This window comes from Rhodanobacter sp. IGA1.0, from assembly GCF_040208325.1.
GTDB lineage: Bacteria > Pseudomonadota > Gammaproteobacteria > Xanthomonadales > Rhodanobacteraceae > Rhodanobacter > Rhodanobacter spathiphylli.
On sequence record NZ_CP157948.1, the window covers coordinates 3,456,495 to 3,514,165 of the forward strand.

The 57,671-nt window shown below is 67.8% G+C and carries 47 protein-coding genes (2 of these 47 cut by a window edge); 24 read left to right on the plus strand and 23 right to left on the minus strand.

Annotated elements, in window-relative coordinates:
- Window positions 1-311, minus strand: the 5' end (the start) of a protein-coding gene (locus ABNK63_RS15595; protein ID WP_007806715.1) for an N-acetyltransferase. Its footprint begins 328 nt before the window's first position; only the first 311 of its 639 coding nucleotides appear in the window; the start codon lies at window positions 309-311; its stop codon lies off the left edge, out of view.
- Window positions 312-399: 88 nt separating this feature from the next.
- Between ABNK63_RS15595 and dnaG the strand changes: the two genes are divergently transcribed.
- The 3 genes from dnaG (at window position 400) to ABNK63_RS15610 (ending at window position 3,898) form a co-directional block, all read left to right on the plus strand.
- The gene (gene dnaG / locus ABNK63_RS15600) at window positions 400-2,136 is read left to right on the plus strand and encodes a DNA primase (protein ID WP_007806716.1); all 1,737 of its coding nucleotides are present in this window, start codon (window positions 400-402) and stop codon (window positions 2,134-2,136) included.
- 130 nt (window positions 2,137-2,266) lie between these two features.
- Window positions 2,267-2,887, plus strand: coding sequence for a DedA family protein (locus ABNK63_RS15605; RefSeq protein WP_007806717.1), 621 nt, complete (start codon window positions 2,267-2,269; stop codon window positions 2,885-2,887).
- Window positions 2,888-2,896: 9 nt separating this feature from the next.
- Window positions 2,897-3,898, plus strand: coding sequence for a bile acid:sodium symporter family protein (locus ABNK63_RS15610; RefSeq protein ID WP_007806718.1), 1,002 nt, complete (start codon window positions 2,897-2,899; stop codon window positions 3,896-3,898).
- An 827-nt stretch (window positions 3,899-4,725) separates the two neighbouring features.
- Here ABNK63_RS15610 and mgtA read toward each other — a convergent pair.
- Window positions 4,726-7,359: a magnesium-translocating P-type ATPase gene (gene mgtA, locus ABNK63_RS15615; RefSeq protein ID WP_350016140.1), complete on the minus strand. Its 2,634-nt coding sequence runs from the start codon at window positions 7,357-7,359 to the stop codon at window positions 4,726-4,728.
- Window positions 7,360-7,545: 186 nt separating this feature from the next.
- Window positions 7,546-7,770 carry a hypothetical protein gene (locus tag ABNK63_RS15620; protein ID WP_007806720.1) on the minus strand — a complete coding sequence of 75 codons (225 nt, stop codon included), beginning with the start codon at window positions 7,768-7,770 and terminating at the stop codon, window positions 7,546-7,548.
- A 393-nt stretch (window positions 7,771-8,163) separates the two neighbouring features.
- Here ABNK63_RS15620 and ABNK63_RS15625 point away from each other — a divergent pair, with 393 nt between their 5' ends.
- The gene (locus tag ABNK63_RS15625) at window positions 8,164-9,756 is read left to right on the plus strand and encodes a sulfotransferase (RefSeq protein WP_350016141.1); all 1,593 of its coding nucleotides are present in this window, start codon (window positions 8,164-8,166) and stop codon (window positions 9,754-9,756) included.
- A 65-nt stretch (window positions 9,757-9,821) separates the two neighbouring features.
- Here the strand turns inward: ABNK63_RS15625 and cyoE are convergent, their stop codons facing one another.
- From cyoE to ABNK63_RS15650, 5 genes are all read right to left on the minus strand, one after another.
- Window positions 9,822-10,727, minus strand: a complete 906-nt coding sequence (gene cyoE, locus ABNK63_RS15630; RefSeq protein WP_040673010.1) for a heme o synthase — start codon at window positions 10,725-10,727, stop codon at window positions 9,822-9,824.
- A gap of 77 nt (window positions 10,728-10,804) precedes the next feature.
- Window positions 10,805-11,215, minus strand: a complete 411-nt coding sequence (locus ABNK63_RS15635; RefSeq protein ID WP_007806726.1) for an EF-hand domain-containing protein — start codon at window positions 11,213-11,215, stop codon at window positions 10,805-10,807.
- Window positions 11,216-11,343: 128 nt separating this feature from the next.
- Window positions 11,344-12,504: a COX15/CtaA family protein gene (locus ABNK63_RS15640; protein ID WP_350016142.1), complete on the minus strand. Its 1,161-nt coding sequence runs from the start codon at window positions 12,502-12,504 to the stop codon at window positions 11,344-11,346.
- Entirely contained in the window at window positions 12,504-13,076 is a 573-nt protein-coding gene (locus ABNK63_RS15645; RefSeq protein WP_350016143.1) for a hypothetical protein, read from the minus strand. The genes ABNK63_RS15640 and ABNK63_RS15645 overlap by 1 nt, the downstream gene beginning before the upstream one ends.
- Window positions 13,073-13,837, minus strand: coding sequence for an SURF1 family protein (locus ABNK63_RS15650; protein ID WP_350016144.1), 765 nt, complete (start codon window positions 13,835-13,837; stop codon window positions 13,073-13,075). The genes ABNK63_RS15645 and ABNK63_RS15650 overlap by 4 nt, the downstream gene beginning before the upstream one ends.
- A 59-nt stretch (window positions 13,838-13,896) precedes the next feature.
- Here ABNK63_RS15650 and ABNK63_RS15655 point away from each other — a divergent pair, with 59 nt between their 5' ends.
- Window positions 13,897-14,112 (plus strand): twin transmembrane helix small protein, encoded by a 216-nt coding sequence (locus tag ABNK63_RS15655; RefSeq protein ID WP_007806734.1) that lies wholly within the window; start codon window positions 13,897-13,899, stop codon window positions 14,110-14,112.
- A 178-nt stretch (window positions 14,113-14,290) separates the two neighbouring features.
- On the opposite strand, the gene ABNK63_RS15660 is transcribed toward ABNK63_RS15655, so the two are convergent.
- The 5 genes from ABNK63_RS15660 to ABNK63_RS15680 form a co-directional block, all read right to left on the minus strand.
- Window positions 14,291-15,178: a cytochrome c oxidase subunit 3 gene (locus tag ABNK63_RS15660; protein ID WP_007806736.1), complete on the minus strand. Its 888-nt coding sequence runs from the start codon at window positions 15,176-15,178 to the stop codon at window positions 14,291-14,293.
- Window positions 15,179-15,292: 114 nt separating this feature from the next.
- Window positions 15,293-15,436, minus strand: a complete 144-nt coding sequence (locus tag ABNK63_RS15665) for a hypothetical protein (RefSeq protein ID WP_157581966.1) — start codon at window positions 15,434-15,436, stop codon at window positions 15,293-15,295.
- A gap of 55 nt (window positions 15,437-15,491) precedes the next feature.
- Window positions 15,492-17,108 carry a cytochrome c oxidase subunit I gene (ctaD, locus tag ABNK63_RS15670; protein ID WP_350016145.1) on the minus strand — a complete coding sequence of 539 codons (1,617 nt, stop codon included), beginning with the start codon at window positions 17,106-17,108 and terminating at the stop codon, window positions 15,492-15,494.
- A 68-nt stretch (window positions 17,109-17,176) separates the two neighbouring features.
- Complete coding sequence (gene coxB, locus ABNK63_RS15675) at window positions 17,177-18,088, minus strand: cytochrome c oxidase subunit II (RefSeq protein WP_040673014.1); 912 nt, start codon at window positions 18,086-18,088, stop codon at window positions 17,177-17,179.
- Window positions 18,085-18,549: a DUF2244 domain-containing protein gene (locus tag ABNK63_RS15680; RefSeq protein WP_350017230.1), complete on the minus strand. Its 465-nt coding sequence runs from the start codon at window positions 18,547-18,549 to the stop codon at window positions 18,085-18,087. Before ABNK63_RS15680 ends, coxB begins: the two co-directional genes overlap by 4 nt.
- A 260-nt stretch (window positions 18,550-18,809) precedes the next feature.
- Here ABNK63_RS15680 and putA point away from each other — a divergent pair, with 260 nt between their 5' ends.
- From putA to ABNK63_RS15725, 9 genes are all read left to right on the plus strand, one after another.
- A complete protein-coding gene (putA, locus tag ABNK63_RS15685) occupies window positions 18,810-21,998 on the plus strand; it encodes a bifunctional proline dehydrogenase/L-glutamate gamma-semialdehyde dehydrogenase PutA (RefSeq protein WP_350016146.1) in 3,189 nt (1,062 codons plus the stop codon).
- Between the two features lie 171 nt (window positions 21,999-22,169).
- The gene (locus ABNK63_RS15690; RefSeq protein ID WP_007806744.1) at window positions 22,170-22,361 is read left to right on the plus strand and encodes a hypothetical protein; all 192 of its coding nucleotides are present in this window, start codon (window positions 22,170-22,172) and stop codon (window positions 22,359-22,361) included.
- A gap of 199 nt (window positions 22,362-22,560) precedes the next feature.
- A complete protein-coding gene (locus ABNK63_RS15695; RefSeq protein WP_007806746.1) occupies window positions 22,561-23,646 on the plus strand; it encodes an AraC family transcriptional regulator in 1,086 nt (361 codons plus the stop codon).
- 213 nt (window positions 23,647-23,859) lie between these two features.
- Window positions 23,860-25,095: a parallel beta-helix domain-containing protein gene (locus tag ABNK63_RS15700; RefSeq protein ID WP_350016147.1), complete on the plus strand. Its 1,236-nt coding sequence runs from the start codon at window positions 23,860-23,862 to the stop codon at window positions 25,093-25,095.
- Window positions 25,092-26,258: an SO2930 family diheme c-type cytochrome gene (locus tag ABNK63_RS15705; protein ID WP_007806751.1), complete on the plus strand. Its 1,167-nt coding sequence runs from the start codon at window positions 25,092-25,094 to the stop codon at window positions 26,256-26,258. Before ABNK63_RS15700 ends, ABNK63_RS15705 begins: the two co-directional genes overlap by 4 nt.
- A gap of 71 nt (window positions 26,259-26,329) precedes the next feature.
- Complete coding sequence (locus tag ABNK63_RS15710) at window positions 26,330-28,816, plus strand: TonB-dependent receptor (protein ID WP_350016148.1); 2,487 nt, start codon at window positions 26,330-26,332, stop codon at window positions 28,814-28,816.
- Window positions 28,817-28,974: 158 nt separating this feature from the next.
- The gene (locus ABNK63_RS15715; RefSeq protein WP_350016149.1) at window positions 28,975-30,384 is read left to right on the plus strand and encodes a coniferyl aldehyde dehydrogenase; all 1,410 of its coding nucleotides are present in this window, start codon (window positions 28,975-28,977) and stop codon (window positions 30,382-30,384) included.
- Window positions 30,385-30,477: 93 nt separating this feature from the next.
- On the plus strand, window positions 30,478-30,771 hold the full coding sequence (locus ABNK63_RS15720; RefSeq protein WP_007806757.1) for a YcgL domain-containing protein: 294 nt from the start codon (window positions 30,478-30,480) through the stop codon (window positions 30,769-30,771).
- A 134-nt stretch (window positions 30,772-30,905) separates the two neighbouring features.
- On the plus strand, window positions 30,906-34,340 hold the full coding sequence (locus ABNK63_RS15725) for an ankyrin repeat domain-containing protein (protein ID WP_350016150.1): 3,435 nt from the start codon (window positions 30,906-30,908) through the stop codon (window positions 34,338-34,340).
- A gap of 197 nt (window positions 34,341-34,537) precedes the next feature.
- On the opposite strand, the gene ABNK63_RS15730 is transcribed toward ABNK63_RS15725, so the two are convergent.
- The 5 genes from ABNK63_RS15730 to ABNK63_RS15750 form a co-directional block, all read right to left on the minus strand.
- Window positions 34,538-36,373: a monovalent cation:proton antiporter-2 (CPA2) family protein gene (locus ABNK63_RS15730; protein WP_350016151.1), complete on the minus strand. Its 1,836-nt coding sequence runs from the start codon at window positions 36,371-36,373 to the stop codon at window positions 34,538-34,540.
- Between the two features lie 143 nt (window positions 36,374-36,516).
- On the minus strand, window positions 36,517-38,712 hold the full coding sequence (dcp, locus tag ABNK63_RS15735; RefSeq protein ID WP_350016152.1) for a peptidyl-dipeptidase Dcp: 2,196 nt from the start codon (window positions 38,710-38,712) through the stop codon (window positions 36,517-36,519).
- A gap of 282 nt (window positions 38,713-38,994) precedes the next feature.
- Window positions 38,995-39,342, minus strand: coding sequence for a hypothetical protein (locus ABNK63_RS15740; RefSeq protein ID WP_007806766.1), 348 nt, complete (start codon window positions 39,340-39,342; stop codon window positions 38,995-38,997).
- Window positions 39,343-39,394: 52 nt separating this feature from the next.
- The gene (gene bioD / locus ABNK63_RS15745; RefSeq protein WP_350016153.1) at window positions 39,395-40,075 is read right to left on the minus strand and encodes a dethiobiotin synthase; all 681 of its coding nucleotides are present in this window, start codon (window positions 40,073-40,075) and stop codon (window positions 39,395-39,397) included.
- Window positions 40,072-40,755: a TMEM175 family protein gene (locus ABNK63_RS15750; RefSeq protein WP_007806769.1), complete on the minus strand. Its 684-nt coding sequence runs from the start codon at window positions 40,753-40,755 to the stop codon at window positions 40,072-40,074. The genes bioD and ABNK63_RS15750 overlap by 4 nt, the downstream gene beginning before the upstream one ends.
- 61 nt (window positions 40,756-40,816) lie before the next feature.
- On the opposite strand from ABNK63_RS15750, the gene ABNK63_RS15755 reads away from it, so the two are divergent.
- Window positions 40,817-41,308 (plus strand): GAF domain-containing protein, encoded by a 492-nt coding sequence (locus tag ABNK63_RS15755; RefSeq protein WP_350016154.1) that lies wholly within the window; start codon window positions 40,817-40,819, stop codon window positions 41,306-41,308.
- 24 nt (window positions 41,309-41,332) lie between these two features.
- Here ABNK63_RS15755 and yihA read toward each other — a convergent pair whose 3' ends face one another.
- Window positions 41,333-41,965 (minus strand): ribosome biogenesis GTP-binding protein YihA/YsxC, encoded by a 633-nt coding sequence (yihA, locus tag ABNK63_RS15760; RefSeq protein WP_350016155.1) that lies wholly within the window; start codon window positions 41,963-41,965, stop codon window positions 41,333-41,335.
- Between the two features lie 164 nt (window positions 41,966-42,129).
- Here yihA and ABNK63_RS15765 point away from each other — a divergent pair, with 164 nt between their 5' ends.
- The 5 genes from ABNK63_RS15765 (at window position 42,130) to ABNK63_RS15785 (ending at window position 45,860) form a co-directional block, all read left to right on the plus strand.
- Complete coding sequence (locus ABNK63_RS15765; RefSeq protein WP_007806776.1) at window positions 42,130-42,849, plus strand: c-type cytochrome; 720 nt, start codon at window positions 42,130-42,132, stop codon at window positions 42,847-42,849.
- A gap of 66 nt (window positions 42,850-42,915) precedes the next feature.
- Window positions 42,916-43,818 carry a thiol:disulfide interchange protein DsbA/DsbL gene (locus tag ABNK63_RS15770; RefSeq protein ID WP_350016156.1) on the plus strand — a complete coding sequence of 301 codons (903 nt, stop codon included), beginning with the start codon at window positions 42,916-42,918 and terminating at the stop codon, window positions 43,816-43,818.
- A gap of 56 nt (window positions 43,819-43,874) precedes the next feature.
- Window positions 43,875-44,525, plus strand: a complete 651-nt coding sequence (locus ABNK63_RS15775; RefSeq protein WP_007806779.1) for a thiol:disulfide interchange protein DsbA/DsbL — start codon at window positions 43,875-43,877, stop codon at window positions 44,523-44,525.
- A 112-nt stretch (window positions 44,526-44,637) separates the two neighbouring features.
- Window positions 44,638-45,447: an endonuclease/exonuclease/phosphatase family protein gene (locus ABNK63_RS15780; RefSeq protein WP_007806781.1), complete on the plus strand. Its 810-nt coding sequence runs from the start codon at window positions 44,638-44,640 to the stop codon at window positions 45,445-45,447.
- On the plus strand, window positions 45,444-45,860 hold the full coding sequence (locus ABNK63_RS15785; protein WP_350016157.1) for a hypothetical protein: 417 nt from the start codon (window positions 45,444-45,446) through the stop codon (window positions 45,858-45,860). The genes ABNK63_RS15780 and ABNK63_RS15785 overlap by 4 nt, the downstream gene beginning before the upstream one ends.
- On the opposite strand, the gene ABNK63_RS15790 is transcribed toward ABNK63_RS15785, so the two are convergent.
- Window positions 45,774-47,369, minus strand: coding sequence for a glycoside hydrolase family 17 (locus tag ABNK63_RS15790; RefSeq protein WP_350016158.1), 1,596 nt, complete (start codon window positions 47,367-47,369; stop codon window positions 45,774-45,776). The two genes, ABNK63_RS15785 and ABNK63_RS15790, sit on opposite strands and share 87 nt — an antisense overlap.
- A 416-nt stretch (window positions 47,370-47,785) precedes the next feature.
- On the opposite strand from ABNK63_RS15790, the gene ABNK63_RS15795 reads away from it, so the two are divergent.
- Together ABNK63_RS15795 and ABNK63_RS15800 are read left to right on the plus strand one after the other, a co-directional pair.
- A complete protein-coding gene (locus tag ABNK63_RS15795) occupies window positions 47,786-49,831 on the plus strand; it encodes a transglycosylase SLT domain-containing protein (protein ID WP_350016159.1) in 2,046 nt (681 codons plus the stop codon).
- A 37-nt stretch (window positions 49,832-49,868) separates the two neighbouring features.
- Complete coding sequence (locus ABNK63_RS15800; protein WP_350016160.1) at window positions 49,869-50,807, plus strand: complex I NDUFA9 subunit family protein; 939 nt, start codon at window positions 49,869-49,871, stop codon at window positions 50,805-50,807.
- Between the two features lie 160 nt (window positions 50,808-50,967).
- Here the strand turns inward: ABNK63_RS15800 and ABNK63_RS15805 are convergent, their stop codons facing one another.
- Entirely contained in the window at window positions 50,968-52,563 is a 1,596-nt protein-coding gene (locus ABNK63_RS15805) for a sulfotransferase (protein WP_350016161.1), read from the minus strand.
- A gap of 170 nt (window positions 52,564-52,733) precedes the next feature.
- On the opposite strand from ABNK63_RS15805, the gene ABNK63_RS15810 reads away from it, so the two are divergent.
- Together ABNK63_RS15810 and ABNK63_RS15815 are read left to right on the plus strand one after the other, a co-directional pair.
- Window positions 52,734-53,981, plus strand: a complete 1,248-nt coding sequence (locus ABNK63_RS15810; protein WP_350016162.1) for a multifunctional CCA addition/repair protein — start codon at window positions 52,734-52,736, stop codon at window positions 53,979-53,981.
- A 64-nt stretch (window positions 53,982-54,045) separates the two neighbouring features.
- Entirely contained in the window at window positions 54,046-56,280 is a 2,235-nt protein-coding gene (locus tag ABNK63_RS15815; RefSeq protein ID WP_350016163.1) for an LTA synthase family protein, read from the plus strand.
- Here the strand turns inward: ABNK63_RS15815 and ABNK63_RS15820 are convergent.
- Together ABNK63_RS15820 and ABNK63_RS15825 are read right to left on the minus strand one after the other, a co-directional pair.
- The gene (locus tag ABNK63_RS15820) at window positions 56,257-56,679 is read right to left on the minus strand and encodes a VanZ family protein (RefSeq protein ID WP_007806800.1); all 423 of its coding nucleotides are present in this window, start codon (window positions 56,677-56,679) and stop codon (window positions 56,257-56,259) included. The genes ABNK63_RS15815 and ABNK63_RS15820 overlap by 24 nt on opposite strands.
- Window positions 56,676-57,671, minus strand: the 3' portion of a protein-coding gene (locus ABNK63_RS15825) for an SAM-dependent methyltransferase (protein ID WP_350016164.1). 198 nt of this gene lie beyond the right edge of the window; only the last 996 of its 1,194 coding nucleotides appear in the window; the start codon falls outside the window, past its right edge; it ends in the stop codon at window positions 56,676-56,678. Before ABNK63_RS15825 ends, ABNK63_RS15820 begins: the two co-directional genes overlap by 4 nt.

Here is a 57,671-nt window from a genome sequence, read left to right on the forward strand (position 1 = left end):
CCGGGCGCATGACGCCAGCCGAAATGGCGCACGATCTGCCGCGCCGCCGCCAGGGTGAACGGCCACTTGGTGTCGCCGCCGTAGCCCGCCCCGACCGCCACCACCACACCATCACGCTCGCCCACCACGTGGTTGCGCCAGCCAAACTCGCCCGCGCCGTCGACGAAGGCCCGCCGCAGGAAGGCCTGCGCATCACCCACGCCCGGCACCGCGAAAACATAGTCGAAGGCCGCCGGCCCCGAGCTGTGGATCAGCGGCACCGCCGCCTCCACGTCGGAGGCGGCCGCCGGGCGGAACAGCCATCCAGCCATCGTCGTCACATTCCCGTTGAGACCCCGGCCGAGATTAGCGCAGTCCGCGGACGCGGCGGGGGCGCCGACCGACTAAACTAGGCCGCTTATGCGTGGCCTGATCCCCGACAGCTTCATCGATGAACTGCTTGCCCGCGTCGATATCGTCGACGTGATCGAGCGGCGGGTGCCGTTGAAGAAGGCCGGACGCGAGTGGACGGCATGCTGTCCGTTCCACAACGAGCGCTCGCCGTCGTTCTACGTCAGCCCGGCCAAGCAGTTCTTCCACTGCTTCGGTTGCGGCGTGCACGGCAGCGCGATCAAGTTCCTGATGGACTACGACCGGCTGGAGTTTCCCGACGCCGTCGAGGAGCTGGCGCAGACGGTGGGCCTGACCGTGCCCCGCGAAGGCGGCCGCGAAGCGGCGCCCCGCGAGGACAAGACCGATCTCTACGCGCTGCTGGATGCCGCCGCCGGCTGGTACGAAGGCGAGCTGCCGCGCAGCGGCGATGCCCAGGCCTATTGCAAGAAGCGCGGACTGGACGCCGAGACGATCAGGCGTTTCCGCCTCGGCTGGGCACCGGCCGGCTACGACGGCGTGATCAAGGCGCTGGGCAACACGCCGCGCCGGATGGAGCTGCTGAACGAGGCCGGCATGGTCGCCTCCAGCGAGCGCGGCAGCAAGTACGACCGCTTCCGCGAGCGACTGATGTTCCCGATCCTCGACCGCCGCGGCAGGGTGATCGCGTTCGGCGGCCGCGTCCTGAGCTCCGAACAATCTCCGAAATACCTCAACTCGCCCGAGACCCCGCTGTTCCACAAGGGCCGCGAACTCTTCGCGCTGTGGCAGGTGAAGCAGGCCAACCAGAGCCTGGCCCGCATCGTGGTGGTCGAGGGCTACATGGACGTGATCGCGCTGCACCAGGCCGGGCTGCCGATTGCGGTGGCCACGCTGGGCACGGCGACCACGCCGGAACACACCGAGGTGCTGTTCCGTGCCGCGCCGGACGTGGTGTTCTGCTTCGACGGCGACCGCGCCGGCCGCGCCGCCGCGTGGAAGGCGCTGGAATCCGCGCTGCCGCGCCTGCGCGACGGTCGCCAGGCGTACTTCCTCTTCCTGCCCGACGGCGAGGACCCGGACTCGCTGGTGCGCAAGGAGGGCAAGGATGGCTTCGAGAAGCGCATCCGGGAAGCGATGCCGCTGTCGGACTATTTCTTCAACGAACTGTCGCACGACGTCGACATGGCCAGCCTCGACGGCCGTGCCAGGCTGGCCGAGCGCGCTCGTCCGCTGATCGGCAAGCTGCCCGACGGCGCATTCCGCGACCTGATGGCGCAGGAGCTGGAAAAGCGCAGCGGCGCGCGGGCGATGCTGCAGGCCGACCCGGCCGCGCACCGCGCGGTGCAACGCCCCACCGCGGTGCAGCGCAGCCTGGTGCGCAGCGCAATCTCGCTGTTGCTGGCCCAGCCCGGCCTGGCCGACCAGGTGGAAAAGCCCTATCGCTTCCTGCGCCTGGACAAGCCCGGCGTGGAACTGCTGGCCGAATTGCTCGACCTGGCGCGCGCACGGCCCGGCATCAATCCGGCGATGCTGGTGGAACATTTCGCCGAGCGCCCCGAATACCCGTCGCTGCAGAAACTGATGGCGGCTACGGTCGTCGGCGAAGCCGAGGCCCAAGCGGCGGAATTCTTCGATGCCCTGCAGCGCATGGAAGACCAGGCGGTCACCCAGCGCCGCGATGCGCTCACCGCGAAGAGCCGCGAAGGCGCGCTGGACAGCGCCGAGAAGGCCGAACTGCGCGAACTGCTGGCCGCCCGCGTGCGCCCGCCGGTGGCGTCGGCGTGACTGCGGTGAACTGCCGCAGGCACGGCCACGTCGCGCACTTTGGCGTAACGCCGCGGACGGGCAGTCATGCGGGTGTGGGATCATGCCTGCCTTCGTCCTGGCGGATCACGCAGGACGCACGGGATTACTGATGGATCTGTTGCAACACCTCGTCACGATTTTTGCCGAGAACGGCTACGTTGCCGTCTTCCTCGCGCTGATGATCTGTGGCGCCGGCCTGCCGCTGCCCGAAGACATCACCCTGGTCGCCGGCGGCGTGATCGCCGGGCTGGGCTATGCAAACGTCCACGTGATGGTCGCCCTGGCGATGTTCGGCGTGCTGCTGGGCGACTGCGCGATCTTCCTGCTGGGCCACCATTACGGCGCGCGCATCCTGAAGTGGCGTTTCGTGGCGCGCATCCTCACGCCCTCGCGCTACTGCAAGGTGCAGGACAAGTTCCAGCGCTACGGCAACCGCGTGCTGTTCTTCGCCCGCTTCCTGCCCGGCATGCGCACCACCATCTACCTCACCGCCGGCATGACCCATCGCGTGTCGTTCCTGCGCTTCCTGCTGATCGACACCGTGGCCGCGCTGATCAGCGTGCCGTTCTGGGTCTACCTAGGCTTCCTGGGCGCCGACAACCATGCATGGCTGGTGAAGTGGATCCATCGCGGCCAGAGCAGCCTGTGGGCCCTGGTCGGCATTCTCGCGCTGATCGGACTGGTGCTGTGGTGGCGCCGGAAGCACCGCGACCAGTGCGGGCTGGACTGACTACCCGACATGTCGTCGCGTCGCCTGCTGCCGGACCCTTTCACCCTCGCCCTGCTCGCCACCGTCATGCTGGCCTCGCTGCTGCCTTGCCGTGGCGAGCTGGCGCGGATCTTCGACGGGATCACCGACGCGGCCATCGCGCTGCTGTTCTTCCTGCACGGCGCCAAGCTGCCACGCTCGGCCATCATGCAGGGGCTGAGCCACTGGCGGCTGCACCTCACCGTGTTCACCGGCACCTTCGTGCTGTTCCCGCTGCTGGGCCTGGCGCTGCGACCATTGGGCCACGCGCTGCTCACGCCGGATCTCTACCTCGGTCTGCTGTTCGTCTGCGCGCTGCCCTCGACCGTGCAATCGTCGATCGCGTTCACCTCGATCGCCGGCGGCAATGTCCCGGCCGCCGTGGTCAGCGCCTCGATGTCGAACCTGATCGGCATCGCGCTGACCCCGCTGCTGGTCGGCCTGCTGCTGGCCACCCGCGGCGGCGGCGCCTCGTGGCAAGGCGTGCTGGACATCGTGCTGCAGTTGCTGCTGCCGTTCGCGCTCGGCCATGGCGCGCGGCGCTGGATCGGTGGCTGGATCGATCGGCACAAGCCCGTGCTCGGCTACACCGACCGCGGCACGATCCTGCTGGTGGTCTACACCGCCTTCAGCGCGGCAGTGGTCGAAGGCCTGTGGCGCGACACGCCGCTCTCGGCGCTGCTGTCCACCCTGGCGATGTGCGGCCTGTTGCTGGCGCTGATGATGCCCATCCTGGCCTGCGCCGCACGACGGCTGGGCTTCTCCCGCGAGGACGAGATCACGATCGTCTTCTGCGGTTCGAAGAAGAGCATGGCCAGCGGCATCCCGATGGCCAAGATCCTGTTCGCCGGCCAGCTCGGCGGCCTCGGCGCGCTGGTGCTGCCGCTGATGATCTTCCATCAGCTGCAACTGGTGGTGTGCGCAGTGGTGGCGCGTCGATATGCGACGCGCGGGGTGCGCCGCGTTGGCGAGGATGATCGCGACGCGGATTGATTCGGGGGTGTCGTCGAGCGGTTGTTTCGCACGCGATGCTTTTGCTGGATTCAGACGTCATCCTGCAGAGGGCACGTTACTTTTCTCCTTACCGATGCGACTCAAAAGCTCAAGTGCAGAGCGGTCGATCGCCTTCGGCGACCGAGTCACTTTTCTCTTGCGTGGCCAAGAGAAAAGTAACCAAAAGAGAAGGCCACCCCGCTTGACGCTTGTTGGGCATCCTGCCCAACAAGTCCGTGAGCCGGGGCCGGGCTTTTCGAACGGGCCTCCTGCCCGTGCGAAAAGGAGTCGACGTCCTGTCGACTCCCGCTGCGCGGCCTGTCGTCCCCGTCTCACCGCCGCACAAGGGACCCCGGGTAAAGCAGCGGGCCATCGTGGCCCGCACTCGGTGATGAAGCTGAAAGGCAAAGGCAAAAGCCAGAGCCGAAGCAAAAGCTCCGGGTCGCCGCCGCTTTGCTCTTGATCCGGCTCTTCTGAAAAGTGCGGGCCACGATGGCCCGCTGCTCTACCCGGGACCCCTCTGCAGCGGCGGGCGGGTGGAGGATCAGCCCGCAGGGTGCCTGACATGGATGTCAGGCAGTTTGGCGTCAGGGCAGGATGCACTGTCGACAAACCCCGTAACCCGCACGCGAACCTCGCAGGCAGGATGCCTGCGAGGCGCGGAAGCGGGGTGGCCTCTCTTTGGGCCACGTTTCTCTGGCCACTCAGAGAAAGGTGGCTCGGCTGCCATAGGCAGACGAAAGCTTTTCGCTTTGAATGCTACGGGCAAAGCAAGAGCATCGCGCACAGAATGAACTTCGACAAAAAAGGCCGGAGCGCCGAGCGGGTCATAGCCAGCGGCCGTACCGTCGGATGTAGATCAGTTTCATCAGCTGGGTGAGCACGCAGTAGCTGACCAGGGTCAGCGCCAGCCAGGCGAAATACATCGGTGGCAGGGGTGCCATGCCGATCTTCGCGCCCAGTGCGCTGAACGGGATAAGCATGCCGATCACGATGACCGCGAGGGTCAGGCCCAGCACCGGAGCGGCGGCAATGCTTTGCACAAACGGGATGCGCCGGGTGCGGATCATGTGCACGATCAGAGTCTGCGACAGCAGGCCCTCGATGAACCAGCCGGACTGGAACAGCGACTGGTGGGCGACCGTGCTGGCGCCGAAGACGTGCCACATCAGCCAGAACGTGGTGATGTCGAAGATCGAGCTGACCGGGCCGATCCACACCATGAAACGGCCGATGTCGCCGGCATCCCACTTGCGCGGCCGGCTCAGGTATTCCTCGTCCATGCGGTCGAACGGAATCGACAGCTGCGAGATGTCGTACAGCAGGTTCTGCACCAGGATCTGCAGCGGCAGCATCGGCAGGAACGGCAGGAAGGCGCTGGCCACCAGCACGCTGAACACGTTGCCGAAGTTCGAGCTGGCGGTCATCTTGATGTACTTCATGATGTTGCCGAAGGTGACGCGTCCTTCCAGCACGCCCTCCTCCAGCACCATCAGGTTCTTTTCCAGCAGGATGATGTCGGCCGATTCCTTGGCGATGTCGGTGGCGGTATCCACCGAGATGCCGACGTCGGCGTCGTGCAGTGCCGGCGCATCGTTGATGCCGTCGCCGAGGAAGCCGACGGTGTGGCCGAGCCGCTGCAGCGAACGCACCACGCGGGCCTTCTGCAACGGCGACATCTTGGCGAACACGGTGACACGTGCCACCAGGGTGTCCAGTGCGGCATCGTCCAGAACCTCGATCTCGCGGCCCTCGACCGAATGGGTGACGTCGAGCCCGACCTCGCGGCAGATCTTGCGTGTCACCGCCTCGTTGTCGCCGGTGATCACCTTGACCTCGACGCCGTGCTGGTTGAGCGCGCGAATCGCGGTGGCGGCCGAATCCTTCGGCGGATCGAGGAAGGCCAGGCAGCCAACCGCGACCAGACCGCTTTCGTCGGCCACGCCGTAGGGGCGCGCGTGCGCGGGTTCGCGCCGCACCGCGACCACCAGCACGCGCAGGCCATCCTCGTTGAGGCGGTGGGTCATCGCCTTGATCTCGCGGCGGCGCTCGTCGGTCAGCGGCTCGGTGATGTCGCCGGTTTTCGCGAATGCGCAGATCGACAGCATCTCCTCGACCGCGCCCTTGCAGATCAGCACATGCTCGCCGTCGCCGTCGGCGACCACCACCGACATGCGCCGGCGCTGGAAGTCGAACGGGATTTCGTCGATCACCCGATAGCGCCGGGCCGCCGACTCAAGGTCGCGATGCTCCAGCACTGCCTTGTCCATCAGGTTCTTCAGGCCGGTCTGGAAGCGGCTGTTGAGGTAGCCGTATTCCAGTGCCTCGTCCGACTCCTCGCCGTCGAGGTCGAGATGGCGCTCCAGCACGATCCTGTCCAGGGTCAGCGTGCCGGTCTTGTCGGTGCACAGCACGTCCATCGCGCCGAAGTTCTGGATCGCGTTGAGCCGCTTCACCACCACCTTGCGCCGCGACATCGCCAGCGCACCCTTGGACAGGTTCGCCGTGACGATCAGCGGCAGCATCTCCGGAGTCAGGCCCACCGCGACGGAAAGGCCGAACAGGAAGGCCTGCAGGAAGCTGCCCTTGTCGATCCAGTTGATCGCGATCACCACTGGCACCATCACCAGCATGAAGCGGATCAGCAGCCAGCTGACCGAGTTCACCCCGCGATCGAAGCTGGTCTGCACGCGCTGGCCCGACATGCTGTGCGCCAGCGAGCCCAGGTAGGTCTGCATGCCGGTGGCCACCACCACGGCGGTGGCGGTGCCGCTGACCACGTTGGTGCCCATGTAGCAGACACTGGCCAGGTCCAGCGGATTGCCGCCGGCGGCGGGATCGACGCGGGCAGGCGTGGGCGCGGACTTCTCGACCGGCAGCGATTCGCCGGTGAGGATCGCCTGGCTGATGAACAGGTCCTTGGCGCCGAGCAGGCGCAGGTCGGCAGGCACCATGTCGCCCGCACCCAGGTGCACGATGTCGCCGGCCACCAGTTCGACCACCGGCACCTCGAGCTGCTCGCTGTGGCCGTCGGAGGCGCGCCGCGTCACCGTGGCGGTGTTGCGCACCATCGCCTTCAGGCTTTCGGCGGCGCGCGTCGAACGGTATTCCTGGGTGAAGCTCAGCAGCACGCTGATGCCGACCATCACCGCAATGATCAGCGGCCCGGTGAGGTCGCCGCCGTCGGTGAACAGCTGCACGCCGGCCAGCACCAGCAGCACCACGATGAACGGGTTCCTGAAGGCGTGCAGCAGCTGCAGCGTCCAGTGGGGCGGCTTTTCGTGCGAGACCTCGTTCGCCCCGTCGCGATGCAGGCGCGCCTCGATCCGGGCGGCGCCGAGCCCGCCGGTCGAGGTTTCCAGCTCGGCCAGCAAGGCGCTGTTTTCGCGAAACGCGTGCGCGGCCACGACGGCGGCCTTGCCACCCGGGCGGTGGGCGGGCGTGGGAAGGATCTTGCTCATGTTTCGTTTCCGTGGGGCGGAATGCGATGCGGCGAAGCGCCAGCCACGTCGGGCCGGCGTCACGTCAACAGGAGTTGCAGGGACTCGGAAGCTGTTTCGGCGGGCGGCGCACGGCGCCCGCCGGCGCCGGCTACGCCGGCCCTGGCGATGGCGGAGGCCACCCGGGATGGCGGATTCCGGCCTTCATCAGCGCGTGGCACCGCGGCGGTGATGACGGGAGGATTTCAGGAAGGACGCCGGTTCGCGGCGAGCGGTGCCACGGCTGTCGCGCTCTGCGCAAGCCACGTCTTGCGTGCCCGGCAGGGGCGCGGGCACGGTCACGCTGAATTCGGGCATGGCGGCCCCGCCGCGAACGGCGGGCGCGCGCCGGCCTGCAAGGTGCAGGCGGAAAAAATCGTGAAGGAGCTTCATCAGCCCATCTCCTCATGACGACGCCGGTGGCGTCCTCAGGAGTGGGCCGGACTTTCCCTAGCGGAAAGCACCAGCCGACCGCAGGCGGTCGCCGCAGGCGTTCAACTTGTTATGCGGCGCCGGCACCCGAAGCGAGCGGATGTCGACGTTGCGACTAGGGTAAACGTCCATATGCCTTGGTTAGTCAGGACAGGAAGCCGGCCGGCGCAAGCGCGCCGGAGGGCGCGCGCATTTTGGTGCGGCGCCGCGCGGGTGTCAATCGGCAAACGCCGCGTCGTTTGCCGCCATGCGAAATCGCCGTCTTGCTATATTGCCCGACTACCGCGCGCCGGGAGTGCCTGAACCGGATCGACCGCACGGCGCCGACACCAACCGAATCAGCTGCGAAATCCCATGACCAACGCGACGTCGCACCACCCCCCAGAGGAGCTCCTGGCCCAAGCCGGCGCCGCGTTGAACCGGGGGGACTCGCAGCAGGCCGGTTCGCTTGCCATGCGCGTACTGCAGGTCGATCCGCGGCACCCCGAAGCCAACTACGTGGCCGGTCTGGCAGCCATGGCTCTGCGTCGGTTGCCCCAGGCACTCGAACATCTACACAAGGCAGCGAGTTTGCAGCCACGGCATGCCGGTTATGCGGTGCAGTTCGCCCGGGCACTTGTACGCGCCCATCGCACCGGCGAAGCGTTGCAGGTTGCCAATGTCGCATTGTCCCTGGATCCCGCCGATCCGATGCTGCTGGATCTGCTGGGGACGGTCTACATGCAGTGCCATGCGCATGAGCGGGCCGGTGTACTATATCGACGGGCCGCAGGCCTGCTCCCCGACAATCCGACCTGTCGCTTCAATTACGCCACCTCGCTGGTATTGAGCGGTGATGTCGTGCTGGCCGAACGCGAGCTTGACGCCTGTCTGGCGCTGGCACCGGACTACTGGCCTGCGTACAACGTGCGTTCGCGGCTGCGCCGACAGAGCCCGGCCCGCAACCATGTCGAACACCTTCGGGCACTCGCACGGCAGGCGGATGATCCGCGTGCAAAGTTCCAACTGCACACGGCACTGGCCAAGGAATACGAAGATCTTGGCGAGTATGCCAAGGCATTTGAACATCTGGTGACCGGCAAGGCTGCAAACCGCGGCGCAAGGCAATATTCGATTCAACGCGATGAAGCTGTGGTGGAGGCGCTGATCCACCGCTTTCCCGAAGTCCAGCCGCAGCCATCGGCCTGTCTGTCCGATGAGCCAATCTTCGTCATGGGCATGCCGCGCACAGGCACCACTCTGGTCGAGCGCATTCTGTCCAGTCACCCGGAAGTCTATGCAGCGGGTGAACTGCAAAACTTCGGCGTCATGCTGGAGCGTCTTTCCGGTGGCCGCTCTCCGGTGATGCTGGATGCGAACGTGATCGATCGCACTCGCCATATTCACTGGCAGCAGCTGGGCGATCTCTATCTCTCCAGCACGCGACCCGCGACCAGCCTGAAGCCGCGATTCATCGACAAACTGCCTCACAATTTTCTCTATGCCGGCTTCATCGCGAACGCCTTGCCCAACGCGAAGATGATTTGTTTGCGACGCAATCCACTGGACAGTTGCCTCAGCAATTTTCGTGAGCCGTTTACGGAGAGTTCGCCGCTCCACGGCTACTCTTTCGACCTGCTCGACACCGGTCGCTATTACATCCTTTTCGACCGATTGATGGCGCACTGGCAACGTGTCCTGCCTGGCCGCATCCTTGAGGTGGACTATGAAACCCTGGTGACGGAGCCCGAGACCAGCACCCGCCAGTTGCTGGAACATTGCCGCCTTCCTTGGAACGACGCATGCCTGCACTCCGAGCACAACAGGGCACCCGCGACCACGGCCAGCGCAGTGCAGGTGCGCGCACCGATCCATCAGGCCGCGGTGGGGCGCTGGAAGAAGTACGCGGCACAGTTGGGCGAATTGCAGGAGCTGCTTGGCTCGGCCGGAATCAGCTCTGACCGCTGACGCGGTGTCCCGCCTCGAAGGCCATCGGAACAGCAGAACCAGCGAGCCGGAACGCGGCAGCGCGATCAGATCGCCCGCTGTTGCGCCAATTCAAGATGCATGAGCGGGTCTGTCAGCCAGTGGTCAGCCAGCAGAAACGCGAACAAGGCCATCAAATAGATGATGGAGTAGTTGAATACCTTCATCGCGTACAGCTCGTCGGGCGGATTCAACAGACGCACTGCGTAATACAGGAACGCCCCGCCCAGCACCACGGCGCCGCCGAGGTAGACCAGCCCGCTCATCCCCGTCAGCGCAGGCAACAGGGTCACCAGCACCAGCAGTACGGTGTAGAACAGAATGTGCCAGCGGGTGAACGCCACCCCGTGGGTCACCGGCAACATCGGCACCTGAGCGCGCGAATAGTCTTCGCGCCGAAAAATTGCCAGCGCCCAGAAATGCGGTGGTGTCCACACGAAGATGATCAGGCACAGCTGCAATGCATATGGATGCAGGGAACCCGTGACAGCAGTCCAGCCGAGCACCGGCGGAATGGCGCCGGCGAGGCCACCGATCACGATGTTCTGGGGCGTCGCGCGCTTGAGAAACGCGGTGTAGATCACCGCATACCCGATCAATCCGGCAAAAGTCAGCACCGCGGTCAGCGTGTTGACCAGCAGCATCAAAACCACCATCGAGGCGATTCCGAGAACTGACGCGAAGACGAAGACCTGCCTCACGTTGAGCTCTCCGGTCGCCAGCGGACGGTGCGAGGTGCGCACCATCACCTTGTCGATGCGCTGGTCGATCAGCTGGTTGAACGCGGCTGCGGAAGAAGATGCCAGCCAGATACCCAGTGTTCCGAACACCAGCGCCTGCCATTGCGGCAAACCCGGAACGGCGAGAAACATGCCAATCACGGCGCAAAACACCAACAACGCGACAATGCGTGGCTTCGTCAATTGCAGGTATTGAGAGAGATGCGGATTCACGTGAACATTCGGCAACGGGTGGCTGGCCGCGTAGTGTAATACCTCACGAGCGGAGCCGGCCGGATCGCCACCCAGGCTCACGGTGCCCCGGCAAGTTCACTGGGCATCGTGTCGGTGTAATTGGCGAACTCCGAATAGTTGAGGCGATGATCGTGATCCAGATCGTATTTTTCGAACTGCGCACGCAGGATGGTCATCTTTTCCGGAACCTCCGACCGCGTCAGCAGCATGTCGTGGTTCTTGTCCAACTGCAGGAACATGTCCGTCGACTGCAACGGCGTCATTGACGGCTTCTTGCGCGAATGGCGAAGGGCTTCGGTCGCCTTCTCGTCAAATGAATCGGCGTTCGCGGCGCGTACCTGCTGACTCATTTCCAGCCGGCCGGGAGCCTGTCCCTTCTGTGCCCGCTCCTGCGCCATTGCGCTGCCGATCCCGACAAGGCAACCCAACGAGAAACCGAACAGCACCATGTACGCGTTAGTCTTCATGAGGGCACTCCTTCGCGATGGGGGTGGCATCACCACGGATACCATTGGTGGCTTGTATACCTCAACGGACATCCGCCCGACCAGATACCCCGGTTTCCGCGAGGCTTTTCAGCGTGCGGGCCCTCCCGTCAGGGCGGGGAGGCGCCTCCTGCTTGCCGCTGCGTACGCGCCAGCGTGGCCAGCAGGGTGAACAGCAGCAGGGCCGCACCGCCATTGTGTGCAGTCGCCACCGGCAGCGGCAGGCCCAGGTAGATGTTGCTGATGCCCAGCATGACCTGGATCGCCAGCGCCAGAACGATCGCCAGGCCGGCCAGGCGCAGGCCGCGCCGCGCCGCGCCAACCGCCAGCGCGCCGAGGTAGCAGAACACCACCAGCGCGCCGATCCGGTGGGCGATCTGGATCGCGCTGCGCGCGGCCATGTCCAGCACGCCACCCTCGTAGTTCACGCCGATGCCGCGCCACAGCACGAAGCCTTCGTGGAAATCGGTCGGCGGCGTCCACTGGCCGAGGCATTGCGGGAACGAGCCCGGACCATAGCCGCAGGCCAGCGCGGCGTAGTTCGCGGAGGTCCAGCCGCCCAGCGCGATCTGGCAGAACAGCAGCACCACGCCGAGCGCGACCCAGCGGCGCAAGCCGGCATGCCGGTCGTCCGCCGCGGCCACGCCCGCGAAGCGCAGCGCGGCCCAGGCCAGCAAGGCGAACGTGGCCATGCCACCGAGCAGGTGGCCCATCACCACCACCGGCTTCAACAGCAGGGTCACCGTCCACATGCCAAGCATGGCCTGGAAGATGATCACCGCCAGCGCCAGCACGCAGATCCTCCATGCGCCCGGACGCGGCAGCCGGGCCGCGGCGATCAGCGGCAGCGCGATCGCGCAGGCGGCCAGCAGCGACGACCACAGGTGTTCGCCGCGCATGTACAGGCCCACCCCGAGCGCCGCGAACAGCGCCCCGGCAACGATTGCCAGCAGCGCAGCGCGACGGCGCCAGCTCGCCAGCACGGCCAGCAGCAGCACCATCACGCCCAGGGTGCCGGCGAGGAAGCGGTGCACCTGCTCGCGCCAGGCCTTGTGCGCTTCGTACGGACGATCGGGGAAGCTCGCATCGGCGTGGGCCACCGCCTGCGCGTGCTGCGGCCAGGTCACCTGGCCGTAGCAGGTCGGCCAGTCCGGGCAGGACAGGCCGGCGTTGGACAGCCGCACGAACGCGCCGAACATCACCAGCCCGAACGCGAACACGGTGGCGAACAGGGCCAGCCAGCGCAATGCCTTCACCGCATGCCGGGACATCACTTGATCACCTTCAGCATGTCGCGCAACAGGCCGGGCACATCGAAACCTGCCGGATACCGCGACAGCGCGGTGCCATTGGACTCGACCAGCACCGCACTGATGCTGTCCGGCGTGGAGGGTACATACGTGGCCAGCTTGCCTTCGACATCGCGACCGAAGATCCAGTAAGCCTGCATCGCGGTGCGCTGGTTCGCATCCGCCGGCGGCGCGCCGATGTAGAGCAGACGCAGGCGCGACTGATTGCGATTGAGCATGACCCGCGCCTTGGCGATCCCGGTCAGCGTCTCGAAGCAATGCGCCGCGCAGTCCGGGCCGGCCAGCGCCACCAGGGTGAAGCGCGGCGAGCTGTCGCGCCACGCATAGGTCTTTCCGTCAGCAAGCTCCACGCGCAACTGCTCGGCCACGAAGTTGCGCTGCGGCACGATCGCCTCGCCGTTGCCCTTGGTGCCGGGCATCCAGCCCGCCCAGCCCAGCAGGGTGGCGGCGATCATCGGTGCGGCGAAAACCAGGGCGACCAGCACCAGGAAGATTCGGCTCTTGCGCACGGCGGCGGGATCGACAGCATTCATCGGACGTCTTCAACTCTGGTGGAATCGGGTTTGCGCGGTTTGCGCTTGCGATGCACGACCAGCAGGATCACCACCGCGGCGAGCGCAAAGGTGAACCACTGGAAGGCATAGGCCCGATGCCGCGCCGGCGGCATCGAGGAGAAATCGAGCGTGTGCACGCGCACGTAGATCGACGCAGGGTCGGCATCCAGCGCCAGCAGGTGCGGATACAGGGGCTGGCCGAGATCGCGCGCGACTTCGCTGGTGTCGAGGAAGATCGTGGTCTTTGGCCAGCCCGCCTGGCGGGCCAGCGCGTTGCCGCCCATCTCGAAGCCCGACGGCGGCGGCGGCACGTACAGGCCCTGCAAGGTCACCTCGCCGGCGGGTAGCGGCGGCAGCTGGGGCGTCTTGCCATTGCCGTTGCCGGGCAGGAAGCCGAGGTCGACCAGCAGCAGACGCGAGTCGCCATGCAGCGCCAGCGGCACGAAGACCTCGACCCCGCCAAGCCCGTCGTGCTTCGGGTTGTCCAGCAGGTAGATGCGGTCGGCCAGGTAACGGCCGTGAACCCGCACCCGCGCGAAGCGGTCCGCCGCCGGCATCGACGAGCCCGACGCCGGCGGGAAGTCCTGTACGGGTGCCGTGGCCGCCGCGGCATACCGTCGCAGAAGGGCTTCCTTGAAGTCGGCACGATGCAGCTGCCAGAAGCCCAGACGCACGAACAGCAAGGCTCCGGCCACGGTCAGCAGCAGCGCCCACCACGACGGACGGCGAAAACCGCTCACGCCGGGCGCCTGCCAGCGACCGCTATACTGGGCATGTCGAACTGGATCGGATCAATCACGTGGAAACCGTCTATAAATTTGCGCTGGTCGTGGTGCTGCTGGTGGTGATCTTCAGCCTCGGCCAGGCGCTGTTCTTCATGATGAAGGATCAGGACGACGACCGACGCACGGTATGGGCCCTGACCCGCCGCATCGGCCTGTCCCTGCTCCTGATCGCGATGGTGATCATCGGCTGGAAGATGGGCTGGATCCATCCGCACGACGTCGGCCAGTAATTGTAGCGGTTGTACCGCCGGCCCGCCCGCCGAGACGGACTCGCCAGCAACAAAAAACCCGCCAATGGCGGGTTTTTTGTTGTTTTCGGCCCTGCTCTCCGCGAGAGGGCCTCGCGTCGCTCTTCTGAAGAGTCCGGCCCGGACGGCCGGTCTTGCTCTTCGCGAGAAGGACCTTGCGTCAGAGGATATAGACGAACATGAACAGGCCGAGCCAGACCACGTCGACGAAGTGCCAGTACCAGGCCACGGCTTCGAAACCGAAGTGGTGCTCCTTGTTGAAGTGACCCGCCAGCACGCGGAACCAGATCACCGCCAGCATGATCGTGCCCAGCGTCACGTGCAGGCCATGGAAGCCGGTCAGCATGAAGAAGGTCGAGCCATAGACGCCGCTGTGCAGGGTCAGGTTGAGCTCGCGGTAGGCCTCCATGTACTCGTGGGCCTGGAAGTACAGGAAGGTCGCGCCGAGCAGGACGGTGAGGCCCAGGAACAGCAGGATCTTGCCGCGGTGACCCGCGCGCAGCGCGTGGTGCGCGATCGTCACGGTGACGCTGGAGGTCAGCAGGATCAGCGTGTTCAGCAGTGGCAGGCCCCAGGCCGGCACGGTGTGGAAGGAACCACCGATCTGTTCCGGGCCGTTGCCGCCGTTGGCGCCCCACGCGGCAGCGTAATCGCTCCACAGGAACTGGTGGGTCAGCACGCCATGGCCGTCACCGCCGAGCCACGGCACGGAAAACATGCGGATGTAGAACAGCGCACCGAAGAATGCGCCGAAGAACATCACCTCGGAGAAGATGAACCACATCATGCCCATGCGGAACGAGGTGTCGACCTGGTGGCTGTAGCTGCCGGCCAGCGATTCGCGGATCACCGAGCGGAACCAGCCGAAGAACATGGCAAACACGCCGATCACGCCGACGGTCAGCACGGTCTTGCCGAAGCCGGCTTCACCGGGCGCCGCATTCAGCCAGTGCGCGGCACCGAACACGGTGAGGAACATGACCACCGCGGCCACAATCGGCCACTGGCTCTTGGCCGGTACGAAATAAGCGTCGTGCTGCTGACCCATGGTGTAACCCCGTGGATTTCTCTTGATGGCTCTGCCCCGTCGTGCCGCCCGGGGAACTGCGTGCCGGCCGCCGCCACGGCGAACCGGTGAAAACTCTGTGGCAATCGCGACCGACTACTTCATCAACACGATCTGCACGAACGAAATCAGGAAGAAGAACGCCACGATCGCCACCAGCACCGTCACGGTGCGTCGGACGCCCCGGCGGCGACTGTCGTCGCCATCGGCGACCGGAGACCTCGTCGTTTCCTGCTTCATCTGCTGCCTGTTCCTGTGCGACATCCCGGCGCTGGCCAGGATGCCGCGAAAACCGTCAATCGTTCACGTGACCGTGCGCCAGTTCGTCGTCGTTGATCACCGGCGGCACTTCGAAGGTGTGATGCGGTGCCGGCGACGGCACGGTCCACTCCAGGCCCTTGGCACCTTCCCACACGCGGTCGGTGGCCTTCTTCTTGGAGAAGAACGCGCAGTGGATCAGCACGCCGACGAAGATCAGCTGGGTGGCGCCGAACAGGAAGCCGCCGATCGAGCTGATCATGTTGAAGTTGGCGAACGCGACGTTGTAGTCGGGGATGCGGCGCGGCATGCCGGCCAGGCCAAGGAAGTGCTGCGGGAAGAACAGCACGTTGACCCAGATCACGCTGTTCCAGAAGTGCACCTTGCCCCAGAACTCGCTGTACATGTTGCCGGTCCACTTCGGCATCCAGTAGTAGGCCGCCGAGATGATCGCGAACAGCGCGCCGGTCACCAGCACGTAATGGAAATGCGCCACCACGAAGTAGGTGTCGTGATACTGGAAGTCGGCCGGCACCAGCGCCAGCATCAGGCCGGAGAAGCCGCCGATGGTGAACAGGATGATGAACGCCAGCGAGAACAGCATCGGCGTCTCGAACGTCATCGAACCGCCCCACATGGTGGCGACCCAGTTGAACACCTTCACGCCGGTCGGCACCGAGATCAGCATGGTGGCGTACATGAAGAAGATTTCCGCGCCCAGCGGCAGGCCGACCGCGAACATGTGGTGCGCCCACACGATGAACGACAGGAAGGCGATGCAGGCGATCGCGAACACCATCGCCTTGTAGCCGAAGATCGGCTTGCGCGCGAAGGTCGGCACCACTTCCGAGATGATCCCGAACGCGGGCAGGATCATGATGTAGACCTCGGGATGGCCGAAGAACCAGAAGATGTGCTGGTACAGGACGGGGTCGCCGCCGCCGCCCGGGTTGAAGAAGTTGGTGCCGAAATACTTGTCGGTGAGCAGCATGGTCACCGCACCGGCCAGCACCGGCATCACGGCGATCAGCAGGAACGCGGTGATCAGCCAGCTCCACACGAACACCGGCATCTTCAGCAGGTCCATGCCCGGCGCGCGCATGTTGAGGATGGTGGCGATGATGTTGATCGCGCCCATGATCGAGCTGATGCCCATCAGGTGGACCGCGAACACCACGTAGGCGAGCGAGTCGCTCTGCAGCGCCAGCGGCGGATACATGGTCCAGCCACCGGCCGGGCCACCGCCGGGCATGAACAGGGTGGACAGCATCAGGATGAAGGCGAACGGCAGGATCCAGAACGACAGGTTGTTCATGCGCGGCAACGCCATGTCCGGCGCGCCCACCATCAGCGGGATCATCCAGTTACCGAGGCCGACGAAGGCCGGCATGATCGCGCCGAAGATCATCACCAGCGCGTGCATCGTGGTCAGCTGGTTGAAGAAGTACGGCTGCATCAGCTGCATGCCGGGCTTGAACAGCTCGGCACGGATACCCATCGCGAAGCTGCCGCCGATGAAGAACATCGTCAGCGCGAAGATCAGATACAGCGTGCCGATGTCCTTGTGGTTGGTGGACATGACCCAGCGCTGGAAGAAATTCTTCGGCGCGCCGTGGTGATCATCATGGTGATCATGGGTGGCTGCGTGGGACATGACGTACCTCTAACCTGAAAGTGGAATGCAACTGCGAAATGAAGTCGTGCCGACGAGACTGACGCGGGTCAGCCCTGCTTGCCACCGGCCGGGGTGGCGACCTGTGCTGTTTGCGGCGTGGCGGCGGGCGCGGTGGACTGCGTCTCCTGCTCGGCCAGCCACTTGGCGAAGTCCGCCTTGGACTTCACCACCACCACGATCGGCATGAAGCCGTGATCCTGGCCGCACAACTCGGCGCACTGGCCGCGATAGGTGCCCGGCGTGGTGAAGTTGGCCCACGCGGCATTGATGATTCCGGGGATCGCGTCGATCTTCCAGCCGGTCGCCGGCACCCACCAGGAGTGGATCACGTCGCCGCTGGTGATCACGAAGCGGATCTTGGTGTCGACCGGCACGACCAGCGGCTTGTCGACATTCAGCAGGTAGGTGCTTTCGTCGCCGACCTTGACCGCGAACGGGTCCATGCCCGAACCGAGCTGGCGGGTCTGGTCGCTCTGCGTATCCAGCTTGGACATGAAGCCGACCTTGTCGATCGACTTGCCCATGTAATCGACATAGTCGTAGCGCCACTTCCACTGGTAGCCGGTGACCTTGACGGTCATCTGCGAGCCGGTGGTGTCGGCCCAGCTGGTGAGGCCGCCGGTGGCCAGGTAAGCCAGGGTGATCAGGATCAGCACCGGGATGGTGGTCCAGATGACTTCCACCATGGTGTTGTGTGACCACTTCTCGGCGACCGCACCCCGCGATTTGCGGAAGCGGAACATCGCCACGAACATCGCCCCGAACACCAGCACGCCGATCACCGTGCACACGGCCAGCGAGATGTTGTTGAGGTGGTAGGCCACCGGCGACCAGGTGCTGGCGCCGCGCTCCATGTTCAGTTGCCACGGACCGGGGGCGGCCAGGGCCACGCTGCCGAACGATGCAAGGGCGAGAGCCGCCGCTGCCGTGAATGATCGCCTGATGCCGCCAGATGTCATGTCTTGCACCTTTGTTGAACCTGCTTGCGTGGCTGTCCATTGAATTCGGCCAGCAACACCATGAGTTTCTTCGACAGCTCGACGCGTTCCTGATCCGCCAGGAAAACGCCGATCTCCAGCTCGCGCCCGTGCGATGACAGCAGCAGCCGCTGGCGCCCGTTGGCGGGCTCCAGCAACACGCGCACCCAGTACGACTGGAAACGCATGCGGCGCCGGCCTGGCAGCGATTGCACCTCCAGCGACACGGCGTCGAGAGTGATGCGCTCACTACGGTCACCGGCCCGCCAGGCCACGCTCAGGGCGAAGGCCACGGCGGCGGATTCAACCAGGGCAAACAGCGGAGCGAACACATTCCCCTGCCACGATCCCAGTCCAGCCGTCATCAGCACCAGCGCTACCAGAACCATGATCAGTCGACGCAGACCGCGCCGGCTGAGCGTGCGATTGGGCTTGAGCCACATCGTCACGCAGGGCAAGCCGGCGGTAGCTGGTCGAAGCACGATCATGGGGACCCGGCGTGCCTGGAACGCGGGAATGATAGGCCGCGGCGGCGCAACGGGCAAGAATGTCGCACCCCGTTGACCTGGATCACGTCTCGGGGCAGGGCTTGCGGACATGCTCGCTTCCCCTGCGGAAAGCGGCCGCAGCCGCCCGAAACGGCAGGCCGCGGCGTACAATCCCGCGCTTCCCTCCGCCCCGAGCGGATTCTGGCAAGCTTCCCGTGACCCAAGCCATTCTCAGCCCCGAACTTCCCCTCGACTGCACGCCCGCGCGCGCGCGCATTACCGCGGCCTGGCTGCGCGACGAGACCGAAGCGATCAACGACCTGCTGGTCCAGGCCAGCCTGCCGCCGGCCGAACGCGAACAGGTGATCGACGTGGCCGCCGGCCTGGTCACCCGCGTGCGCTCACGCGCCAGCGACCAGAGCGCGGTCGAATCCTTCATGCGCCAGTACGACCTTTCCTCGGAGGAAGGCGTGCTGCTGATGTGCGTGGCCGAAGCCCTGCTGCGCATTCCGGACAAGGCCACCGCCGACAAGCTGATCCGCGACAAGCTGGGCGACGCGGACTGGAAGAAGCACCTGGGCCAGAGCGAATCGCTGTTCGTCAACGCCTCGACCTGGGGCCTGATGCTGACCGGACACCTGGTCAACCTCGCCGAGGACACCCGCCACGACTTCACCGGCGCGCTGAAGCGGCTGGTCGGCCGCGCGGGCGAACCGGCGATCCGCCTTGCCGTGCGCCAGGCCATGCGCATCATGGGTCACCAGTTCGTGATGGGCCGCAGCATCGACGAGGCGCTCGACCGCTGCGCGAAGAAGGAATACGCGGTCTACCGCTACTCCTACGACATGCTTGGCGAGTCCGCGCTGACCGCCGCCACCGCCGAGCGCTACCAGGAAGACTACCGCCGCGCGATCGCCGCGATCGGCGCACGTGGCCCGTTCGCCAACCACACCGACGCGCCGTCGATCTCGGTGAAGCTGTCCGCGCTGCACCCGCGCTACGAAGTGGCCAAGCGCGAACTGGCCCGCCGCCAACTCACCGAGAAACTGCTGGAACTGTCGCAGCTGGCGATGAAGCATGGCATCGCGCTGTCGGTCGACGCGGAGGAAGCGGAGCGACTGGAGCTGTCGCTGGACATCATCGGCGACGTCTTCAAGCACCCGTCGCTGGAAGGCTGGAACGGCCTGGGCATCGTGGTGCAGGCGTATGCCAAGCGCACGCCGTTCGTGATCGACTGGCTGATCGAGACCGCCCGCGCCGCCAATCGCCGCTGGTACGTGCGCCTGGTCAAGGGCGCCTACTGGGATGCGGAGATCAAGCGCGCCCAGGAAAACGGCCTGGCCGGCTATCCGGTGTACACGCGCAAGCCGAACACCGACGTGTCCTACCTGGCCTGCGCCCGCAAGCTGTTCGATGCCGGCAGCGAGCTGGTCTATCCGCAGTTCGCCACCCACAACGCGCACTCGATCGCCGCCGTGCACCACCTGGCGCACGGCCGGCCGTTCGAGTTCCAGCGCCTGCACGGCATGGGCACCGACCTGTACGCCGAGGTGATCGGCCCGCAGAACCTGAACGTGCCCTGCCGCGTGTATGCGCCGGTGGGCACGCACGAGGACCTGCTGCCGTACCTGGTCCGCCGACTGCTGGAGAACGGTGCCAACACCAGCTTCGTCAATCGCGTCGTCGATGAAAGCGTGCCGGTGCGCGAGCTGGTCGCCGATCCCTGCGAGACGGTGCGCAGCTTCAGCTCCATTCCGCATCCGCGCATCCCGCTGCCGGTGAATCTCTACGGCGACAGCACCGCGCCTGCGCAGCATTCCAATTCGATCACCCGGAAGAATTCCATGGGCGTCAACTTCTCCAACGACAACGAACTGAAGGCGATGGCCGACGCGGTCAACGCAAACACCGGCCCGTGGACCGCGGCACCCCTGGTGCCGGGCGCGGGCGCGAACGGCCCGACCGTGCAGGTGACCAACCCGGCCGATCGCCGCCAGGTGGTGGGCAGCTACACCGGCGCCGACAGCGCCACCGTCGACCGGGCGCTGGGCAACGCGGTCGCCGCCCAGTTCGGCTGGGATCGCCTGCCGGCGGCCAGCCGCGCCGCGATCCTCGAACACGCCGCCGACCAGCTCGAAGCACGCCGCGGCGAGTTCATCGCGCTGTGCGTGCGCGAGGCCGGCAAGAGCCTGCCCGACGCGATCGCCGAGATCCGCGAGGCCGCCGACTTCCTGCGTTACTACGCAGCCATGGCGCGCCGCCTGTTCGGCCAGCCCGAACAGCTGCCCGGCCCCACTGGCGAGAGCAATCAGTTGTTCCTCAACGGTCGCGGCGTGTTCGTCTGCATCAGCCCGTGGAACTTCCCGCTGGCGATCTTCCTTGGCCAGGTCAGTGCCGCGCTGGCCGCCGGCAACAGCGTGATCGCCAAGCCTGCCGAGCAGACCTCGCTGATCGGCCATGCCGCGGTGAAGCTGCTGCACGAAGCCGGCGTGCCGGTTGACGTGCTGCAGTACCTGCCGGGCGACGGCGCCACCGTGGGCGCTGCGCTCACCAGGGACCCGCGCGTGGCCGGCGTCGCGTTCACCGGCTCCACCGACACCGCGTGGGCGATCAACCGCGCGCTCGCCGCTCGCAACGCACCGATCGCCGCGCTTATTGCCGAGACCGGCGGGCAGAACGCGATGATCGCCGACTCCTCCGCACTGCCCGAGCAGATCGTCAAGGACGTGATCGCCTCGGCGTTCCAGTCCGCCGGCCAGCGCTGCTCGGCCGCGCGCGTGCTGTTCGTGCAGGAAGACATCGCCGACAAGGTCACCGCCATGCTCACCGGTGCAATGGCCGAGCTGAAGGTCGGCGATCCGGGCCTGCTGTCCACCGATGTCGGCCCGGTGATCGACGAGGACGCGAAGCAGATCCTGGTCGACCACGCCGCGCGCATGGACAAGGAAGCGAAGAAGATCGGCGAGGTCGCGCTGGACCCCGCGCTCACCGCCAACGGCACCTTCTTCGCGCCGCGCGCCTACGAAATCCCCTCGCTCGCCACGCTGACCCGCGAAGTGTTCGGCCCGGTGCTGCACGTGATCCGCTGGAAGGGCAGCGAGCTGAAGCAGATCGTGGACCAGATCAACGCCACCGGCTACGGCCTCACCCTGGGCATCCACAGCCGCATCAACGACACCGTCGACTACATCGCCAGCCACGCCCGCGTCGGCAACTGCTACGTCAACCGCAACCAGATCGGTGCGGTGGTCGGCGTGCAGCCGTTCGGCGGCGAGTGCCTGTCCGGCACCGGCCCCAAGGCCGGCGGCCCGCACTACCTGCTGCGTTTCGCCGGCGAGCGCACGCTCACCATCAACACCACGGCGGCCGGCGGCAATGCTTCACTGCTGACGATCGGCGAGTAAACCCGCGCCGGAATCCACCGGGAGATCCGGCGCATCGTCAGCGGGGCTTCATCGAGCTGAACGACAGGCGGCTTGCGGATGAACGGGAGCCGTCGAGGGCGGCTCCCGTGGGCAGCGATGCGACTACCCGCGTGCTACTTCTTGCGTCCACCGCCACGAGAGGAAGCCGCCATGCGCCGATTCATGACCACCACCCTCATCGCCGCCAGCGTGCTGGTGGGCAGCCTGTCGCTCCAGGGCTGTATCGTGGTGCCGCCGCGCGACCACGGCTACGTCGGATATCACCACGACCATGACCGCGGCCACGACAACGACCGCCGCCACGATCGCGACCGGGATCGCGACGATGACCGCTGGCACTGATCCGTGCCGGGCGCGGGTCCTGCATCGATGCGGGGCCGCATCGCCCTGATGCGCGGCGCGATGCCGTCGCGCCGATGACCCGCGCATCATCAGCCAGGTCGATGTTGTGCGGCGCGCAAACGGCGCGGCACCAGCCCATGTTATAGAGACCCTTTCGTTGCCGGCCCGTGCCGGCAGGCCTTCGTGGAGCGCTCGCAACATGGCACGTCCCGCCGGCATGATCGGCCCGTCACCCGTCACCAGCCCCGCCATCGCGAGCGATGATCCGCGCTATACCGCGGCGGAATTTCCGCCCAACAAGCTGCTCTACCTGGTGCAGCTGGCCGATGCCGCCGGCGTGGACAGCCGCCCCTGGTTTGCCGGCCTGGCGCTGAGCCGCGAGCAGATCGCCGACCCCGCCTTGCGCGTGTCGTACCGCCAGGCCAACACCTTCGTGCGTCGCGCGCTGCAGGCGCTGGATGTTCCCGATGCCGGCCTGCGCATCGGGCGCGAAGGCACCATCGGCGGCTTCGGCCTGCTCGGCCTGGCGATGATGACCTCGCGCACGCTGGGCGAGGCGATGTTCGCCGGCATCGCCCATCACAAGATCTGCGGCTGCCTGCTGGAGGTCGCCGTCGAGCCGGCCAGCGAGCGCGAAGTCGCGCTGCTGGCCTGGCCGCGCTTCGGCGACACCGAACTGATGCCGTTCTTCTGCGAGGAGCTGTTCGCCAGCTGCCTGATGATCGCCCGCGAACTGGTCGGCGCCGAGCTGTGCCCGGTGCGGGCGGACTTTGCCTATCCCCGGCCCGCCTATGCCGCCAGGTATGAAGCGCTGTTCGGTTGCGAAGTGCGTTTCGGCGCGCCGCGCAACCAGTTGCTGATCGACACCCAATGGCTGGCACGACCGCTGCCCGGCTACAACCCGCTGACCGCGCAGCAGGCGCTGGCCCTGTGCGCGCAGCAGCGCACGCCGGACGGCGGCGAACCGCACCAGGAAATCGTCGCCGCGGTGGAACGCCTGCTGCGCAGCCAGCTGGCGCAGCAGCCCAGGCTCAACGACGTGGCGCGCACGCTCAACCTCAGCGAGCGCTCGCTGCGCCGCAAGCTCGCCGAGAGTGGCCGCATCTTCCGCGAGATCCACGACCGCGTGCGGGCCGAGCGGGCGCTGCAGCTGCTGCAGGCCGGCACCCTGAGCGTGGCCCAGATCGGCAGCGAGGTCGGCTTCAACGACCCGCGCGAATTCCGCCGCGCCTTCAAGCGCTGGACCGGCATGCCGCCACAGGACGCCCGCCGCAACGCGAGCTGATGGAACAGGAGTGAGTGCAGGTGGGAAATGAGAGAAGAGCCTGGTGCACCGCGCTCCAGCTTTCCCGTCTACCCACTCCTCCCCCCCCATCGCCCCACCACGCTGACCGGTTTGCCCCCCGTACCCTGGCCGTTCTGCCCTCCCCCTTTGGCGTGGATTGAGGGAGAGTGGGGCCATTGTCGGCATTCGATGCCTAACGGGGAGCCCAGCAACATGCGCAAATTGTTCATCACGGTGGCGATCGCCGCGGCCCTGGCTGGCTGCGGCAAGTCCGAGCCGGCGTCACAGAGCGGCACCGACGCCAGCTTCGAAGCCAGGTTGCAGGAACAGTTGCTGGACGCCAAGCCCGGCAGCGTGATCGAGATTCCCGCCGGCCACTACTCGCTGCGGCGTGGTCTCAGCCTGCGCACCGATGGCGTCACCATCAAGGGCGCCGGCATGGACAAGACCGTGCTGTCGTTCAAGGGCCAGGTGGTCGGGCCGGAAGGCCTGCTGGTCAACGCCAGCGACTTCACCATCGAGAACCTGGCGCTGGAAGACACCAAGGGCGACGCGCTGAAGATCAACCAGGGCAGGAACATCACCATTCGCGGCGTGCGCATCGAGTGGACCGGCGGCCCGAAGACCACCAACGGCGCCTACGGCCTGTATCCGGTGAAGACGCAGAACGTGCTGATCGAGAACTCGGTGGTGATCGGCGCTTCCGACGCGGGCATCTACGTGGGCCAGTCGCACGACATCATCGTGCGCAACAACCGCGCCGAGTACAACGTGGCCGGCGTGGAGATCGAGAATTCGGTGAACGCCGACGTCTACGGCAACACCGCCACCAACAACACCGGCGGCATCCTGGTGTTCAACATGCCGAACCTGTCGCAGGAAGGGCACAGCACGCGGGTGTTCAAGAACAGGATCTACGCCAACAACACGGGCAATTTCGCCGCCAAGGGCGCCGCGGTGGCCAGCGTGCCGGCCGGCTCCGGCGTGGTGGTGAACTCCAACGACAAGGTGGAGATCTTCGACAACGACATCTCCGACAACCAGACCGCGAACCTGATCATCGCCAGCTACTTCTCGACCAACTACTACAACACCCGCGGCGTCTCGCCGAACTACAACCCGTATCCGAAGGGCATCTTCATCTACGGCAACCGGCTCAAGGGCGGCGGCGACTCGCCGGACGGACTCAAGCTGAAGACGCTGAAGACGGCCATGTACGGCCTCACCGGCCACTTCCCCGACGTGCTGTGGGATGGCTACGTCGATGCGAAGAGCCTGGTCGACGGCGTGCCGCCGGCCGCCGACCGCATCTGCATCCAGGACGTCAGTGGCGTGCTGAACGCCGACGGCCCGCACGACTACAAGAGCCCCAGCAACGACATCAGGCCCTACCAGTGCACGCTGCCGAAGCTGTCGCCGGTGGTGCTGAACCCGGAGCCGAAGGCATGACGGCAGGGCGACACTGGCGTTGCGCACTTCCACTGCTGGGATGGCTGCTGCTGGCGGGATGCCAGCAGGGCATGGCGCCGGTGGCGTTCCACGCCGAGGGCCGACCGCAGAAGCTCGGTGACTGGCACGTGGTCGAGGTCCACGACGGCAAGCTGCAGCTCAACGCCGGGGTGGTGCCGTACGACCTCAACACGCCGCTGTTCACCGACTACGCGCACAAGCTGCGCACGATCTGGATGCCCGCGGGCACGTCGGCAAAATACAACCCGACCGACACCCTGGACTTCCCGGTCGGCACGGTGATCAGCAAGACCTTCTATTACCCGCGCGCCGCCGACGGCAAGGTGGGCGAGGTCCTGCGCAATGACGACTACTCGCGCGACTTCGCCGGGCAGGGCCTGGACCTGGCGCACGTGCACCTGGTCGAAACGCGCATCCTGGTCCATCGCAAGGACGGCTGGGCGGCGATTCCCTATGTGTGGAACGAGGCGCAGACCGAAGCCACCCTGGCGCGCACCGGCGCGGTGCTGCCGATGACCCTGGTCGCCGACCAGCCGGCCGCCGGCATGCCTGCCCGCGAGGACTTCAACTACGTGGTGCCCGACGAAAGCCAGTGCGCCAGCTGCCATGCGCAGGACTGGGTCAGCCGCAAGATCCATCCGATCGGACCGAAGGCGCGCCACCTCAACAAGGACTATCACTACGCCGAAGGCAGCGCCAACCAGCTCGAACACCTGGTGAAGCTGGGCTACCTCGGCGGCCTGCCCGCGGCGGCCGACATTCCGCGCGACGCGGACTGGAAAGACCCGCGCGCCCCGCTGGACGCCCGCGCCCGCGCCTACCTCGACATCAACTGCGGCCACTGCCACAACGGCAACGGCGCGGCCAACACCACCGGCCTCACGCTCGACTACGCCACGCCGGAAGACCGTCACCTGGGCATCTGCAAGCCGCCGACCGCGGCCGGCCAGGGCACCGGCGACCACTTCTTCGACATCGTGCCGGGCCAGCCGGACGAGTCGATCCTGCCGTACCGGCTGTCGTCGACCGAACCGGGCGTGATGATGCCGGAGCTCGGCCGCAGCACCGTCCATCGCGAGGGCGTGGCGCTGATCAAGGCATGGATCGCGGCGCAGCCGGGGAGCTGCGTGGCGATCCACTGATTCCAGAAGAAAACCGTGCGCGGCTGTCCACGGCCGCGTGATCCGATGCAAGGGGAGAGCACCGAATGAACATGCGTCAACGCCCACTGTCGATCAGCCTGCGCAAACTGCTGTTCGGCGGCAGCACCCTGCTGTTGCTGTGCAGCCCGTCGCTGGCCTTCTGCGCCGATGCGCCGCCGCAGGATGCCGCCGCCAGCAACGCGCCGGCGAGCGACCCGGTCAAGGACGTCACCCAGCTCGGCAAGATCACGGTCACCGCGCAAAGCCGCTCGCAGGAAATGCAGGAAGTGCCGATCCCGCTGCAGATCGTCACCGCGCAGCAGATCGACACGCTGGCGGCTACCGACCTCAGCCGGATGGACATCTTCGTGCCCGGCCTGGTGGTCGGCGCCGACCAGCCGACCCAGCCGAGCTACCAGATGCGCGGCATCGAGACCAGCAACTTCGGCATCGGCACCGAGTCGGCCGTGGGCGTCTACGTCGATGGCGTCTATGCCGCCCGCTCCGGCGGCGCGCTGCTGGCGTTCAACGACATCGCCCGGATCGAGGTACTGAAGGGGCCGCAGGGCACGCTGTTCGGCCGCAATGCCGCCGCCGGCGCGATCTCGATCGTCACCAACGAGCCGACCGATCGCTTCGAGGGCAAGGCGCGCGTGCGCTTCGGCAACGACGGTCGCAAGTACGCCGACGCGCTGGTCAACGTACCGGTGAACCGCGACATGGCCGTGCGCATGAGCGTGCTGGACAATCGCAGCGACGGCTGGATCAAGGACGCCGCCACCGGCGAAAGCTACGGCAAGGACCACGACTGGGGCAGCCGCCTGGTGTGGCGCTGGAACGCCACGCCCGACACCCGCGTGCTGCTGGCGTGGGACCACGAACAACTCAAGCAGCCGCCGCAGCCGGCGATCGGGCTGATCGCGAAATCGGACTACGTGGCGCGCCCCGCCCCGTTCAACGACCAGGTCCCGCCGTTCCCGGCCGACCCGTCGAGCTACCTCGATCCGCGCCACGCACCGCTGTACAACGACACGGTGGACGCGGGCGAGAAGCGCCACTTCAACGGCGCCACGCTCACCGTCGACCATTCCTTCAACTGGGGCAGCCTCACCTCGACCACCGCCTGGCGTCACTTCAACACCTACAACCGCGGCGACTACGACGGGACCAACAATCGCGCCACCTATCTCGACACCGCCAACATCGAGAGCAACAACAGCTGGTACCAGGAGTTCAAGTTCGCCGGCACCGCCGGCATTGCCGACTGGGTGGCCGGCGTCAGCTACTACGACGAGCACGCGCGCCAGACCAGCCAGACCAACGTGTTCACCGACAGCGTCGATTCGCTGGCGATGAACGTGGGAGGTGCGGCGGCCACCGACACGTTCGCCTTCTACGAATCGTTGCTGCCGCTGGTCGGCTACGGGCAGTACCACCTGCTGGGAGATCCGTGGCGCGAACAGATCGACAACGTCGGACGCTTCAAGGCCTACGCCGCGTACGGCGACGTGATCTGGCACCTCACCGACCGGCTCAGCCTCACCACCGGCGCCCGCTTCACCCGCGACGAGAAGGAGTTCTCGTGGTTCAACCCGCCACGTCGGGCCGACGAGCTGGACGCGACGATCGACGCGCTGATGCCCCTGCTCAACCTGGTCGGCATCGACCCCGGCGTGTTCCAGCAGAACCTGATCTTCAACGCCGCCGGCGGCGCCCCGGTCAACGTGCTGGTGAAGGACAAGAACAGCTGGAACGACTTCAGCCCCCGCGTGGTGCTGGACTACAAGTTCACCCCCGACGTGATGGGTTACGCCTCGGTGACCAAGGGCTACAAGGCCGGCGGCTACAACAGCGTGCAGATCGGCTCGCGCTTCGACCCGGAGAAGGTGCTCAACTACGAGGCCGGCCTGAAGACCCTGTTCCCCGACCAGAACCTGCTGCTGAACGGCTCGGTCTACTACTACCGCTACGACAACAAGCAGTCGCTCACGCTCGATCCCAACAGCGCCGGCTCCGGCGTGCCGCGCTATCTGGTCAGCAGCACCGACCAGGAAGCCCACGGCCTGGAGTTCGAGGCGCAATGGCAACCGGTGGATGCGTTCAAGCTCAGCCTCACCGGCGCCTACATCGACGCGACCTACCGCCAGGCGGTGGCGCCGTCGGGCGCCGACCTGTCCGGCCAGCCCACCGGTGAACCGCTGTTCTCGTTCGCCAGCTCGCTGTCGTACACCTGGCAGGACGTGGCGGGCGGCGCGCTGGAGTTCGACCTGTCGCACGCCTACCGCGGCAAGTCGCGCTGCAACCGCGACTCGCAGTTGCAGGGCACCTGCCAGATCAGCCCGAACTTCGACACCGGCGTCGCCCAGCAACGCACCGACGCGCGGCTGGACTGGCATGCGGCCAACGACCAGTGGGGTGTCGCGCTGTACGCCAACAACGTGTTCAACAAGCGCTACGTGACCGGGGTGAACAATATCTCCACCAGCGTGTTCGGCACGCCGTTCGCCAGCATCACCCCGCCACGCGCCGTCGGCGTCGAACTGCGCGTGAAATTCTGAGAGTGTGATGTTTTCAACCTCGAAGTCCGGCCAGGGATGGCCGGACGCGGATCGGTCACGCAAGTGACTGATCCGCGTGAGCACGTCCGGGCACGTACCGGACCTGCGATAGAAGAAAGCGACAGGAAGTGGCTTTCTTCACAGACTCTGAGAAGCCCATGACCGAGAGCCAGCTGCTGACCGCCGACCTGCAACGCCTGCGCGATGCGCAGGCGCGCGAACCGATGCCGGGGTGGGCGCTGCGCGCGCAGCGCCTGCGCAAGCTGGAGACGATGCTGCGCGAGCAGCGCAAGGCTTTCGCCGCCGCGATCCACGCCGACTTCGGCCAGCGCCCGGTCGAGGAAACCGACCTGCTGGAGATCTTCCCCAGCCTGTCGGCGATCCGCCACGCGCTGGGCCACGGCCGGCGCTGGATGAAGCCGCGGCGGCGGCTGGCCGACTGGCTGTTCCTGCCCGCGCGCACCGAGCTGCGGCCGCAACCGCTGGGCGTGGTGGGCATCATCGTGCCGTGGAACTATCCGCTGTACCTGGCCGTCGGCCCGCTGGTCGACGCACTGGTGGCCGGCAATCGCGCGATGCTGAAGATGAGCGAGTTCACCCCGCGCTTCTCGGCGCTGTTCGCCGAGCAGATGTCCCGCTACTTCGCCGCCGACGAGGTGCTGGTGGTGAACGGCGACGCGGCAGTGGCGCAGGCGTTTTCCGCGCTGCCGTTCGACCACCTGCTGTTCACCGGATCCACCGCGGTCGGCCACCACGTGATGCGCGCGGCGTCCGCCAACCTCACCCCGGTGACGCTGGAACTGGGCGGCAAGTCGCCGGCGATCATCGGCCCCGGCGCGCGCTTCGAGCACGCGGTGGAGCGCATCGTGTTCGGCAAGCTGGTCAATGCGGGGCAGACCTGCATCGCGCCCGACTACGTGCTGCTGCCGCGCGCACGGGTACCGGCATTCATCGAGGCCGCCGGCAAGGTGCTGGCGCAGATGTATCCCGCGCTGGGCCGGAACGGGCAGTACGCCAGCATCGTTTCCGATCGCCAGTACCAGCGCCTCACCGGCCTGCGCGATGACGCGCTGGCCGCCGGCGCGCAGGTGCACCGGCTCGGCGAGGCCGGCGAGGACGCCGCCAGCCGGCTGCTGCCGCCGCAATTGCTCACCGGCGTCACCGACGACATGGCGGTGATGCGCGAGGAGATCTTCGGCCCGCTGCTGCCGCTGGTGCCGTACGACCACCTGGACGACGCGATCGCCCACGTCCGCGCGCGGCCGCATCCGCTGGCCCTGTACCTGTTCGAGCACGACCAGGAGCTGGTCGACCGCGTGCTGGCGCGCACCCACGCCGGCGGTGTCAGCGTCAACGACACGCTGTACCACATCGCCCAGCACAAGCTGCCGTTCGGCGGCGTCGGCGCCTCGGGCATGGGCGGCTATCACGGCGAAGCGGGCTTCCGCACGTTCTCGCACCTGAAGCCGGTGTTCCGGCAGGCCCGCCTGAACGGCGCCGGCCTGCTCAACCCGCCGTACGGCGCGCGCTTCCGGCGCATGCTCGAGTTGTTGTTGAAGCGCGGTTGAACCGCGGGCCGCAACCGGGCACGCCCGGCTTGCGCACCTGCTACCCTCGATGCGATGCCGGGGCCGGCCCGGCACTTTCCGATGGGTCCTGCGATGCCATGTTTCGTCTACGCCAGCCTGCGCAAGGCTGGCAGCTACCTGTGGCTGGCCGAACGCGACGCGTTCGCCAGGCTGCCCGAGCCGCTGTTGCTGCTGCTGGGCGAACTGCGTTTCGTGATGGAAGTGCAGCTGGACGAACAGCGCAAGCTGCCGGTGGAAGACACCGCGCAGGTCCTCGCCCACCTGCGCGAGCAGGGCTGGCACCTGCAGGTGCCGCCCAATGAAACGCTGGCCGCGGCGAACCACCTGCCGTATACCCACTCCCCGCAGGATGACCGGGACGAGTGACGCGCCGGCCTGCGCGAATTCCGTCGGCGTGCTCGCGCCGGCGGATTTCCCTCGGCAGACTTCCTTCGACGGATTTCCATCGGCATTAACACTTGGTTACCGTCTGCCCATCCAACGATTTCTATACTCCCTCCATGACCCAGCCCAAATCGCGTCGCCGCCCTCCCTTCCTGCAAGCCCTGGCCTGGTTCGTTCCCGGTTTGCTGGCGGTCTTCGTGGCCGGCCTGGTCAACCATCCGCTGACCCTGATTCCGCTGCTGGCCGCCAACGCGCTGACCCTGGCCGCGGTCTGCCATGCGATCGGCTTCGACCCGGAACCGCAGTTCATGCGCACCGTGCTGCGCCGTGGCGCCGCCCACCTGGTGATGTTCACCGGCTACACCGTGGCGGTGTTCGTGCTGGTGGCCTGGCCGATGATGCAGCTGACCCACGCGCCCAGCCTCAGCGGCGCCCTGCTGCTGGCGGCCGCCCTGGTGCTGGCGCTGGTCGCGCTGTGGCGGCTGTGGCCGGCGTTCGGGCTGGTGTTCCTGTGGGACGACGCCTATCCGAGCCAGCGTGATGGCTCGTGGATATTCACCGCCACCTTGCGCAGCGTCGCGTTCGGTCGCCACCTGTCGCGCGAGGAGCGCTTCTTCAGCCACTTCCTGCCGGTCGCGTTCTCGCTGCTGGTGCTGTCCTTCGGCGCGATCGCGCTGACCGGCCTGTACGGCGTGGTGCCCTCCGAGCCGCGCATCGCGGCGCTGGCCCTGTACGGCATCGTGCTGCTGCCGGCCGGCTGTCTGGTGATCGCCAACCGCACGCTGCGGGCGCTGCTGTGCGAGAGCCGGCATGCGCGCCGGCGGGCCGACCTGGCGCCGACCCCGGCGCCTCGCCCGGTCCTCACCGAGATCGAGCGCACTGCCGGCACCCCGGAACAGGCCGCTGCCCTGCTCGCCGCCACCCGCGACGGCGACATCGAGCGCGCGCTGGCACTGGTCGAGGTGGGTGCCGATCCGGACACCGCGCCCGCGGCCGACGATCGCGACCAGCGTCCGGTGCTGATGCTGGCCGCCTTGCTGCCCGATACCCGTTTGCTGCGCGCACTGATCGCCCGGGGCGCCGACGTCAATCGCGCCAGCGGCGGCATCACCCCGCTGCTGGCCGCCACCCGCGACAGCTGGCACGGCCGCGCCGAGGCGGTGCTGACCCTGCTGGCCAACGGCGCCAGCCCGCTGGTCACCGATGCCGAGGGCAACACCGCGCTGCACGGCGCGGTGCTCAGCGCCGACGCCGGCGTGGCCGCGATGCTGCTGGATGCCGCCGCACCGATCAACGCACTGAACCAGGCCGGCATCAGCCCGCTGGCCACCGCCTGTCGCGCGGCGAACTGGCCGCTGGCGAAGTTCCTGCTGGAGCACGGCGCCAAACCGGTCGTGCCCGATGGCGAGCCGGCCCTGGTCGCCGCCAGCGGCATCGCCGACGACGACGTCGAAGGGGTGAAGCTGCTGCTCAAGCACCGCGCCCCGGTGAATGCCTGCGATGCGCGCCACCGGCACGCCCTGCTCGGCGCCGCCGCCGAAGGCCACGAACAGATCGCCCGCGCGCTTTGCGCCGCCGGTGCCGACGTGAACCTGGTCGACCACCGCGGCAGCAGCGCGCTGATGGAAGCGGCCCGCGCCGGCGCCGGCGGCATCGTGCAATTGCTGGCCGAGGCGAAGGCCGACGCGGGCCTGCGCGACAACCACGGTCGCGACGCGCTGACCCTGGCCTGCCAGTCGCCGCACGCCGACGCCGGCACGATCAGCGCCCTGCTTGCCCTGGGCGCCGACCCGAAAGCACCGGCTGGCGACGGCCGCAGCGCGCTCGACCACGCCGCCGCCGCGGGACGCTGGGACCTGGTCGCCGTGCTCGATCCGGATACGCCGCTGCCGACCAGCCTCAGCCAGGACGTGCTGGCCGAAGGCGCCGACACCCCCGGGCACCTGCTCGATGCCTTGCGCTTCGGCCACTGGGCGATCGTCTCGGGCCTCGTTGCCCGCGTGCGCGAATGGCCGCAGGCCGAGCTGGCCCGCATGTATCTGGAGCTGGCCTCGCCCGGCCTGGGCGCGGCCCGCCGCTGGCTGCTCGAACACGGTCTGGCCGCCGAAGCGCGACTGGACGCACCGCAGATCGACGACGCCGACACCGGCGACACGCCACACCTGCCGCCGCTGGGCCAGCGCGTGTTCGATGCGCTGCTGCAGCGGTTGCCCGATGCCACCGAGGCACTCGACGACCTGCTGCAGGCCGGCGCCACGCCGGCCGGCGCCGGCCTGCTGGCGCAGGCGCTGCTGAACACGCACGGTGCGGCCCAGTCGGCCGCGCTGCCGCTGAAGATGCTCGAAGCGGGCGCCGATCCGTTCGGCCCCGACGCCCGGGCGCGCAGCCCGCTGCAGCTGGCCGCGGTGAACGATCAGCTGGAGTTGCTGCAGGCACTGCTGCAGCGGGGCTGCGATCCCAACGCCCGCGACCGCGACGGCCGCACGCCGCTGTTCGCCGCGCTGGAGCACGGCGCACAGGCGCTGCCGCTGGTGCGCGCGCTGATCGCCCACGGCGCCGACCCGGAAGCCACCGACGCCAACGGCGAGACCCCGCTGGGCCTGGCGCTGGAACATCCCGCGGTGGAACGCTGGCTGGACTGGCGCGACTGGGCGCGGCCGAATCGCGCGCTGCGCGCCAGTGACCTTCCCGCCGCCGCGCGCGCCGGCGCGCTGGCCAGCGTGCAGCGGCTGCTGGAACTGGGTTTTGCCGTGGACACCCTCGACGAACAGGGCGCCAGCGCCCTGCTGCATGCCTGTGGCGCCGGTCACCGCGAGATCGCCGCCTGCCTGCTGGACGCCAACGCCGATGCGACCCGCGCCGCCCGCAGCGGCGTGACCCCGCTGGCCGCCGCGGTCGCCGCGCGGCGCGAGTCGCTGGTGGCCCTGCTGCTGCAGCGCGAGGTCGCCGTCGACCAGCGCCTGCCGAACGACGCCACCGCACTGATGGCGGCGGCGGCGATGGGCTATCCGGAGATCGCCGAGCAGCTGCTCGATGCGGGCGCCGACATCAAGGCGGTCGACAACGCCGGGCGCAGCGCGCTGCACGCGGCGGCGCAGTTCGGCTTCGAGCACAACGACAGCCTGCGCGCGCGGCGCCTGTTCGACGTGCTGCTCAAGCGTGGCGCCGACATCAACCACGCGGACCATGAAGGCAAGACGCCGCTGCTGCTGTTGCTCGGCGCCCAGCTGCGACCGGGCAGCAGCTGCGACGCCACCCACATCGGGGCGCTGGTGCCGCTGCTGCTGGATGCCGGCGCCCAGGTCGGCCACGCCGACCAGCGCGGCGTCACCGCGCTGCACGCCTGTGCGATGCACGCCTTGCTGCCGCCCGCCCGGGTACTGCTGTCGCGCGGTGCCGACCGCAACGCGGCCGACGCATTCGGACGCAGCGCGGCGGACGTGGCCAGGCAACTCGGTTATGTGGACATCGCCCACGAGCTGGCCGCGCGCAGCAGCGCGATCCCCAGCGTGCGGCAGACCCTGCGCCAGCCCGCCCAGCCGGCCGACTGAGAGGTTGTGAGTTTTTCAACCTCTCAGGTCGGCCAGGCACGGCCGACCGCGGATCGGGCACGTCGGTGCCTGATCCGCGTGAGCGAGTCCGGGCGTGTACCGGACTCGCGATAGAAGAAAACCACAGGACGTGGTTTTCTTCACAGGCACTGAGGCGCGACCGCGCCCATCGGCGCGGCCATCGCCCGATCAGCGTTTCACTCTTCCCCGGTCAGCGGAATGCCGGCATCGCGCTCGCGCACACGTTCGGCCTCGGGCGAGGCATCGGCCTCGAACAGGCGTTCCAGGTCGGCCAGCGCCTCGCGCGTGGTCTGCACCAGCTTGGTCTCGTCGTCGTAGACCAGGTATTGCGCCTTGATCAGCTCCGCATCCTGGCGCCGGAAACGTTCCACCCGGTCGACCGCCTGCTCCGGCGTGAGGCCCAGCGCGACCAGGGCCTGCTTGGTCATCTTCAGGCTCGAATACAGCGTCTCGCGCACCGGCTCGTCGACGCCCAGGTCCATCAGCCGCCACACGTGCTGGCGGTTGCGCGCCCGCGCGATGATCTTCAGGTGCGGATACTGCCGGCGCACCACCCGCGCCACGCGCAGGCTCGACTCGGGGTCGTCGCTGGCCAGCACGAACACCTCGGCCTTGTCCGCCTGCGCGGCACGCAGCAGCTCCGGCCGGGCCGGATCGCCGTAGAAAATGTCGGTGACGTTGCCAAAGCGCTGGATCAGGTCCATCTGCTCCACCGAGTGGTCGAGCGCCACGAACGGAATGCTCTGCGCGCGCAGCACGCGGGCCACGATCTGACCCATGCGGCCATAGCCGGCGATGATCACCCGCGGCACGTGCGTGTCGATGGTGTCGTAGGCGCGCGTGGGCTTCTTCGCCTTGCCGCCGAGCAACCGCGACAGCACGGCAACCAGCAGTGGCGTCAACGCCATCGACAGCGAGATCGCCAGCACCAGCAGGTTGTGCTGCGGGCCGTTGAGCAGTTGCTGCTCCTGCGCCAGCTTCAGCACCACGAATGCAAACTCGCCGCCGCAGGCCAGCAGCACCGCCAGCCGCAACGCCTCGGCGCGATCCAGCCCGCCGACCAGGCGACCCAGCGGCCACAACAGCGTGCCCTTCAGCAGCATCAGGGCAAGCACCACCGCCAGCACGCGCAGCGGCTGGTGCAGCAGCAGCGACAGATCCATCGACATGCCGACGCTGATGAAGAACAGGCCCAGCAGCAGCCCCTTGAACGGTTCGAGGTGCGATTCCAGGTCGTGCCGGTATTCGGAATCGGCCAGCAGCACGCCGGCCAGGAAGGCGCCCAGCGTGGCGGACACGCCAGCCAGCTCCATCAGCCAGGCGGTACCCATCACCACCAGCAGCGCGGTGGCGGTGGAGACCTCCACCGCATCGGCCTTGGCCACGAAGCGGAACACCGGGCGCAACAGGTAACGGCCACCGACCACCACCGCCACGATCACGCCGATCGTGCGCATGGTGCCGGTCAGATCCACGCCATGGCGGGCGGAGGCCGTGGCCAGCAACGGCACCATCGCGATCAGCGGGATCGCCGCCAGGTCCTGGAACAGCAGGATCGCGAACGCCTGGCGTCCGTAGGCCGAGCCGACTTCCTTGCGCTCGGCGAGGATCTGCAGGCCGAACGCGGTGGACGACAGCGCCAGGCTGCCGCCCGCGATCACCGCCGTCTTGCCGGGCAGGCCTTCCAGGAAATACGCCACCGCCGCGATCACCACGCTGCTGGCCAGCACCTGCAACAGGCCGGTGCCGAACACCGAGCGGCGCATCACCCACAGCCGTTGCGGTGACAATTCCAGGCCGATCACGAACAGCATCAGCACGATGCCGAATTCGGAAATCGTGCTGACCCCGGCGGTATCGCCGACCAGCCCGAGCAATTGCGGCCCGATCACCACGCCGGCCAGCAGGTAGCCGAGCACCGACCCCAGCCGGAAGCGCTTGGTCAGCGGCACCGCGATCACCGTGGCCAGCAGGAACACCAGCGCGGTCTGCAGGTAGTGGTGGTTGTCCAAGCGCGTGCGGCTCCGGTCGGGGAGGTTCGATTATTCCACGCGAAGGCCAGCCGCACCCGCTGCCGGTGCGGTTCGCAGTTTCCGAAAACGATCAGGCCCGCTTGCGGCGGGCCTGATCTTCCAGCGCGGAATGCTGCAACGGCTTACTTCTTCGGCGCGTCCTTCAAGCCGCGGTTTTCCAGCATCGGCTCGATCTGCGGGTCCTGGCCGCGCCAGTCCTTGTACATCTTGGCCAGCTCCTCGGTGTTGCCCCGCGACAGCACCATGGCGCGGAAGCGGTCGCCGTTCTCGCGGGTCAGGCCGCCGTGTTCCTTGAAGCCCACGAAGGCATCGTCGGCCAGCATCTCGGTCCACAGGTAGGCGTAGTAGCCGGCGGCGTAGCCGTTGCCCCAGATGTGCTGGAAGTAGCTGGAGCGGTAGCGCGGCGGCACGTAGCCGAGGTCGATGCCGTCCTTCTTCAGCGCGGCGGCTTCGAACTTGTCGGCATCCTGCAGCGGCGCGTCGGCGCCCAGCATGTGCCAGTTCATGTCCAGCAGCGCGGCCGAGACCAGCTCGGTCATGTTGTAGCCGGAGTTGAACTTGCCGGCCTTCGTCATCTTGTCGACCAGCGCCTTGGGCATCGGCTCGCCGGTCTGGTAGTTCTTCGCGTAGTGGGCGAACACCTTCGGATCGGTGGCCCAGTGCTCGTTGAACTGCGAGGGGAACTCGACGAAGTCGCGCGCGGTGTTGGTGCCGGACAGGGTCGGGTACTGCTCGTCGGCGAAGATGCCGTGCAGGGCGTGGCCGAACTCGTGGAACATGGTGATCACGTCATCGAACGACAGCAGCGCCGGCTGGCCCGCGGCCGGCTTGCTGAAGTTGCCGACGTTGTAGATCACCGGCTTGGTGCCCAGCAGTTTCGACTGGGTGACCAGGTTGTCCATCCAGGCGCCGCCGTTCTTGTTGTCGCGCTTGAAGTAGTCGCAGTAGAACAGCGCCATCGAGCTGCCATCCTTGTCGAACACCTCGAACACGCGCACGTCCGGCTGGTACACCGGGATGTCCTTGCGCTCCTTGAAGGTCAGTCCGTACAGCTGGTTGGCCGCGTAGAACACGCCGTTCTGCAGCACGTTGTCCAGTTCGAAGTACGGCTTGATCTGGTTTTCGTCGAGGTCGTACTTCGCCTTGCGCACCTGCTCGGCGTAGAAGTTCCAGTCCCACGGCTGCAGCTTGAAGCCGCCGTGCTGCTGGTCGATCACCGCCTGGATATCGGCCGCCTCCACCTTGGCGCGGCCGGTGACGGCGGGCACCAGGTCCTGCATGAACTTCAGCGCGGTTTCCGGCGTCTTCGCCATCTGGTCGTCGAGCTTCCACGCGGCATAGCTGGGGAAGCCGAGCAGCTTCGCCTGTTCGGCGCGGATCTGCGCCAGCCGCTCGATGGTCTTGCGGGTGTCGTTCGCGTCGCCCTGCTCGGCACGGTTCCACGAGGCCTCGAACAGCGCCTGGCGGGTGGCGCGGTCGGTGAGGTCCTGCAGCTCCGGCTGTTGGGTGGTGTTCTGCAGCGACAGCACGTACTTGCCGTCCTGCTTGCGGTCCTTGCCGGCCTGGCTGGCGGCGGCCAGTTCGGCATCGGACAGGCCGGCCAGCTTCGCCTTGTCGGCGATCACCGGCGCGGCGTCCTTCGTTGCGGCCAGCAGCTTGTTGGTGAACGCGGTGCTCAGCGTGGACTCTTCCTTGTTGAGGTCCTTCAGCTTCGCCTTGTCGGCGTCGGACAGCCTGGCGCCGGCGTGCACGAAGTTCCGGTAGACCACCTCGACCAGGCGCGCCGATTCGGGGTCGAGCTTGAGCGTGTCGCGCTGGTCGTAGACCGTCTGCACGCGCTGGAACAGCTTGCTGTCAAGATAGATCGCGTCCTCGTGCGCGGCCAGCTTCGGCGCTTCGTCTTCCTGCACTTTCTGCAGCGCGTCGTCGGTGTTGGCACCGGTGACGGCGTTGAAGGCCGTCATCACCCGGCTCAGCATGGCGCCGGATTTCTCCATCGCCACGTAGGTGTTCTCGAAGGTGGGCGCTTCGGGGTTGTTCGCGATCTTCTCGATCTCGGCCATGTGCTGCTTCATGCCCTCTTCGATCGCGGGCTGGTAGTCGGCGTCATGGATCTTGTCGAACGGCGGCGCCTGGAACGGCAGCGTGCTGGCGCTGTAGAACGGGTTGCTGGTCATGTCGGTGGCCGCCGGCGCGGCGCTGCTGGTGCTGACGGCGGAAGCGGCCGGCGCGGGTGGGTTGGCGGCGCCTTCCGGCTGCTGCGAGCAGGCGGCCAGGGCCATCGTGGTGGCGATCACAATCGTGCGCAGTCGAAGCATCGGGTTCCCCAGGAGTGGTGCGCCCGGCATCGGGCACGGAAGTCTGACCGCCGACTGTAGGAGCGTGGGCGGTAGAAACACAAGCGGCTGCGGCTGCGTGGTTTTGGCCAGCTTTTCCGCTCCTTTTCGTCGAATGGCTACGGCTGTTCGCCTCGAACGATCGAAAAAGCTGACTCAAGACCACGTTGCCTCGCTCACCTGGTTTGCACCGCCCACGCTCCTGGCGAGACGGCGGCCCGTTTCCAGACGGTGACGCCGTGAGGCGGCGCAGAATCCTGCGACTCAGGCGGCGCGCAGGTCGCGCAACTGCCAGGCGCCGCCGATCAGCAGGTACAGCCGATGGCGCACCACGCTCATCGGCAGGTCGGTGATCAGGTCCACCTCGGTGTGCAGGTCGACCACCCGCGCGTCCACCTGCGCGGCCGGGTCGGTGGCGCCCAGACTGTCGTCGACCGCGTCCGGATCAGGCTGCGCCGCGCGCCAGCGCCGGAACAGCTCGTCGCTGCGCAAGGCTTGCTGCAGGGTGCTGGCGAAACCGTCCGGGCCGGCGCCATCCCACGAGAAACGCGGATCGTCGCCCCGTGCGTGGACGATGTCGGCGATCGAAAGGTAGTAGTGGTTGCGGGCCATGGTCACTCCGGCGTGGGAAACGTGCGCCATCCGAACACATCGGATGTGAAGCTCAGTCCAAGGCGGCCACGGCGGCGGCCAGGCAGCCCGCGGCCTGCGCCGGCGCCACGCCGTGCGGCAGCACGCCCAGGCACGGCGCGGGCAGCAACGCGCGCAGCGTGTCCAGGTTTTCTTCCGGCGCGTCCATCGACGGGTCCACCCGGTTGCCGATCCAGCCCAGCAGGTGGCAGCCGTCGGCCACGACTGCCCGGGCGCTGAGCAGGGCGTGGTTGAGGCAGCCCAGGCGCAGGCCCACCACCAGGATCACCGGCAGCTGCCATTGCCTGGCGATGTCCGAGGCCGACAGGCCGGGCGCCAGCGGCACCAGCCAGCCGCCCACGCCCTCCACCACCACCGTCGAGTGCCGCGCGGCCAGTTGCTCGAACGCGGCGCGCAGCGGCGCCAGGGTGATCGTCACGCCGTCGTGGGCGGCAGCAAGATGCGGCGACAGCGGGTCGCGCAGCGCCACCGGATTGACCAGCGCGTACGGCAACCCCGCATCAACACTCGCCGCCAGCAGCGCCAGCGCATCGTCGTTGCGCAGGCCGTGCGGGGTTTCCACGCAACCGCTGGCGACCGGCTTCATGCCGCAGGCGTCACGGCCGGCCGCGCGCAAGGCATGCAGCAGGGTGCAGGCGGCGTGGGTCTTGCCGATGCCGGTGTCGGTGCCGGCGATGAATACCGTCGTCGTCATGCCTGCGCGTAGCGCCGGTTGAACTGGTTCACCACCGGGCCGATCAGGAACAGCAGCGAGTACATCAGGCCGGGGACCGACCACATCCAGCCGGGCACCGACAACGGCATCAGCAGGGCGACCAGCGCCGAGGCCAGGCCGATCGCCGCCGGCACGATCCAGATCCGCATCTCGCGGCGTGCGTCCAGGTTGTCCAGGCCGTGCCGGGCGGCGACCCTGGCCGCATCGGAGAACAGCAGGGCCAGGGTGCCGGCCATGCAGGCGTAGGCCAGCCCGTAGCAGACGAACAGCGTGCGCATGTCGGCCGGCCCGCTCACCGTGAAATCACCGGGCAGGTAGCCGCCGCTGATCGAGGAGAACACCCCTGAGAACACCATGTGCAGCGGATAGACGAAGATCATCGCGAAGAACACCAGCAGCAGCGACAGCCAGCGCCCGCTGGCGCCCGCGCCGAGGCAACGCTTGCGCCAGCGCACGTGGCCATGCCAGAAGAACGCGATCTGGAAGAAGCACACGGCAAACGCGGGGATGCCGCCCAGCGCGTGCAGCAACTTGCCGGTGCTGTCGGGAATCGATTCGCCGCCGATCAGCAGCAAGGTGAGGATGAACGCGAACGCGCCATCCACGAACATGTCCAGGCGCCCCGCCTCGATCCCTTCGCGCTGCTCGGTCAGACTCATCTGGCATCCCCCGTGATGGTGGCTCGGCGCATAATACGGGCTTTGCCGCGGGACGCATCGCATGTTCGACCTGAAAGCCCAGACCTACGCCAGCAAGCGCGAGCACTACGCCGACCTGGTGCAGCAGGCGCGCGGCATCCTGGCCGGCGAGCGCGACCTGATCGCCAACGCGGCCAATTTCGGCGCACTGGTCTATCACAGCCTGGCGCAGGTGAACTGGGCAGGCTTCTACCTGTACGACGGCCATGAACTCGTGGTGGGTCCGTTCCAGGGCAAACCCGCGTGCATCCGCATCGCGCTGGGCCGGGGCGTCTGCGGCACCGCTGCGCAGGCCCGCGAAACCCAGCTGGTGCGCGACGTCAACGCGTTCGCCGGGCACATCGCCTGCGACGCCGCCTCGCAATCGGAAATCGTGGTGCCGCTGGTCAAGGCCGACGGCAGCCTGCTCGGCGTGTGGGATGTCGACAGCCCGGTCACCGACCGCTTCGACGAAGACGACCGCGCCGGCATGGAAGCGCTCTGCGCCGTGTTCATGGCATCCGTGCAGGGCTGAAACCCTGGTCGCGGCCGTGGCGGCTCAGCGCTCGCGGCCCTGATGTGCGCCTTCGCGCGGCTGCGCCAGCAAGTCCATCACCGCCTGCCGCGCCTCCTCCACGCCGGTGCCGGCGGAGGAGGAAAACACCTGGGCGGTGGCGGACAGGTTTTCGGCGGCGAACTGCCTGCGCAACGCGGCCAGTGCCTGCGCCGCCTGGCCGCGCGAGATCTTGTCCGCCTTGGTCAGCAGCACGTGGCACGGCAGCTGGGTGTCAAAACAGAACTGCAGCATCAGCCGGTCGAATTCCTTCAGCGGATGGCGGATGTCGACGATCAGCACCAGCCCGCGCAGGCTGCGGCGCTGGTGCAGGTAGGCGTCGATCTCCTGCTTCCAGTGCTCGCGCATGTCCAGCGGCACCTTGGCGTAGCCGTAGCCGGGCAGGTCGATCAGGCGCAGGTCGGGGGTCGGTAGATTGAACGCCACCATCTGCTGGGTGCGCCCCGGCGTCTTCGAGGTGCGTGCCAGTCCCTTGTGGTTGGTCAGTGCGTTCAGCGCACTGGACTTGCCCGCGTTGGAGCGGCCGGCGAAGGCGACTTCCGCGCCCTGGTCGGCGGGAAGCTGGCTGATGCGATGGGCGGCGAGCACGAATTGCGCGCCCTGGAGGGGATTGGACATGAGGATGGTTTGACCAAGCTGGGGTGGCGCAGGGATAATTCTTCGGTTTCTGCCTGTTGCGGGCCGCGTGGCCGCGATCGCTGGCAGTGTTTGCAAGTCTCTCGGGAGTCAAGTGTATGAGTTTTCGGTCCGCTGGTTTTCGGCCCGCTGTTCTCGGGTCCGCCATGGCCCTCGTGTTCGCGCTGTCCGCCAGCGCCGCGATGGCCCAAGATGCCAAGCCGGAGACCGCGGCCCCCGCTGCCGCAAGCACTGCCGCCGCGGCGCCTGCGGCACCGGCCGTCGCCGCTGCTGAAGCCCCGGCCAAGCCGGGTGACGCCACCGCGGGCCAGGCCAAGGCCGCCGTCTGCGGCGCCTGCCACGGCATGGACGGCAACTCCGCCGATGCGCAGTACCCGAAACTGGCCGGCCAGAGCGAGCAGTACATCGTTCGCCAGCTGACCAGCTTCAAGGCCGGCAAGCGCCAGAACCCGATCATGATGGGCATGGCCGCGCCGCTGTCGACCCAGGACATGCACGACGTGGGTGCCTACTTCTCCAGCAAGACGGCGCTGCCGGGCGTGGCCGACCAGGCCCTGGTCGAGCATGGCCAGACGCTGTTCCGCCAGGGCGATTCGACCCGTGGCATTCCGGCCTGCATGGCCTGCCACAGCATCGACGGCCGCGGCAACCCGGGCGCGATGTATCCGCAGCTGACCAGCCAGCACGCGCAGTACATCGAGGCGACGCTGAAGTCCTGGCACGACGGCACCACCTGGGGTGACGACGCGCATGCGCAGATCATGCCGGCGATCGCCAAGCAGCTGACCCCCGACGACATCGCCGCCCTGGCCAGCTACATCGAAGGCCTGCACAGCGCCGACAGCCAGCCTGCCGCCACTCCCTGATCGAACCCGCGCCGACCATCAAGTGTCGGCGCGCTGGTTTTTCGCGCCCCACTTTCGAGGTCTGCCATGTTGAAGCGTCTGCCGTTCCTGTGTGCCGCCCTGCTCGCGCTCGCCGCCTGCAGCCATGACAGCAACAGCGATAACAGCGCCGCCGAGGCAACCGCTCCGGCCGTCACCAGCACGGCCCCTGCCGCCACGGCGCCGGCCGGCACCGTGAGCAGCCCCGCCACCGCCTCCACCGCCGCTGCCGCCAGCACCGCCGCCGCACCGGCCGGCAGCGCAAGCGTCGCGCCGACCGAGGCTCCCGCCGACACGGCGAAGCCGGCGGTGGCCGCCGCGCTGTTCGTGGACACCGGCAAGTGGGTCGAAGGCAAGAACTACTTCCGCATCGATCCGGCGCAGCCGACCAGCCATCCGGGCAAGATCGAGGTGACCGAGGTGTTCTCCTACGGCTGCCCGGCCTGCAACGCTTTCCATTCCACCGTCGACCGCATCGCCAAGAGCCTGCCGTCGGACGCGGTGATGAACTACCTGGCCGCCTCCTTCCGTCCTGACGAAAACTGGCCGATGTACCAGCGCGCGTTCTACACCGCGCAGGCGCTGGGCGTGGTCGACAAGAGCCACGACGCGATGTACGACGCGGTGTGGAAGAGCAAGGAGCTGTCGACCTACAACGCCACCTCCAGCGGACTGAAGCCGCAGGAGGCGTGGCCCACGATCGAGGATGCGGCGAAGTTCTACGCCAAGTACGGTGTCGACCCGAAGGAGTTCGTCGCCGTCGCCAACTCGTTCAGCGTCAACACCCAGATGAAGCGCGCCGACGACCTGATGAAGGCCTACGGCGTGGAAAGCACGCCGACCATGATCGTCAACGGCAAGTACCGCTTCACCGCGGGTGACGCGGGCGGCTACGCGCAGTCGATCGAGCTGACCCTGTGGCTGGTGTCGAAGGAAGCGGCTGGCAAGTAAGCGCTTCGGTTAAGCTGGTCAGCCGGCATCCCCACCGCATTCGAGCGAAGAAACCCATGTTCCAGCGATTCGCCTGTTCCCGCGTCCTGATCCTGCTTGCCGGCCTGCTGCTGGCCACCGCCTGTACCGCGAAATCCGGCGCGGTGGACCCGTACACCGACGGCACCGAGTACGTCACCCTGCCCGCCCCGCACCAGCGCTACAGCAGCGAGGGCAAGGTGGAGGTGGTCGAGGTGTTCTCGTATGGCTGCATCCATTGCGCCCACTTCGCGCCGGTGGCCGACGCGCTGGCCAGACAGTTCCCCAAGGGCGTGGAGTTCAAGCTGGTGCCGGCGCCGTTCAGCGCGGAATGGGTGCCATTTGCCCGGGCGTTCTACGCAGCCAAGCAGCTGGGCGTGCTGGATCGCACGCACCTGGCCCTGTTCCAGGCCAAGTTCGAGCAGCACTACCCGATCAACTCGATGGACGAGCTGGCCGATTTCTACGCACGCGCTGGCGTCGATCGCGCCGCGTTCATGCGGGCGGCCACGTCGACCCAGACCACCGACCAGATGAAGAGCGATCTCGCCCTGATCCAGAAGTGGCAGGTCGACGGCACGCCGACCATCGTGATCAACGGCAAGTACCGCGTCGCCGCGGTGCACTCCTACGACGAGATGGTCGCCGTCACGCAGTGGCTGGTGAAGCGCGAGCTGGCCGGCAAGTAGTTGCCGCCCTTCCGGCGGCTGGCGTGGCGTTCACACCGGATGGATCATGCTCGCCGCCAGTTCGACGCATGAGCTCATGCGCCGGCTTTCCCTTTTCGCGTAGCGGCCCGCCATGACTCGCGCCTCCGTTTCAACCGCCCCTGCCGAGCGTCACCTGCGCCTGCTGAGCTGCAACATCCTGGCCGGCGCCAGCGTGCAGCGCTATCGCCAGTACGTGACCCGCAGCCTCAGTGCGGTGCTGCCCGGACGCAGCAAGATGGACAACCTCGACCGGCTCGCCGAAGTGCTGGCGCAGTTCGACGTGGTCGGCCTGCAGGAAGCCGATGCAGGCAGCCTGCGTTCGGGCTTCCTCAACCAGACCCGCTACCTCGCCGAAACCTCCGGCCTGCCGTTCTGGAGCCACCAGCCCAACCGGGCGATGGCCAGGCTGGCGCATTCGGCGAACGGTCTGATCAGCCGGCTCGAACCGCATTCGGTGACCGACTACCCGCTGCCCAGCCGTATCCCGGGCCGCGGCGCCCTGCTGGCCCAGTTCGGCGAAGGCGACAACGCGCTGGCGGTGATGGTCGCCCACCTGTCGCTGAGCGCGCAGGCGCGTGCCCGCCAGCTCGGCTTCATCGCCGAGTTGCTGCAGGATTTCCCTCATGCGGTGCTGATGGGCGATCTCAACGCCGAGCCCGGCAGCGCCGAGATGAAACAACTTTTCACCAAGTCCACGCTGCAGCCGCCAGCCCAGCCCACGCCAACCTTCCCCAGTTGGAAGCCGCGGCGGGCGCTGGATCACATCCTCACCTCGCCGGCGATCACGCTGGAGAAAACCTGGGCCTTGCCGCAGGCGTTCTCCGATCACCTGCCGCTGGCGGCGGAGATCCGCCTGCCGGCGCACGTCGGCGGCAAGGCCTCGGCGAAACGCAGTCGATGACCTCGAACCGATGGCGACTGGCCTGGCCATGGCTGGCCCTGCTGCTGGTGGCGCTGCTCGGCGCATGGTTGCGCTACGGCGTGGTCGAGCCCGGCTCGATGGCGCAGCAGTGCGGCGCCGCCCACGCGCCGTGGTGGTGCCCGTGGCGGCAGCGGCTGGTGCTGGGTTTCCTGCACAACGTGTATGGCATCGCGGCACTGATCGCGACCGCGCCGGCGTTGTTGTGGAAGCGCCCGTGGCTGGCCTGGCTGGCCGCCGCCCTGGGCATCGTGGCGCTGCAGCTGTACTGCTTCGAGAGCGGCGCGCTGGCTGCGCTGGTCGGTTGCCTACGCCTGCTCAGGTTGCAGGCGGACGGCCTGCCGCCACGCCGACCAGACCGGCGCGGCCAGCAGCAGGTTCATACCCAGCCATAACCACGCCACCGGAGTCAGCCCCGCCTCCTGCCACAGCACCGCCGCCGCCAGCAGTGGCAGCAGGCAGGCCAGGAAGCGCTCCTCCAGCAACGGCATCAGCGGCGCGCGACGATCGGACAGCCAGCCGAGCAGCGCGTAGCCGGCACAGGGCAACAGGAACAGGCCCAGCGGAAAATCCCGATAGCGCCCGTCGACCACCAGCAACAGGCCGTAGAAGGCCAGCGCGAACAACCAGCCCAGTCGCCACCACGGCCGCGGCAGCGGCGCATCCGCCCCGCACAGGCGCGCGGCGATCCAGTGCGCCAGGCGCAGCGCGGCAAGCAGCGCCAGTGCGCACGCGCCCAGCGACACCGTCCACTCCCATGCGTCGCGACAGGCGTACCACATCTGGCGGAACTGCCAGGCCAGCGCGCCGCCGCTGGCCGCGCCGGCCAGCATCAAGGCCAGCCAGCCACTCGCGCCGCGCCAGCGACGCCGCCACGCACCGACCAGCAGGAACACGCCGGCGCCGACCGCGCCGGCCAGCCAGCCCGCCCACCAGTGCGGCTCTTCCACCACCGGCCCCTGCATCGCGAACTTCGGCCGCGCCTGCGCATCGAAGATGCCCCAGTAGCCGCCCACGGTGCCTTCCTGGGCGCGTTTCCACGGCTGGTCAAACGCTTCGATCACGTTGTACGGCATGTGCACGGTGGCCGCGTAGCGCAGGAACTCGCGCAGGTAGCGGGCCTCGTTGACCACGCTGGCGCTGGCCGCCTGGCGCGGGCGTCCGGCGCTGGGCCAGCCGGTCTCGCCGATCATCACGGCGCGGCCGGGAAACGCCTGCTGCACCTTCGCGTAGACGTCGGCCACGTGCCGCACCGCCCGCTCGGGTGACACCGGCTGGTCTTCCCAGTACGGCAGGATGTGGATGGTCAGGTAGTCGACCGAGCCGGCCAGCTCGGGATGGCGCAGCCAGAACTCCCACACGTCGGCATAGGTCACCGGCACCGTGACCGCCTGGCGCACCTGTTTCAGATAGACGGCCAACTGGCTGGCCGGCAGATCGCCACGCAACAGCACCTCGTTGCCCACGATCACCCCGCGCAGCACCTGCGGATACCTGTTTGCGGTGGCGATGCCCAGTCGCACCTGTTCGGCGTTCGCCTTCGCGTCGCCGCCCAGCCAGATGCCCATCAGCACCTTCATGCCATGGCGTTCGGCGATCGCCGGCACTTCGCTCAGGCCCTGTCCTTGCGAATACGTGCGCACGCAATCGAAGCGTTGCGACAACGCGGCAAGATCGGCATCGATGCGCTCGGCGCTGATGTGCGCCGTCGGGTCCAGTGGCGTCTCGCCGGCACGACGAAACGGCGCATACGACACGCAGGCGATGCGCGCCGACGGCGCATCCGGCAAGGCCACGGGTCGACCGATCGCCCACCACCACCATGCGGCGGCCAGTGCCATCACCACCAGCGCGAGCCATGCCGGCCAGACGCGACGGAAAACAGGCGAAGCAGCTGGCGACATGCCGATCCCGGTAAAGGCGTGGAGGAAGCGCGACAGCTTAAGGGAACGCTGATCAAGTATCACCACCGTCACCCACCCTCTCTGTTCGCAGACCACAGGGCCGTCGGCGAAGGCAGACTGGCCGTCTGTCGAGGCGACGGACCGAAGGTATGCGGACAGAGAGGGCGGGCCTCAACTTCTTGAATTCGAAATGATGAGGTGATGACTGGAAGGCCTCCAGCCGATGCCGCGCAGCTTGGCAAGACGGCCAGTCTTGCCGGCGCCACGCAACATCACCTGCGAGCCTTCCAGTCATCATGACGGCGGCGATACTTGGTCAGCGTTGCCTTAACAGGGCCCACCACGCACTCACCGGATGGCGACAAGTCGAAACGGGCCATCCACTACACTGGCTGCGATCCACCGCAGGAGTTGTCATGCTTTCTTTCGCTTCGTCGCGGCGCGTGCCGCTGGCCTGGCTGGCGCTGGCCGGCGCCTGGCTGCTCACCGGCTCGACCGCACTGGCCGCCACGCCCGATGCCGCGCAGCGCGTCGCCTTCAAGCAGGCGTACGCCGTCGCCCAGCAGGGCGGCGACGGCTGGCGCCAGCTTGCCGGCAACCTGCACGACTATCCCTTGTATCCCTACCTGGCTGCGGCGGCGCTGCAACACGACATCCAGCAGGTCGACCGCGCCACGGTGGAAGCCTATCTCGCGCAGTATCCGGACTGGATACCCGCGGCCGACCTGCGCCGCGCGTTCCTGCTGGAGCTGGCGCGCCGGCAGGACTGGAGCGGCTTTCTTGCGCTGTACCAGCCCGGCCTCGGCGACACGCTCAGCTGCGACGCGCTGCAGGCGAAACTCGCCGGCGGCGGCAAGCTGGATTTCCAGCGCGACCTGGCCGAACTGTGGACCCGCGCCAACCTGCCCGGCGCCTGCGATCCGGTGCTCGACGCCGCGCACGACCAGGGCCTGCTCACCGACGCACGGCTGTGGACACGGATCGATCGCGCGGCCGACGCCGGCCAGGCCGGCACCATCGCCAGCCTGGCCAGCTGGCTGCCTGCCAGCGAACAGCCCGCTGCGCAGCAACTGGCCACCGCGCTGCGTGATCCGGCTGCCGCAGTCGCTGACGCGACGAACTGGCCCGACGGCACGCGCCAGCGCCACGCCGTCACGCTGGCGCTGACCCGGCTGGCCCGACGCCAGAGCGACAGCGCCGACGCCGCGTGGCAGCAGCTGCAATCGCGCTTCACGCTGAGCGAGGCCCAGCGCAACCGCATCCTGCAGACCCTGGCGCTGTTCCGCGCCACCGACTTCGACGACGATGCCCTGGCCCGGCTGATCGCGCTGCCCGCCGCCGCGCAGACCGACAGCACCCGCGAATGGCGCGTGCGCGTGGCGCTGGCCCGGCAGGACTGGAGCGCGGCGCTGGCGGGCATCGACGCGATGCCTGCCAGCCAGCAGCAGGATGGCGAATGGCAATACTTCCGCGGCCGCGCGCTGGCCGCGCTGGGCCGCGCCGACGAAGCCCGGCGGCAGTTCGCCGAGCAGGCCGACCAGCCGACCTTCTTCGGCTTCATGTCGGCGGACCGGCTCGACCAGTCGTACGCGATCTGCCCGCTGACCCTGGCCGACGATCCGCAGCGCGAACAGCAGCTGCTGGCGATGCCGGGGCTGGTGCGCGCGTTCGAGCTGTACGCGGTGGACCTGCCGAAACTGGCCCGGCGCGAATGGACACGCGCCCTGCAGGGCAGCGACGTGGCCACGCAGAGGATCGCCGCCGACATGGCCAACCGCCGCGGCTGGTACGACCGCGCCGTATTCACCCTGAGCAGCGGCGATGCCCTGCGCCTGTATGACCTGCGCTTCCCGCTCGCCAGCCAGGACGGCCTGGTGCCGCAGGCCGAGCAGGCCGGCATCGAACCGGCCTGGGCCTACGGCATCCTGCGGGCGGAAAGCGCGTGGATGAGCGACGCGCATTCCGGCGCCGATGCGCGTGGCCTGATGCAGTTGCTGCCGGAGACCGCGGCGCGGGTGGCCAGTCGCAACGGACTGGACTGGGCCGGCGGCGACAGCCTGTACGACCCGGCCACCAACATCGCGCTGGGCACGCGCTACCTGGCGCAGATGGCGGCTCGCTTCAACGGCTCGCCGTGGCTGGCCAGCGCCGCCTACAACGCCGGCCCGAACAAGGTCGACCAGTGGCTGGCCGCCCGCGGTACCCTGCCCACCGACCTGTTCGTGGCCAGCATTCCGTACAAGGAAACCCGCGAATACGTGGCCCGCGTAATGGCCTTCAGCGTGATCTACGACTGGCGTCTGGACGGCCATTCGGTGGTGCCGCTGGCCACCCGCATGGATGCGATCGGCCAACCGTACAGCCTGCCCGGCAATGGCACGCCACGCCGCAAAGTAAGCTGCCCGGCGCCGACTACCACGCCGACAACGGCACCGGCCGGCGCCGCCAGCGTTTCTCGCTGACCGATCTCCACACCTGTTCAAGCAAGGAACGCCGCCCATGGCCGCACAGCAACTCGTCATCCTCGGCGGCACCGGTTTCGTCGGCCAGCAGCTGGTCCCGCGACTGGCTGCCGACGGCCATCGCATCGTGCTGCTCAGCCGTGATCGCGAGCGGCACCGCGCACTCGCCGTGCTGCCGGGCGTGAGCGTCCGCAACGCCGACATCTACGATGACGCCGTGCTGCGTCGCCAACTGGCAGGGGCCGATGCAGCCATCAACCTGGTCGGCATACTCAACCAGGGTGGTCGGCACAGCTTTCAGCGCACCCACGTCGAGCTGACCCGACGGCTGATCGCCGCCTGCCACGACAGCGGCGTCGGACGCCTGCACCAGATGAGTTCGCTGAAGGCCGGCCAGGGCCTGTCGCAATACCTGAAGACGCGCGGCGAAGCCGAGGCCCTGGTCAGGACGTCCGCGCTGGACTGGACGATCTACCAGCCCAGCGTGATCTTCGGCCGCGGTGACGGGCTGGTCAGCCGCTTCGCCGCGCTGCTGCGAAACATGCCGGCGCTGCCGCTGGCACGGGCGCAGTCGCGCCTGGCGCCGACCTGGGTCGGTGACGTGGCGGAGGCGATCGCCCGTTGCGTGAACCACGAGCGCCTGGGCCGGCAGTGCAGCTTCGAGCTGTATGGCCCCGACGTGCTCAGCCTGGGCGAGATCGTGCGCCGCATCCGCGATGCCGCGGGTCTGCACACGCCGATCATCGCCCTGCCCGACAGCCTCGGTCAGTTGCAGGCGCAGTTCGCCGAACTGTTGCCGGGAAAGCCGTTCTCGCTGGACAACTTCCGTTCGCTGCGCACCGATTCGGTGGGCAAGGTGGATGGCTACGCCATTCTCGGCATCACGCCCCAGCCGCTGGCACCATGGCTGCCGGTGTTGCTGGGCGAACCGGCGCGGCAACGCCGGCTGGCCGCGGCGCGTTCGCTGCGGCGCTGAGGGATGTTCGACTTCCCGGCTCGGCCAGGCATGGTCGACCGCGATGCGGTCACTGGCTGATTCGCGTGAGCGCTTTCGGACAGGTGCCGGACGCGCGATGGGAAGGAGAGCGCAGGACGTGGTTTTCTTCACAGGCCCTGAAAATCCGCCGCTCCCAGATTCACGCCAGGCCCAGCAACACCCGCAACCGATCCAGCTTGCCGCCGTAGCGTGGCGCCCGTGGTTCCTGCCAGCGCAATGGCTCGCGCAACCGCGCGGTGTCGCCGGCCGCGCCCTGGCGCCGGTTGGTACGGACGTCCAGGCAGGCCTGGTCCTCATCGAGTCCGAGGAAGTTCAGCAGGCGATGCAGCTGCAGCGGCGGATCGGCCAGCAGCGACTCGTGCTGATGCACGAACACGCGCCCGCGATACAGTTGCTGCCAGTGCGCGCAGAGTCCGTCGCAGTCGCGCCAGAAACTCGCCAGCTCGTCGAGGTCGTAGCTGAACTCGTGGTGGACTGCGAACAACTGCCGATAACAGCTCAGGCAGTTCTCCAGCGGATCGCGGCGGCAATCCACCAGGCGCGCGCCGGGCAACATGGCCATCGCCGCGCCCATCAGGTGCCAGTCCTGGTCGCTCTGGTCGATGAAACAGCGCTTGCCGTCCTGCGCGCGCACGGCACGCGCCAGATAGTCGCGGCCAAGCCGTGCCCAGTCCGCCGGCGTCGCCTCGATGGTCCATTGGGGAAATTCCCGCTGCCGCCGCCCCGATTCCTCCTCGATCACGGCGCGCAAATGCTGCGGCCGCTCGTTGGCGTCCACCTGGGCATGACCGGCAAGCACGCGCCGCAGCAGGCCGCCGCCCGAACGTGGCAGCCCCATGAGGAAGACCACCTGCTCGCCCAGCTGCGGATCCTCGACCTCGCCCGGCGGCCGGGCGAAGGCCGCGCGGATGCGCGCGATCCGCGCGGACACCACCGCCGCATTCCAGTTCACCAGCTTGCGCTTCTGCCCGTTGGCCTTGCGCAGCACGCGAAACGCGGCATGGTAGTCGCCCTGATCCTCCAGGCAGCGAACCAGCGCGAAGCCCAGCATCACGCGCGCCTGTGGCGACGTGCCGGGACGTTGCATCGCCTGCTGCAGGCGGGCCAGGTCATCCTTCGAAAACGGTTCGACCTGCAACCGGGCCAGGCCGAGCCACGCCTCGGCGTGATCCGGCTCATGCCGCAAGGCCTCGCGATAATTGGTGCATGCGGCGGCCACCGCACCCAGACTGGCCTGGGCCTCGGCCAGCAGGCTGCGCATCACCGGATCTTCGGGGGCCAGGTCCACCGCCCGATGCAGCGCCGTGATCGCACCGGCCGTGCGCCCCTGCTGCTGGAAGGCACGGCCCAGACTGAACCAGGCCGGGGGAAAGTCGGGAGCCAGTTCGCAGGCGCGGCGCAGGGAAGAAAACGCGGTGGCAAACTCGCCCGCGCTGTACAGCGACATGCCCAGGTTCATGTGCAGCAACGCGTTGTCCGGAGCCGTGACCAGCGCCCGGCGCAGGATCGCCACCGCCCCGGCATGGTCGCCACGGATATGCGCCACCAGCCCCTGCAGGCGCTGCGCCTCGACAAAATCCGGCGCCATCGCCAGCACGTCGGCCAGCGCCGCGCCGGCGGCGTCCAGCTCGCGACGCGCCATCGCCACCGTGGCCTCGTCGTAGCGCTGGCGCGCCGCCGCGGGCAGGCCGGCGGTGCGGCCGAGCAGCAGCGGATGAACCTGCATTGCCACCATCTTGCGTTTCCCGGATTACCCCATGCAGCCAGCTTAAGCGAGGGGGGCCGCATCTGGAAGCAATGATCCGGACGGGCCATCCGCTGCGTACCTTCGTTTCCGGCATTCGCGGAAGACTTCACGCCCCGACGATTCTCCGTCGCGACAGGAGCCCGTGGCATCATCCCCCCATGCACATCTACCTGGTCGGCGGCGCGGTCCGCGACAAACTGCTGAAGCGCCCCGTGGTCGATCATGACCGCGTGGTGGTGGGTGCGACGCCGGAGGCCTTGCTGGCGCTGGGCTACAAGCCGGTGGGCAAGGATTTCCCGGTGTTCCTGCATCCGCAGACGGGCGAGGAATATGCGCTGGCGCGGACCGAGCGCAAGAGCGGGCGCGGCTATCACGGCTTCGTGTTCCAGGCCGATGCCACGATCACGCTGGAACAGGACCTGGCGCGGCGCGACCTCACCATCAATGCGATCGCCGAGGACGAACACGGCGCGCTGACCGATCCGTTCGGCGGCGTGGCCGACATCGAGGCCCGGGTACTGCGCCACGTGTCCGAAGCCTTCGTCGAGGACCCGGTGCGGGTGCTGCGGGTGGCGCGGTTTGCTGCGCGTTTCGCGCCGCTGGGCTTCAGCGTGGCCGCGGAGACGATGACCCTGATGCAGCAGATGGTGCGCGACGGCGAGGTCGACCACCTGGTGCCCGAGCGGGTATGGGCGGAGACGCGCAAGGCGCTGGGCGAAGCCCGACCGTCGGCATTCCTGCGGGTGCTGCGCGAATGCGGCGCGCTGGCGGTGCTGTTCCCCGAAGTGGACGCGTTGTACGGCGTGCCGCAGCGCGCCGAGTTCCATCCGGAGATCGACACCGGCGTGCATGTGGAGATGGTGCTGGATGCCGCGGCGACGCTGGCACCCGGCAACGACGTGGTGGGCTTCTGCGCGCTGGGCCACGACCTGGGCAAGGCGCTGACCCCGGCCGCCGAGCTGCCGCGCCACGTCGGCCACGAGCATCGCGGCGTGGCGCCGTTGCGCGCGCTGGCTGCGCGACTGAAGGTACCGACCGAACACGCCGCGCTGGCCGAACTGGTCTGCCGCGAACACTTGAATGTGCACCGCGCGCTCGAGCTGAAGCCGGCCACCGTACTGAAGCTGCTGACCGCGACGGATGCGCTGCGCCGGCCGGCGCGGCTGGATCTCTTTCTCGCCGCCTGCACCGCCGACAAGCGTGGCCGCCTGGGTCACGGCGAGGACGCCTACCCGCAGGCCGATTACCTGCGCCAGGCGCGGGCAGTCGCCGCCGCCGTCGAATCGGCCTCGTTCATTGCACAAGGCATGACCGGTCCGGCGATCGGACAGGCAATGGAGAACGCACGCATCCACGCGATCGCCGGGCTGAGGGCGAACCCCTCGGGACACCGATCCGCGGTATAAAGGCGCGATGATTTTGCCGCCCGCAACGGGCGGCGGCGTCCCCCTGCCTGCTTCGGAGTTGCCCGTGCCGCGTGCCTTTACCCGCCCCTCTCCCGTTCCCCAGCGCTTCCGTCCGCTGTGGTGGCTGGCGATCAGCTACCTGGTGATCACCTTCGCCACCCGCGTGGTGCTGCTGGTGATGTCGGGTGCCGAGGTAACGCACTCCGCGTTCAATCTCGCCTATGCGTTCGGGGTCGGGCTGTTCTACGACGTGGTCACCTTCATCTACGTGGCGTGGCCGCTGGTGCTGTTCCTGTGGATCGTGCCGACCCGCTCGGGGCGGGTGGCGCCGCTGTTGCGCTGGCTGGCCTACGCCGTGGCGATGGCCCTGGCGTGCACGCTCTGCCTGGTCGCGCTGCACCTGCACTATCACGCCGGGCTGAAGGAAACCTGGCCGGTGCTGCTGCCGTTCCTGTTCGTGCTGCCGCTGGCCGCGTTCACCTATACCTCGCGCATCGGCCAGTGGGCGCTGTATGCGCTTGCGCTGCTGCTGATCTACGGCCTGCTGTTCGTCGGCGCTTCGGAACTGGTGTTCTGGAACGAGTTCAGCGTGCGCTTCAATTTCATCGCGGTGGACTATCTGGTCTACACCACCGAGGTGATCGGCAACATCCGCGAGTCGTACCCGATCGGCCTGTGGGTGAGCCTGCTGGCGGTGCTGGCATTGGTGGTGTTCGCGCTCGGTCGCCGCGCCTTGCGCGTGCGCGACGACGGCAGCCGCTTCTGGCAGCGGGGCAAGGTCGTGTTGCTGTGGCTGGTACTGACGGTGATCTCGGTGGCCACGGTCAATGGCAGCATGAAGGACCGCACCGGCAACAACTACGTCAACGAGCTGGCCGGCAACGGCATCTACCAGTTCTTCAACGCCTTCCGCAGCAGCCACCTCGACTACGCGAAGTTCTACCGCACCCTGCCCGACGACGACGCCTTCCGCCGCGTGCGCGAGATGCTGAAGACGCCGGATTCCAGCTATGTCAGCAGCGATCCGCACGACCTCACCCGGGCGATCCGCCACAGCGGCCCGGAGAAGCGCCTCAACGTGGTGCTGATCAGCGTGGAGAGCCTGTCCGGCGATTACCTGGGCACGTTCGGCAACCCGCAGAAGATCACCCCCTACCTCGACTCGCTGATCGACCACAGCCTGTTCTTCGACAACTTGTACGCCAATGGCACGCGCACGGTGCGCGGACTGGAAGCGCTGTCGCTGTCGGTGCCGCCGACGCCCGGCGATTCGCTGCTGAAGGCGCATGACAACGAAAACCTGTTCTCGCTGGCGGACATCTTCAACGACCGCGGCTACCAGTCCGACTTCGTCTACGGCGGTTACGGCGAGTTCGACAACATGAACCAGTTCTTCGGCAGCAACGGCTATCGCACGGTGGACCGGCGCGACATTCCGAAGGGCGCCACGATCCACGGCGAGAACGTGTGGGGCGTGGCCGACGAGGACCTGTACACGCTGGCGCTGGGCCAGATGGACCAGATCCACGCCGCGGGCAAGCCGTTCTTCCTGCACATCATGACCACCTCGAACCATCGCCCGTTCACCTTCCCGGCAGGCCGGGTGAAGCAGGCCAACGGCACGCGCGAAGGCGCGGTGGCGTACACCGACTGGTCGATCGGCGACTTCATCCGCCGGGCCCGCGAGAAGTCCTACTTCGACGACACCGTGTTCGTGATCACCGCCGACCACTGCGCCTCCAGCGCGGGCAAGACCAGCGTGCCGGTCAACCGCTACCACATTCCGCTGTGGATCTATTCGCCCAAGCACATCCAGCCGCAGCGGGTGGACCGGCTGATGGGCCAGGTGGACATTGCGCCGACCGTGCTGGGCCTGCTCAATTTCAGCTATCGCACGCGCTTCTTCGGCTACGACCTGTTCCAGCTGGAAGCCGGCCGCGAACGGGCCTTCCCGGCCACCTACGAAAAGCTCGGCTATCTGCACGACGACGTGCTCACCGTGCTGGAGCCGCAGCGCAAGCTGGAGCAGATGAAGCCGGACTACGCCACCGGCGACGCCACGCCGATCACGCCGCAGGACCCGCAACAGATTGCCGACGCGGTGGCCTATTACCAGGTGGCCAGCGAGCTGTTCAAACGCGGCCAACTGGTGCGCCGCCCTGCGGATTCGACGCCGGTGGAGCCGCTGCCCGTGCCCGCCAGCCCGCTGCCCGCATCCCCCGTCTCGGCGCCCGCACCCGCCAGTCCGGCGCCGGCGCCCGCCAGTTCGGCCGGGTCAGCGCCGGCGACGATGCACTGAGAACGCTTCAACCCTCGCCAGTACCCTGGCGAGCGGCGTGCGCAGCAAGCCCAGCGCGATGACCACGCCGATGCCGTCGGCCAGCACGTCGAAGGCATCGGCATCGCGGGGCGGGTCCAGCCACTGGGCGCATTCGATGAGGACGCCGAACGCCAGGCAGCCCAACGCCGCCCACATGCGCGGACCCCGGTCGCGATAGACATTGCCCCACCAGCCCATCAGGCAGGTGAAGGTGATCGCGTGCAGCAGCTTGTCGCCGTACGGGAAAACCAGCGTGATGCCCGGGTCGGGCGTCAGCGCCATCCACAGCGTCCAGCCCATGATCAGCCCGCCGAGCACCACCCAGGCGCGATGCCAGCGCAGCCGTCCAGACGGCTGGACGCGGACCGCTTCGATCAAAGCCGGCCACCCTGGTCGGCTGCCAGCAACTCGGCCGGCAGCGGCAACGCTTCGAGCCCACGCGCCAGCAGCATCGCCTGGAAGCGCTCGCCCATCTGGTCGGGCAACATCAGGCGCTTCACCTGCTGGGACAGCCGGTAGCGGGCGTGTTCGTCGGGCGCCTTTTGGTGGGCATCCTCGAACACCTGCTGCAGGCCCGCACCGATCAGGAACTGCGCCTGGGGCAGATACGCCGCCACGCCGAAACCGGCGCTGTTGCCAGCCTCGGCCAGCGCGGTGAAGTCGACCGAGGCGGTGAGGTCGTTCAGGCCCGGCAGGTACAGCGGGTCGTTGTGCGCATGGTGGCGGTAGTGCGCCATCAGGGTGCCGTCGTCGCGCTCGGGCAGGTAGAACTCGCGGCGCACATAGCCATAGTCGACGAAAAGCATCAGTCCGGCCACCAGCGAACCGGCCACCGCCTGCACCCAGTACGGCAGCTGCGGCAGGATTTCCGAGCGATAGCCGTCGGCGAATTCGGCGCCCAGGTCGCGCTCGACGTGGCGCACGGCGCCGGCCACCAGCGCATCGGCCGGTCGATCGGTGCGCTTCAGGCGACCTTCGCCGTCCAGCACCACATGTTCTTCGAACACTTCGCCATCGCGCATGCTGAAACGCGTGGCCGGCAGGGCATCGATCACCTCGTTGGCGAACAACACGCCGTGCCAGTCCTGCTCCGGCGGCCGATCCAGCCATTGCACGCGCGCGTTGAGTCCGGCCGGAAGATTCGCCAGCAGGCGCTCGCGCTGGCGCTCGCGCAGGTCGGCACTCGGCTCCAGGATCAGGTAGTTCCGCGGCAAGCTGCCGGCGGCCGCGAGCGCCTTCAGCGCGGACTCGGCGAACGCGCCGCTGCCGCCACCGAGTTCGAGGAAGTCCGCCTGCTCGCCCAGCATCGCCAGCACCGGCTGCACCGCGTTCACCACGCAGCCGGCGAACAGCTCGCCCAGTTCCGGCGC

Coding starts and splice junctions, on each gene's coding strand:
- dnaG (WP_007806716.1), top strand. CDS start 400: ATGCGTGGCCTGATCCCCGACAGCTTCATCGATGAACTGCTTGCCCGC.
- ABNK63_RS15605 (WP_007806717.1), top strand. CDS start 2,267: ATGGATCTGTTGCAACACCTCGTCACGATTTTTGCCGAGAACGGCTAC.
- ABNK63_RS15610 (WP_007806718.1), top strand. CDS start 2,897: ATGTCGTCGCGTCGCCTGCTGCCGGACCCTTTCACCCTCGCCCTGCTC.
- mgtA (WP_350016140.1), bottom strand. CDS start 7,359: ATGAGCAAGATCCTTCCCACGCCCGCCCACCGCCCGGGTGGCAAGGCC.
- ABNK63_RS15620 (WP_007806720.1), bottom strand. CDS start 7,770: ATGAAGCTCCTTCACGATTTTTTCCGCCTGCACCTTGCAGGCCGGCGC.
- ABNK63_RS15625 (WP_350016141.1), top strand. CDS start 8,164: ATGACCAACGCGACGTCGCACCACCCCCCAGAGGAGCTCCTGGCCCAA.
- ABNK63_RS15635 (WP_007806726.1), bottom strand. CDS start 11,215: ATGAAGACTAACGCGTACATGGTGCTGTTCGGTTTCTCGTTGGGTTGC.
- ABNK63_RS15640 (WP_350016142.1), bottom strand. CDS start 12,504: ATGTCCCGGCATGCGGTGAAGGCATTGCGCTGGCTGGCCCTGTTCGCC.
- ABNK63_RS15645 (WP_350016143.1), bottom strand. CDS start 13,076: ATGAATGCTGTCGATCCCGCCGCCGTGCGCAAGAGCCGAATCTTCCTG.
- ABNK63_RS15660 (WP_007806736.1), bottom strand. CDS start 15,178: ATGGGTCAGCAGCACGACGCTTATTTCGTACCGGCCAAGAGCCAGTGG.
- ABNK63_RS15665 (WP_157581966.1), bottom strand. CDS start 15,436: ATGAAGCAGGAAACGACGAGGTCTCCGGTCGCCGATGGCGACGACAGT.
- ctaD (WP_350016145.1), bottom strand. CDS start 17,108: ATGTCCCACGCAGCCACCCATGATCACCATGATGATCACCACGGCGCG.
- coxB (WP_040673014.1), bottom strand. CDS start 18,088: ATGACATCTGGCGGCATCAGGCGATCATTCACGGCAGCGGCGGCTCTC.
- ABNK63_RS15680 (WP_350017230.1), bottom strand. CDS start 18,549: ATGTGGCTCAAGCCCAATCGCACGCTCAGCCGGCGCGGTCTGCGTCGA.
- ABNK63_RS15690 (WP_007806744.1), top strand. CDS start 22,170: ATGCGCCGATTCATGACCACCACCCTCATCGCCGCCAGCGTGCTGGTG.
- ABNK63_RS15695 (WP_007806746.1), top strand. CDS start 22,561: ATGGCACGTCCCGCCGGCATGATCGGCCCGTCACCCGTCACCAGCCCC.
- ABNK63_RS15700 (WP_350016147.1), top strand. CDS start 23,860: ATGCGCAAATTGTTCATCACGGTGGCGATCGCCGCGGCCCTGGCTGGC.
- ABNK63_RS15705 (WP_007806751.1), top strand. CDS start 25,092: ATGACGGCAGGGCGACACTGGCGTTGCGCACTTCCACTGCTGGGATGG.
- ABNK63_RS15710 (WP_350016148.1), top strand. CDS start 26,330: ATGCGTCAACGCCCACTGTCGATCAGCCTGCGCAAACTGCTGTTCGGC.
- ABNK63_RS15715 (WP_350016149.1), top strand. CDS start 28,975: ATGACCGAGAGCCAGCTGCTGACCGCCGACCTGCAACGCCTGCGCGAT.
- ABNK63_RS15720 (WP_007806757.1), top strand. CDS start 30,478: ATGCCATGTTTCGTCTACGCCAGCCTGCGCAAGGCTGGCAGCTACCTG.
- ABNK63_RS15725 (WP_350016150.1), top strand. CDS start 30,906: ATGACCCAGCCCAAATCGCGTCGCCGCCCTCCCTTCCTGCAAGCCCTG.
- dcp (WP_350016152.1), bottom strand. CDS start 38,712: ATGCTTCGACTGCGCACGATTGTGATCGCCACCACGATGGCCCTGGCC.
- ABNK63_RS15740 (WP_007806766.1), bottom strand. CDS start 39,342: ATGGCCCGCAACCACTACTACCTTTCGATCGCCGACATCGTCCACGCA.
- bioD (WP_350016153.1), bottom strand. CDS start 40,075: ATGACGACGACGGTATTCATCGCCGGCACCGACACCGGCATCGGCAAG.
- ABNK63_RS15750 (WP_007806769.1), bottom strand. CDS start 40,755: ATGAGTCTGACCGAGCAGCGCGAAGGGATCGAGGCGGGGCGCCTGGAC.
- ABNK63_RS15755 (WP_350016154.1), top strand. CDS start 40,817: ATGTTCGACCTGAAAGCCCAGACCTACGCCAGCAAGCGCGAGCACTAC.
- yihA (WP_350016155.1), bottom strand. CDS start 41,965: ATGTCCAATCCCCTCCAGGGCGCGCAATTCGTGCTCGCCGCCCATCGC.
- ABNK63_RS15765 (WP_007806776.1), top strand. CDS start 42,130: ATGGCCCTCGTGTTCGCGCTGTCCGCCAGCGCCGCGATGGCCCAAGAT.
- ABNK63_RS15770 (WP_350016156.1), top strand. CDS start 42,916: ATGTTGAAGCGTCTGCCGTTCCTGTGTGCCGCCCTGCTCGCGCTCGCC.
- ABNK63_RS15775 (WP_007806779.1), top strand. CDS start 43,875: ATGTTCCAGCGATTCGCCTGTTCCCGCGTCCTGATCCTGCTTGCCGGC.
- ABNK63_RS15780 (WP_007806781.1), top strand. CDS start 44,638: ATGACTCGCGCCTCCGTTTCAACCGCCCCTGCCGAGCGTCACCTGCGC.
- ABNK63_RS15785 (WP_350016157.1), top strand. CDS start 45,444: ATGACCTCGAACCGATGGCGACTGGCCTGGCCATGGCTGGCCCTGCTG.
- ABNK63_RS15790 (WP_350016158.1), bottom strand. CDS start 47,369: ATGTCGCCAGCTGCTTCGCCTGTTTTCCGTCGCGTCTGGCCGGCATGG.
- ABNK63_RS15795 (WP_350016159.1), top strand. CDS start 47,786: ATGCTTTCTTTCGCTTCGTCGCGGCGCGTGCCGCTGGCCTGGCTGGCG.
- ABNK63_RS15800 (WP_350016160.1), top strand. CDS start 49,869: ATGGCCGCACAGCAACTCGTCATCCTCGGCGGCACCGGTTTCGTCGGC.
- ABNK63_RS15805 (WP_350016161.1), bottom strand. CDS start 52,563: ATGGTGGCAATGCAGGTTCATCCGCTGCTGCTCGGCCGCACCGCCGGC.
- ABNK63_RS15810 (WP_350016162.1), top strand. CDS start 52,734: ATGCACATCTACCTGGTCGGCGGCGCGGTCCGCGACAAACTGCTGAAG.